Raw genomic sequence first — 57,671 nt, 5'->3', positions numbered from 1 at the left:
TCTTGAACTGCCCGTACTGGAAACCGCTCTCGGTACCTGGAATCTGTACAACAGTGTCACCCAGCTCCAGCAGGCCACACGCCATTCTGATATTATGGCTGCCCGGGTACAGGTCGCCTTTGACTCCCTCTCTCTGGGGCTGGCTGTTGCTTCCGCGGTCTTCCCTCCTCTTATTATTGCCACCGGGCCTGTTGCCGCTATTGGTATGGGAGCATCCAGTATTGCCCGCAATGTGGCACTGAAAGAAGAACGCCATGAACAATGGCTGGAATATAAAAAATTCCTGACTGACGGCAGTAAACACATTGTCGTGGCCTCTCCGGAAAGAGGTTTGCTGGATTTCTCCGCAAACCAGGTACTTGGAAAAATGGTGCTGGATCTGCGTCAGTCCCCCCCTCTCCTGACCGGTGAACGCTCTTTTAACGCTGACAGAAAAATCGGTCATCGTCCGGACCTGGGGGACTGGCAGATTCGTGAGAAGGTGGGCTATGCCTACAGCATCAGCCCCTACTACGCCCTGGCACATGGTTACGCAAACAGTAAATGGCCCCGGTCCCTGCCGGAAATCCCTGCCGGAGAGTATGACACCATTATTCTTGGCTACGGTAAACAGTATAAGGCCAATACGGAAATAGAGTATCTGTCCAACAAAGTGGTCTGGCGGGAAGCTGTAGCGGACAGTACTTCCCGCGACCGGCGTCCTCCACTGGAAGTGCTTAACAGCCAGTGTACTGTGATAGCAGGAGAGCGTAAAACCACAGTCCTTCCCCTGAGGGTGCTTGATGAACTTACATCAGAACGTACAGAACAGGCTATATCGTTAAAAGATTATAAATTCATACTGAAAGGGGGCAGCGGTGGACTGACTGTTCAGGTAGGCGGAGCGGGAAATTATGATATTGATGCAAATCCTGCGGCACAAGAAAATATACTCTCCTTCCGTGGGCTGCCGGAAGAGTTTCCGCTCACCTTTGATTTATCAAAACAAACGCAGCCTGTCATGCTGAAAACAACAGACGGTGAGGTGCCGGTAATGACCATCACCCAGAAGGGGATAACCACCCTGGTAGGAACAGCCGCCGGTAAAGACAGACTAACAGGTAACGATGAGGACAATACCTTCCATACGAGCTCCGGTGGCGGTACTGTCATCTCTGGTGGAGGGAATAACCGCTATATTATCCCCCGCGATTTAAAAACGCCGCTGACACTGACGCTGTCTAATCACTCACTCTCTCACGAAATCCTTCTGCCAGAAACAACCCTGACAGAATTAAAACCTGATGCCTTTGAGCTGAGTCTGATTTACTGGGCCGGGAACAATATAAAAGTTCAGCTGGAGGATGAGACACAACTGAACCGTTTTGCCGGAAACTTCAGGGGGCATACCCGTGATGGCATAACTCTGGAGGCTGTTTCCCGGGAAAAGGGGACTCAGCTGGCGGTTTCATCATGTGATGTTCAACGCTGGCAGGCTGTTTATCCGGAAGAAAACAACAGACCGGATGCCATACTGGACAGGCTGCATGATATGGGCTGGAGTCTGGCACCGGAAGTCCGGTTCCGGGGGGGAGAAACATTCGCCAGCTATGCCCCCCTGACTCATCAGCTCGTTTACCAGCTTCAGGAGCGTTATTCGGAATTCCGGCTGACCGGCAGCCGCCATTATACCACGACTGTAACCGGAACCCCCGGAAGCCGGTATATTCTCATGGAGCCGGATACAGCACAGATATCACCGGTACAAATCATACTGGCCGGTGACAATGACCACCCGGAAACAATTGATTTGCTTGAGGCCGGTCCTGTTCTGGTTGAAGGGAAAAAAGACAAAGACAGCGTGATATTGACGGTTGCTACGATCCAGTATTCCCTTCAGCTGACAATATCCGGGATCGAAGACACGTTACCCGGTACAACCCGTGTGTCAATTCAGCCCCAGGATACCCGTTTGCTGAGTGACGTACTCCGGCTGTTACCGGAGGATGGTAACTGGGTGGGGATTTTCCGGAGTGGTTACAGGCCAACGATAAACCGGCTGGAAACGCTGATGACATCAGACCATGTAATGACGTTCCTGCCCCGGGGAGCCGGAAGTGCAGACCAGGTATTGTGCCTTGAGAATCTGAGTGGCGCCAGGAAAAAACTGGAAGGTGAATTACTCTCCGGCACGCTAAAAGGAGCATGGAAAGCCGATGGTAAGCCGCCGGTTCCGGTAAATATCTCGGAACTGAATATCCCTCCCCATTCACGGATGTATCTGGTTTTTGAAGGAGAAAAGAATGTGTTGCTACGCAGTAAAGTACATGCAGCTCCGTTGAAAATAAAATCCGGCGGAGAGATGCGGTTATCTGAAAGGCAGTGGCAGCAACAGGACAGTATTATTGTCAATCCCGACAAGTATGCCCCCTCATTAATACTTGAGGAATTTCGTCGTTTCAGTATTTCATCAGATGAAACATTTTCTTTAAAACTGATGTGCCATCAGGGTATGGTCCGTATCGATCGCAGAACATTATCTGTCAAACTTTTCTATCACCGTGAACAGACCGGTATTGGAAGTTTGCGTATAACGTTCAGGAATTTTTTCACAGAAGTGATGGATACAGAAGACAGTGAAATAATCGAGAAAGAACTGAGGCCCATTCTGATAGGTGACACACATCGCTTTATTAATTCCATTTATAAAGAGCATCTGAATGTAAAGTTAGGAGATGGAAACCTGAATCTGGCGGAAATCGTTATGGAGCACGCCCGTATTCAAAAGAAAGAAACGTCAGAAATAATCCATACAAGTCATGGTGCCATGCAAAAAAGTCCAGAGGGACTTTCCCTGATGGAAAATGCAATTACGACTATCAGTTTCACAACGGATTCGGGGAAAAAATTTCCGTCCTTCCACTCATGGTTCATTGAGGGATTATCTGAACGCTATGAGAGCTTACCTGCGACACCGAAAGCAGAGAGCTTATATTACCTGACACCAGAAGGTGACCTGCAGATAACATATCAGGTAGCTGAAAAAATGGTGAATCAGGCAATGATTGTCTCCCTGCCAAACTACCGGCAACAGTGGGAAAAATATCCTTTAAGTATTTTATCCGAAATCCCTCAGAACAATAATACTGTTGTGCATTCAGTCCTCAGGGTCAATGGACCCACAATGCTGAAGCGCACCATTGATTACAGAGGGACAGATATAAACAGTCCTGTAGTATCTTTTTCAGATACAACTTTCATAGATGGTGAACAGATGCTGAGTCATGGCTCGCGTTCCGCAAGACAATTCCGTTCCAGAGAAGAATATATGCTGTGGGAATTACAACAACGGGTATCTGAAGCCCCTAGCGCCCGGGCACAGGATAGCTGGTTGATGGATACTGTGGCAAGAAACGGTGAATGGAAAATCACCCCTGAAATATTGCGACACGCATCGGGATACGTCAGAACCACGGTGTCAGAATGGCCTTACGGATGGCTAAAAACAGGCACGATACTCCGGACTCCGGAAGATAAAAATACAATGGTATACCTGACCACCACGCAGAACAGTGTATTTCATCGTCAGGGCTCCGGATATCAGGTATATTACCGTATAAGCAACATTTATGGTGCGAATATAGTGGATAATGAACCTGGTGAAACCCTCTGTACTCTCAGGCCTGAAACATGTTTTGAAGTGACAGGTGTGGATGAAAGGCATTATGGAAGGAATATTATTTATGTCCTACTGGCTCCCTGTAGCAAAGACCACGCAGGGCAAAGTAAAACGCCAGGCGGTGACAGCCTTTTTTAACTGATTAAATTTCCATATAAGAGCCTGTTTACCATTCAGTGTTAATGCCTTTTCTTAAAAGTGACCGTCAAGGCGGTCACTAAACCCGATAATGTAGTGGCCAAAATTAGTTGACCATATATGGACGCCCCGGGTGATGCAAGTACTGGTTCGATGCGGTTTGCGACCATATATCCGGCGTCGTTAGTAGATTCAATGACCTGCGCCATGATGTTATCCGAGCCCTGTTTCCTAATCACTACACCGGTATTTGATTACCCAGGTCAACTTCAGGCTGTTACAGGGACGGTAGCCGTTATCTCATCAGTGCATGCAAACTCAGTTAAAAATACTTTCTATGTAAGCGGCTCGCCAGAACCGTATTGATATTTACTGAGAGCTCAGATCAACTTTCCAGGGCAACAGATCGCGTACCCGATTTGCCGGCCAGTCCTGGATATGCTCAATGACGTAACGCAGCCATTTTTCTGGCTCCACATTGTTCAGACGGCATGTGCCGATCAGCGAGTACAACACCGCCGCATGTTCGCCACCGCTGTCAGAACCCGCGAACAGCCAGTTTTTCCGGCCTACGGCCACTCCCCTTAAGGCGTTCTCTGCGATGTTGTTGTCGATTTCCACCCAGCCATTACTGCAGTACACGTTCAGGCTATCCCACTGTTTCAGCAGGTATGCGAACGCTTTTGCCGTATCCGAGTGACGCGACAGTGTTTTCATCTGAGTCTGTATCCAGTCATACAGTGACTGCATCAGTGACGCAGCTCTGGCTTTTCTTGCCGCCAGACGCTGTTCTGCTGAACATCCCCGGACTTCTGCTTCGATGGCATACAGTTCACCGATACGCTGCAGGGCTTCCGTGGTGATATCGGTTGGCGCTCTTGCATGCACATCGTGGATTTTTCTCCGGGCATGGGCCATACACGCGGCTTCCGTTATTCTGCCGGATTCGTATAACGCCCGGTAGCCACCGTAAGCATCGGCCTGAAGCACTCCGCTGTAACCGGACAGGTGATTCTGTGGATGTATGCCTTTCCGGTCCGGGCTGTACGCGAACCAGACCGCCGGGGGCATCTGTGAACCGGCGTTACGGTCATCACGGACGTAGACCCACAGCCGGGCTGTCCGGGTTTTACCGCTGCCCGGCTCCTGGACCGGGACGGGGATATCATCAGCATGGACTTTACCGGGCATCAGCACATACTGGCGCAGGACGTCATACAGCGGCTCCAGCAGTTCAGCAACAGCACCTGTCCAGCGCCCCAGTGTGGCACGGCTCAGCTCCACTCCCTGACGACGGTATATTTCTGACTGGCGGTATAACGGCAGATGGTCTGCATATTTCCCGGTGACAACATGGGCCAGAAGCCCCGCTCCGGCATAACTGCGTGCAATGGGTTTTGAAGGTACTGGTGCCTGCACGATATGGTCGCACCGGCAACAGGCCAGTTTCGGACGTTGTGTTTCGATAACCTTAAAGGCGCTGCTGATAAGCTCCAGTTGCTCTGACACATCACATCCCAGAGAACTGAGTTCACCACCACAGGCAGGACAGCATTCCTCTTCCGGCCGGATAACCCGGGTTTCACGGGGAAGTGAGGCCGGTAACGGTTTACGGGCTGAAGACTGGCGCAGGGCGGATGGCAGTGCCGGGTCATATTGCTCACCCAGCGTTTCAGCCATTTCTTCCTGAAGTGCGCTGATTCTCTCCTGTGCATCCTGTATCTGCCGTTCGGTTTTTGCGCGAAGTTTTTCTGAGCTTTTACCGAACTGCATACGTTGCAGTTTCGCAACCAGCGCCTTCAGCCGGTTGATTTCGGAAGCATAAGCCGCCACCCGCTGTGAGAGCAGGCGGTTGTATTCGGCCATCTGGCGGATGGTGTCCTGTTGCGTCTGCAACAGTGCCCGCAGGCGGGCGTTCTCATGAGCAAGTGAGGTGTCCATATCCTCACTTTACAACGGGTTATATGCGGATTCCAGCGCGTTCCGTTCGTTTCGGGTGCTTCCAGTTGATACCTTCAAGAAGCATGGATAACTGAGCCGGAGTAAGGTGCACCTTGCCGTCACGGGTGACTGGCCAGATGAAGCGGCCCCGCTCCAGGCGTTTGGTGAAGAGGCACAGTCCGTCACTGTCAGCCCACAACACTTTTATCTGGTCACCCCGGCGTCCGCGGAAGATGAACAGGTGTCCGGAGAACGGGTCATCCTTCAGGACGTTCTGAACTTTTGATGCCAGGCCGTTAAAGCCATTTCGCATATCGGTGATACCTGCAACCAGCCAGATACGCGAACCTGCAGGGAGAGATATCATCAGTGGCTGCTCCCTTTTATTTCGCGGATAAGTGTCTGTAATAACGCCGGCGTCAGTTTACCTTTAAGCCTGAGAGTTCCGGCCGGCAGAACCAGCTCACAACACAGACTGTCGGACGGTGTATTTATCTGCTCTGGTTCCTGTGCGGGGGCCGGGATTTTATTATCCGGCTCCGGCGTTAACGTCACGGGAAGCAGTGCCGGCATATTTTTTCCGGAAGGCAGCAGGCCACCTTTCCGGTATTGATGGCGCCAGTTGAAGAGCAGGTTATCGTTGATTCCGTTTTCCCGGGCGATCTGCGCCACACAGGCTCCGGGCTGCAGTGACTGCTCCACTAAGGCGATTTTAAACTCATAAGGGAAGTTGGGCCGCCGGGGACGTTTTTTTACCACGGGGGTTTCGGATATAACGGTGCTTTCAGGACGTACGACTGGTACCGTGGAAAATTGTCCGTAAAGGCAGGCATCAAGTTCCTGCTCCGACATGCCTGCGGGCAAAGGCCACGAAAGGCCAGCTCTCCGAAAGCGCACGAACATACTACAAACTGTTGATTTTGGTACACCCAGGCGACGTCCGGCCACAACCCGAGGTAAATGTTCTTCGAAGTGAAGGCGTAAAGCTTCAGTAATCCAGGTCCGGTATTCCATACGATAGTGTCCACTAAAAATGATGGACATTATTTTTGTGGAGCCGGAGGAAACAGACCAGACGGTTTAAATGAGACGCTTACGTAGCTGTTGCCATATCCGAAAGATCTTCTCCAGGGTCTGGGATGCCCCTACCAGCCTCAACCTCATTAATAGGGAACCAACCGGTTTGAAAAGTCCGGGCATTAACAGATTTTGTGTAAGCGTCTCATTTAAACCGTCTGGTCTGTTTCCTCCGGCTCCACAAAAATAATGTCCATCATTTTTAGTGGACACTATCGTATGGAATACCGGACCTGGATTACTGAAGCTTTACGCCTTCACTTCGAAGAACATTTACCTCGGGTTGTGGCCGGACGTCGCCTGGGTGTACCAAAATCAACAGTTTGTAGTATGTTCGTGCGCTTTCGGAGAGCTGGCCTTTCGTGGCCTTTGCCCGCAGGCATGTCGGAGCAGGAACTTGATGCCTGCCTTTACGGACAATTTTCCACGGTACCAGTCGTACGTCCTGAAAGCACCGTTATATCCGAAACCCCCGTGGTAAAAAAACGTCCCCGGCGGCCCAACTTCCCTTATGAGTTTAAAATCGCCTTAGTGGAGCAGTCACTGCAGCCCGGAGCCTGTGTGGCGCAGATCGCCCGGGAAAACGGAATCAACGATAACCTGCTCTTCAACTGGCGCCATCAATACCGGAAAGGTGGCCTGCTGCCTTCCGGAAAAAATATGCCGGCACTGCTTCCCGTGACGTTAACGCCGGAGCCGGATAATAAAATCCCGGCCCCCGCACAGGAACCAGAGCAGATAAATACACCGTCCGACAGTCTGTGTTGTGAGCTGGTTCTGCCGGCCGGAACTCTCAGGCTTAAAGGTAAACTGACGCCGGCGTTATTACAGACACTTATCCGCGAAATAAAAGGGAGCAGCCACTGATGATATCTCTCCCTGCAGGTTCGCGTATCTGGCTGGTTGCAGGTATCACCGATATGCGAAATGGCTTTAACGGCCTGGCATCAAAAGTTCAGAACGTCCTGAAGGATGACCCGTTCTCCGGACACCTGTTCATCTTCCGCGGACGCCGGGGTGACCAGATAAAAGTGTTGTGGGCTGACAGTGACGGACTGTGCCTCTTCACCAAACGCCTGGAGCGGGGCCGCTTCATCTGGCCAGTCACCCGTGACGGCAAGGTGCACCTTACTCCGGCTCAGTTATCCATGCTTCTTGAAGGTATCAACTGGAAGCACCCGAAACGAACGGAACGCGCTGGAATCCGCATATAACCCGTTGTAAAGTGAGGATATGGACACCTCACTTGCTCATGAGAACGCCCGCCTGCGGGCACTGTTGCAGACGCAACAGGACACCATCCGCCAGATGGCCGAATACAACCGCCTGCTCTCACAGCGGGTGGCGGCTTATGCTTCCGAAATCAACCGGCTGAAGGCGCTGGTTGCGAAACTGCAACGTATGCAGTTCGGTAAAAGCTCAGAAAAACTTCGCGCAAAAACCGAACGGCAGATACAGGATGCACAGGAGAGAATCAGCGCACTTCAGGAAGAAATGGCTGAAACGCTGGGTGAGCAATATGACCCGGCACTGCCATCCGCCCTGCGCCAGTCTTCAGCCCGTAAACCGTTACCGGCCTCACTTCCCCGTGAAACCCGGGTTATCCGGCCGGAAGAGGAATGCTGTCCTGCCTGTGGTGGTGAACTCAGTTCTCTGGGATGTGATGTGTCAGAGCAACTGGAGCTTATCAGCAGCGCCTTTAAGGTTATCGAAACACAACGTCCGAAACTGGCCTGTTGCCGGTGCGACCATATCGTGCAGGCACCAGTACCTTCAAAACCCATTGCACGCAGTTATGCCGGAGCGGGGCTTCTGGCCCATGTTGTCACCGGGAAATATGCAGACCATCTGCCGTTATACCGCCAGTCAGAAATATACCGTCGTCAGGGAGTGGAGCTGAGCCGTGCCACACTGGGGCGCTGGACAGGTGCTGTTGCTGAACTGCTGGAGCCGCTGTATGACGTCCTGCGCCAGTATGTGCTGATGCCCGGTAAAGTCCATGCTGATGATATCCCCGTCCCGGTCCAGGAGCCGGGCAGCGGTAAAACCCGGACAGCCCGGCTGTGGGTCTACGTCCGTGATGACCGTAACGCCGGTTCACAGATGCCCCCGGCGGTCTGGTTCGCGTACAGCCCGGACCGGAAAGGCATACATCCACAGAATCACCTGTCCGGTTACAGCGGAGTGCTTCAGGCCGATGCTTACGGTGGCTACCGGGCGTTATACGAATCCGGCAGAATAACGGAAGCCGCGTGTATGGCCCATGCCCGGAGAAAAATCCACGATGTGCATGCAAGAGCGCCAACCGATATCACCACGGAAGCCCTGCAGCGTATCGGTGAACTGTATGCCATCGAAGCAGAAGTCCGGGGATGTTCAGCAGAACAGCGTCTGGCGGCAAGAAAAGCCAGAGCTGCGTCACTGATGCAGTCACTGTATGACTGGATACAGACTCAGATGAAAACACTGTCGCGTCACTCGGATACGGCAAAAGCGTTCGCATACCTGCTGAAACAGTGGGATAGCCTGAACGTGTACTGCAGTAATGGCTGGGTGGAAATCGACAACAACATCGCAGAGAACGCCTTAAGGGGAGTGGCCGTAGGCCGGAAAAACTGGCTGTTCGCGGGTTCTGACAGCGGTGGCGAACATGCGGCGGTGTTGTACTCGCTGATCGGCACATGCCGTCTGAACAATGTGGAGCCAGAAAAATGGCTGCGTTACGTCATTGAGCATATCCAGGACTGGCCGGCAAATCGGGTACGCGATCTGTTGCCCTGGAAAGTTGATCTGAGCTCTCAGTAAATATCAATACGGTTCTGGCGAGCCGCTTACGATTTTGTGTTACCAAATTGGTCTTCACATATCGCGTTTATATTTATATAACTATTCCCAAATCTCTTTCCTTTATCCTCTTCCCATCGTGAAAATTTCCACTCAGATACGGGTTTCGGAAGTGAATTCTCATATTGAGTTACGGCACAATTATAAGCATCCTTCATGCCCGGTTGATTCAGCAAGGACTCTAACGCACTCAATCCACTTAATCCCAGCGGATCGATATTCAGCACAGGGCTGAGCGGATACGTATACGGATTCCAGCCCCCTCTTAATCCCACCGGATCCTGCGTAATATACCGCCCCTGCTGCGGGTCGTAATACCGGTGACGGTTATAGTACAGTCCTGTCTCCTCATCATACTGCTGTCCCGGCAGGCGGATGAGCTGCTCCAGATTGTCCGGGTTATCCTCCCGCAGCACGTTGCCCCATTCATCATATTCCGCCTGCCAGGCCGTCCCTCCGTCCCGGCGTATCAGCGCCAGCGGCAGGCCCCGGTGGTCACAGTGGTAGAGGTGGATTTTACGCCGCGGCACGTATTCCGGCTCCGTCTGGTTCTTCATCTACTCCGGCGTCAGCCCGCACTGCGCCAGCCACTGCCGGTTCGGCTCGCTGACTTCTCCGCGCCGCAGCTCCCCCTCCAGCACGTCCAGCATCATTACCAGCTCCGGCACGAACGTCATGTTCGCCTCCTGCTGAAGCTTCTGCGCCAGCGTGCGGTGTGCGGCGGCCTTCTCCAGCTCCGCCAGTTCCGTTTCGGCCCTGAGCAGCGGCGTGAAGCTGCCCGGCATGTATACCGTCTGCACACGGCGGTCCGCCGTCTGCGTGGTCACCAGCCTGTCGCCGTCATAACCGTACCACGTCACCTCCGGCGTGTGGCTGAGGGACGGGCGGTCTTTCCCGCCCGGGCTTCGCCATACCCGTTTGCCTGTGCGGCGGCCCACAGGGTCATACAGGTAGCGGCTTTCCAGCCGCGTCTGTCCCTGCTGCATGCGGACATAACGCACCAGCCGGTGCCGGGTATCGTAATGATAATGGTGGCTGAGGCTGCCGCCGTCGCGGATGCGCCGCTCGTCCTTCTCCGTCAGCCTGCCGTGTTCATCGTGATGGTAAAACCAGTGGCTGTCCTCAGTGATACGGTTATCCGGCCATGTTGCGGGCAGCGCCGGGTATTGTTGCCGGTCCGCAATGCGGTTGCCCGCCGGGTCGGTCAGCCAGTCTGCTGTCGTTTCTGTGGCGGTCAGGAATACCTGATTCAGCCGTCCCGCGTCGTCGTACCGGTACTGCCGCTGCTGCAGGGGACCGCGGATACTCACCAGCTCTCCGCCGTCGCTCCAGGCGTATTCCCGGTTCAGTTCCGTTATATTCAGCGTGTGGCGCTGCAGCTGCCCGCCTGCGCTGTACGTGCTGGCCAGTTCGTATGCCCCGGAGCTGCGCAGTGTCTCCCGGTGCAGGCGGTCGCGGGTGAAGTCGGTGAGCGGCGTGTCGCCGAGCTTCATCCCCGCCAGATAACCGCTGCCGTAGGTCAGCCATTCCACCGGCGGCAGGTGGTCAGGGGTGGTTCTGGTCGCCAGTCCGTTCCGGTAATCGTGCTGCGTGACGTGCTCCCACAGCAGTTCATTTGTCTGCGGGGCGTGGACGGTCTGTCGCTCGCTGCGCATCCGGCCTTTATCATCATACTCATAGTGAACCGCGACGCGGTGGCCGTCGCCGGGGTGGCTGATTTCCGTCAGCCAGCCGCGCTCATCGTACAGCCGGCGTTCAGCCTCCTCACCGTTCACCGTGCTGTGCGTCAGGCGACCGGAGGCATCGTAATGCCAGAGGGTGATGAGGGAGCCCTCTTCGCTGCGGACAGGCTGTCCGCCGGGGTCATATCCGTAACGCTGTGTCCGGCCGTCAAAGCCGCACTCTTCCGTCAGCCGGTCCATGACGTCGTAGTCAACGTGGTGACAGCGCCGTTTTCATTCGTCAGCGCGGTGACGCGCCCGGCAGCATCGTATGTTATCTGCCGCGTCAGGCCGCCTGCGCTCAGGCTGACCGGCTGTCCCGCCGCGTCATAACGCGTTTCATGGCGGCGGCCGTCCGGATGAATGATGGCGGTCAGGTCGCCCGCGATGCTGTATTCGTAACGCGTCTCCCGGCCCTGTATATCCTTCCGGCTGATGAGTCTGCCCCGGTTATCGTAATCCTGGTAAACGCTCAGCCCTTCCTCATGGTGAACCGCTGTGGTCTGCCCGAAGCGGTCATACTCATAACGGGTTTCATATCCCGAACAGTCGGTGACGGTCAGCACCTGGCCGTAACGGTTGCGGGTCATCGTCCTGCGGCTGCCGGTGGCGTCTTCCACAGCGCAGGGCAGCTCACTGTCCGGATTATCATAAAACCAGCGGGTGGTGTCGCCCTGACGGGAGGTCCCTGCCGTCAGCCGTCCCCGGTCGTCATATTCCCGCCGGCTGCGCAGGCCGTCCGCCCCGGTGGAGGAGATGAGCTGGTGCCGGTCGTTATAGCTGAACCGCACGGACCGGCCGTCAGGCGTGACAATTTCCGTCACCAGGCCGGAGCCGGCATTCATCCGGTATTCTGTCCTGCGCCCTGTGGCGTCAGTCTGCGCCAGCAGGCGGCCCGCGTTATCATGGTCACTGAGGACACAGCCGCCGTCCGCCAGTGCCTTCTTCACCACCCGCTTCAGCCCGCCTTCGCCTTCCGTGTGCAGCACTTCGCGGCGGTTCAGGCTGTCGGTAATCATGACGCTGTTCCTTTCATACCGGTAGCGGTAGCTCAGGCCCGCCGGGTTACGCTGCTCCACCACCCGGCCGGCGGTGTCGTAAAGATAGGTGACCGGCGGGCGTCCGGCGTACCGGTGCGCGCACATCCGTCCCGGATGCTGCGGGTCGTATTCAAACTGACGCACCCGGACGCCGCCCCGGTCATACACCGCCGCCAGCTCCCCGCGCGGGGTGTATTCATAACGCGCCAGCGGCGCGGCGGGCAGGTTGTCCGGGTATTGCGGGTCATGCGTCAGCCACACCGCCTCCAGGCGGATACCGCTGTCCGCGCCGTAGCCGGAAACCGGCACCGTCTGCGGAAATTCAGGGGCTTTTATTCCGGATGTAATGGCCTGCTGACGCGCCGCCTGCGCCCGCTGCGCCTGCGTGGTCAGTACCAGCCTGAAACGGCGGCCTGCGCCGTCGGTCACGGCGGTGATGCAGCCGGTGAATTCACCGGCGGCCTCCCGGTGAAAACTGAGCGTGCGCCCGGCGCGGTCCGCCAGCCCGGTCAGCACCCGGTACGGCGGCAGCGGGGCGGGCAGGACCTCATCCGCCTCCGGCACCCGCTCAGGCCAGCCCAGAATCCACCATGGCCCCTGCGCGCTGTTCGTGGCCAGGTAAACGTGCGGGCCTGAGCGAATCTTCTCCGGCAGGGTCTGCCACAGGCGGTGCAGCGGGTTGCTTTCATGCAGCGTCAGCACGCCGCCGCGGGCCAGCCACAGGGATTCACTGCGGCTGAAGGCGGTCTCACCGGGGAACAGCGGCTCAAAGTGAATGCTGCGCCCGCCGTTATCGTTAAGGATAAGTCCGTCATCAGAAAGCTGCAGGCGGATATCAGCAGGGGCTTTCCAGCCGGGACCGAAGACACCCACAGGCGCAGGCGTTTTCGTCTGATAACTGCTGTAGGTGCGGGAAAGGACAAACGGCAGCGGGCCGGGCAGGGCGAGGTCCGTTTCGCCGGGCAGCACTTTGGCGCCTGTCAGGGGGTTAACCGGCGAGCCGGAGGTGATGCCGCCGGGGCAGACTGAACAGGCGACGCCGGTGGGCGCGCCGATAAACACGCCCGCTGAACCCTGAACTATCGGCCCGCCGTACTGTGTCATGTCGCCCTGACGGGCCGCCGGTTTTCCGCTCATACACAAATCCTTCTGCTGTTATTCAGAGCCGTGTAAGTTCTGTACCGTCCGTAGTTACCGGGGCCATCCAGCGGTTTTTTGCCACGTCACCAAAACGGGAAATATATAAACAAACTGAAACAGTAGAAGATAATTTGCACAACTATTTTTTGATGTAAATCATGCCATACCCGATATAAGGTAGGGTTATATCCTGTTTTTCAATGAATTAATAGAGAGGCACTATTAATGCTCTGTAGTAAATTTAACTTAATGATATCTGGCTCATCACCTGACCGTTAACAGTCGCCAGAACTGCTGGAGGCGATAATAAAAGTCTTGTTACGGTTTATTCACATTGGGATAACCTGCATCAAAATTTTCCGCATCTTTACAGTTTCATCGCAATTTTCCTCCGGCTGACCCAGCGAGTTTCCGAAAAGAGAACGTAAAAAAGGGGACATAATGTCCCCTCTACGCTTTCGCTAACGGTTTATTTCTCTTTCAAAAAGCTCACTGCTTTATCGGGGAAGTCAGTAAACAGCCCGTCCACGCCCGCCTGGTTGTAGAGAATATCGTAAAGCTGGTCGACATTCGCGGCATACTCCGGCAGCTGATCCGCGCGTACCGTATAAGGATGAACCGTCATCTTATTCTGGTGCGCTTCTTTCACCATGTCGGTCAGGATGATGTTGTCTTTTTTCGACTTCTCATCAACCAGCATGTGATAGTCCGGCCCAATGCCGTCGGCATAGGCGGCAATCTGCTTCATCGCGCCGGGTTTGAACATCCAGTCGTAGCTGTAGTTCACCCACTTGCCGTCCGGCTGTTTCTCCTGAGTTTCATTCCAGTCGGTATAGGCGATCAGCTGTACCAGATTAAGGTCCATGCCCATTTTCGGCTCCAGCTCGTTTTTGATGCGCTTGAGTTCCGCGACGTCAAAACTTTGCAGATAAACCTTATCCTGTTTGTCGCTGTAGCCATACTTCTTCAGCACTTCCAGCGTTTTCGCCGCAATGTCTTTCCCTTCCTGATGGTGGAACCACGGCGCTTTAATTTCCGGATAGATGCCGATGTTCTTGCCGGTGGAGTGGTTCAGCCCCTGCACAAACTCGATTTCTTCCTCAAAGGTATGCACGCGGAAATCCGATTTTCCCATCGGGAAACGGCCCGGATAGGTTTGCACCTTCTTGCCGTTTTCCAGATCGAACCCTTCGGTAAACTTCAGGGATTTGATCTCATCGAGGGTAAAGTCGATGGCGTAATAGCGCCCGTCTTTGCGCGCCCGGTCCGGGAAGCGCTCCGCGACGTCGGTAACGCGATCCAGATAGTGGTCATGGAGGACGACCAGACGGTCGTCCTTCGTCATCACCAGATCCTGCTCCAGATAATCCGCGCCCTGGGCATAGGCCATTGCCTTCGCCGGTAGCGTATGCTCCGGCAGATAGCCGCTCGCGCCGCGGTGCGCAATCACCACTTTATCCGTATTACTGGCCGCCAGCGCGCTGCTGCCCATCACCATGCCGGCCATCATCAGCGCCAGACTCAGATTCTTTAATGTTGTTTTCATACCGTTAGCCTCCGTTGCGTTTCAGCTTCATCTCGTCGTGATGGCGTTTTTCGCCAATCATGACAACCACCAACAGAATCACAGCCAGAATGCTACCGCCAATCATCACCATGAAGCCGCCGTCCCAACCGAAGAAGTCAACGGTGTAACCCACGATGGCGCTCGCCGCCACGGAGCCGCCGAGGTAGCCAAACAGGCCGGTGAAGCCTGCCGCCGTCCCCGCCGCTTTTTTCGGCGCCAGTTCCAGCGCGTGCAGACCAATCAGCATGACCGGACCATAAATCAGGAAACCGATCACAATCATACAAATCATATCGACGGTCGGATTACCCGCCGGGTTCATCCAGTAAACGATAGTGGCGATTGTCACCAGGGTCATAAAGAATACGCCGGTGGCGCCGCGGTTGCCGCGGAACACTTTATCCGACATCCAGCCGCACAGCAGCGTCCCCGGAATCCCTGCGTATTCATATAAGAAGTAGGCCCAGGACGATTTATCCAGCGCAAAATGCTTCACTTCTTTCAGATAGGTCGGCGACCAGTCGAGGATGCCGTAGCGCAGCAGATAAACAAACACGTTAGCGATAGCGATGTACCACAGCAGTTTGTTCGGCAGAACGTACTGCATAAAGATCTGCTTGGCGGTCAACTCCTCTTCCGCTTTTTCGTTGTAGTCATCCGGATAATCGTTCTTGTACTCTTCGATCGGCGGCAGGCCGCAGGACTGCGGGGTATCGCGCATCATAGCGAAGGCAAAGAGAGCGACGATGATCGCACCGAATGCCGGCATATACAGCGCAGCTTTCCAGTCGTTAAACCACGCCATACCGAGCAGGAACAGCAGCGGAGGAATACCGCCGCCGACGTTATGCGCGCAGTTCCACACCGAAACGATACCGCCACGCTCCTTCTGCGACCACCAGTGCACCATGGTGCGTCCGCACAGCGGCCACCCCATTCCCTGGAACCAGCCGCACAGGAACAGCAGCACGAACATAATGGCGATGCTCGATGTCGCCCATGGCACAAAGCCCATGAACAGCATCACTGCCGCCGCAAGGATCAGACCGGCTGGCAGGAAAACGCGCGGATTCGAGCGATCGGAAACCGAGCCCATGATGAATTTCGAAAATCCATAGGCAATGGAGATCCCGGACAGCGCGAACCCCAGATCGCCGCGAGAAAAACCCTGCTCCACCAGGTATGGCATGGCAAGCGCAAAGTTCTTACGTACCAGATAGTACGCGGCATAACCAAAGAATATCCCCAGGAAAATCTGCCAGCGAAGACGACGATAGGTCGGATCGATCTCCGCTTGAGGCAAGCGCGCTTTATGAGCGGCTGGTTTAAAAATACTCAACATAATGTAGCCTCCGTGGCCCGTCTCTTTATTAGTGGTCAACACCGCAGTTCGTATGAACCGCCCATGCTGCTTCCAGTTGTGGGCGCGATGTTAAGTAAAGATACATATCGTTAATGTGAATTACAGCACATATTGTTACGGTTTAATGACAAATGTTCAAAAAGGCGCATGAAATCACATTTCATTTTCGAATCATGAGTGAATATGCGCGAAATCAAACAAACCCTGTTTTTTATGTGGCTAAATGATAAAAAACGAACTGTGAGGGAAAACAATGAATACTCGCGACTCGCAAACCAGTGACGTGATTATCATTGGCGGAGGCGCTACAGGCGCTGGTATCGCTCGCGACTGCGCGCTGCGCGGGCTGCGTGTTATCTTAGTTGAGCGCCATGATATCGCCACCGGCGCGACCGGCCGTAACCACGGTCTGCTGCACAGCGGCGCACGCTATGCGGTAACTGACGCGGAATCGGCGCGCGAATGCATCAGCGAAAACCAGATCCTCAAACGTATCGCCCGTCACTGCGTGGAGCCAACCGACGGCCTGTTTATTACCCTGCCGGAAGATGAGCTTTCTTTTCAGTCCACCTTTATTCGCGCCTGCGAAGAGGCGGGGATCCGCGCCGAAGCGATCGATCCGCAACAGGCGCGCATTATCGAACCGTCGGTTAACCCACAGCTGATCGGCGCGGTCAAAGTGCCTGACGGCACCGTCGATCCGTTTCGTCTCACCGCTGCGAACATGCTGGATGCGAAAGAACACGGAGCCATTATTCTCACCGCCCATGAGGTCACCGGATTAATCCGCGAAGGCGCAACGGTGAGCGGCGTATACGTGCGCAACCATCTCAGCGGCGAAACCCAGACCCTGCGCGCTCCGGTAGTGGTGAACGCCGCCGGTATCTGGGGACAGCGGATTGCGGAATATGCCGACCTGAACATCCGCATGTTCCCGGCGAAAGGGTCGCTGCTGATCATGGATCACCGAATCAATCAGCACGTTATCAACCGCTGCCGGAAACCATCCGACGCCGATATTCTGGTGCCCGGTGATACCATTTCGCTGATTGGCACCACCTCCACGCACATTGATTACAACGAGATCGACAGCAACCGCGTCACCGCAGACGAAGTGGATATTCTGCTGCGCGAAGGGGAAAAACTGGCGCCGGTAATGGCGAAGACCCGGATCCTGCGCGCCTACTCCGGCGTGCGCCCGCTGGTCGCCAGCGACGACGATCCGAGCGGACGTAACGTCAGTCGCGGCATCGTACTGTTCGATCACGCCGAGCGCGACGGGATGGAGGGGTTTATCACCATCACCGGCGGTAAACTGATGACCTACCGGCTGATGGCGGAATGGGCTACCGATGCGGTCTGTCGCAAACTGGGCAATAGCCGCCCCTGCGTCACCGCTGATACGCCGCTGCCCGGCTCGCACGAACCGACGGAAACGACGCTTAAGCGCGTAATTTCCCTGCCCGCGCCGCTGCGCGGTTCCGCCGTCTATCGTCACGGCGATCGTACACCCGCCTGGTTAAGCCAGGGGCGTCAGCACCGTAGCCTGGTCTGCGAATGTGAAGCCGTCACCGCAGGCGAGGTGCAGTACGCGGTGGAAAACCTGAATGTAAACAGTCTGCTCGACCTGCGACGTCGCACCCGCGTGGGGATGGGCACCTGCCAGGGCGAACTCTGCGCCTGCCGCGCCGCCGGTCTGCTGCAACGCTTTAATATCACCACCGCCGCGCAATCCATCAGTCAACTTTCTGACTTCCTTAATGAGCGCTGGAAAGGCGTACAGCCGATTGCCTGGGGCGACGCACTGCGCGAAAGCGAATTTACCCGCTGGGTGTATCAGGGATTATGTGGACTGGAAAAGGAGCCGCGCGATGAGATTTGATACGGTTATTATGGGCGGCGGCCTCGCCGGACTACTCTGCGGGTTGCAGTTACAAAAGCACGGTTTACGCTGCGCGATTGTCACCCGCGGCCAGAGCGCGCTGCACTTCTCCTCCGGATCGCTGGATCTGCTCAGCGCGCTGCCGGATGGTCAACCGGTGACGGAGATTACCGCAGGACTGGCGGCGCTGCGCGAACAGGCCCCCGCGCACCCCTATACCCTGCTGGGGGCAGACAATGTGCTTACCCTCGCGCAAGAGGCGCAGGCGCTTCTTGATGCCTCCGGCGCGCGTTTGCAGGGCGCAGTGCGGCAATCCCACCAGCGGGTTACACCACTAGGTACGCTGCGCGCCACCTGGCTGAGCTCGCCGGAAATCCCGGTCTGGCCGCTTAGCGCCAGACGCCTTTGCGTGGTTGGCATCAGCGGTCTGCTCGATTTTCAGGCCCACCTTGCGGCGGCATCTCTGCGTCAGCAGGGCATGGAGGTCGACACCGCCGAGATTGAACTGCCTGAACTGGACGTGCTGCGTGATAACGCCACCGAATTTCGCGCGGTGAATATTGCCCGTTTTCTCGATAATGAAGAGAACTGGTCGCTGCTGTACGATGCGTTGCTGCCCGCGGCGCAAACCTGCGAAATGCTGATGATGCCCGCCTGCTTTGGCCTCGCGGACGACGCGCTCTGGCGCTGGCTTAACGAGCGCCTGCCCTGTTCGCTTACCCTGCTGCCGACGCTACCGCCGTCGGTGCTGGGCATTCGTCTGCACACTCAGCTTCAGCGTCAGTTTGTTCGGCAGGGCGGCATCTGGATGCCCGGCGACGAGGTCAAAAAAGTCACCTGTAAAAATGGCGTGGTGAGCGAGATCTGGACGCGCAATCATGCCGATATTCCCCTGCGTCCGCGCTTTGCGGTGCTGGCCAGCGGCAGCTTCTTTAGCAGCGGCTTGGTCGCCGGACGCGACGGCGTTCGTGAGCCGATCCTCGGACTGGACGTACAGCAAGCGGCAACCCGCGCCGAATGGTATCAGCGCGATTTCTTTGCCCCGCAGCCCTGGCAGCAGTTTGGCGTTACGACCGATGCGGCGCTACGTCCGTCGCTGGCTGGCCAGACGGTGGATAAACTCTATGCCATCGGTTCAGTGCTCGCCGGGTTCGACCCGATAGCTCAGGGATGCGGAGGCGGCGTCTGTGCGGTCACCGCCCTGCACGCCGCCCATCACATCGCCGCACGCGCCGGAGGTGAACAATGAGCGATACACGTTTTGAAAGCTGCATCAAATGTACGGTCTGCACCACCGCCTGCCCGGTAAGCCGCGTGAATCCGGGCTATCCAGGTCCGAAACAGGCTGGCCCTGACGGCGAGCGTCTGCGTCTGAAAGACGGCGCGCTGTACGACGAGGCGCTGAAATACTGCATCAACTGCAAACGCTGCGAAGTGGCCTGTCCGTCCGATGTGAAGATTGGCGATATTATTCAGCGCGCCCGCGCGAAATATGACACTTCGCGCCCGTCGCTGCGTAACTTCATCTTAAGCCATACCGATCTGATGGGCAGCGTCTCCACGCCGTTCGCCCCGGTGGTAAATACCGCAACGTCGCTGAAGCCGGTACGTCAGTTGCTCGATTATGCGCTGAAAATCGACCATCGTCGCACCCTGCCGAAATACTCTTTTGGCACCTTCCGCCGCTGGTATCGCAGCGTTGCTGCGCAGCAGGCGCAGTATCGGGATCAGGTCGCCTTCTTCCACGGCTGCTTTGTCAATTATAACCATCCGCAGCTTGGGAAAGATTTAATCAGGGTGCTGAACGCGATGGGCACCGGCGTCCAACTGCTGAGTAAAGAGAAGTGCTGCGGCGTACCGCTGATTGCCAACGGCTTTACCGACAAAGCGCGGAAACAGGCGGTGAGCAACGTGGCATCGCTGCGCGAAGCGATTGGCGTGAAGGGCATCCCGGTGATCGCCACTTCCTCCACCTGCACCTTTGCCCTGCGCGACGAGTATCCGGAAGTACTTGACGTCGACAACAGCGGCCTGCGGGAACATATCGAACTGGCTACCCGCTGGCTGTGGCGCAAACTGGATGAGGGTAAAACGCTACCGCTGAAACCCTTGCCGTTGAAGGTGGTTTACCACACGCCGTGTCATATGGAGAAAATGGGCTGGACGCTGTATACCCTGGAGCTGCTGCGGCGGATCCCGGGGCTTGAACTGACGGTACTCGATTCTCAGTGCTGCGGCATCGCCGGGACGTATGGCTTCAAGAAAGAGAACTACCCGACCTCGCAATCCATCGGCGCGCCGCTGTTTAAGCAGATTGAAGAGAGCGGCGCGGATATCGTGGTTACCGACTGCGAAACCTGTAAATGGCAAATTGAGATGTCCACCAGCAAGCGTTGCGAACATCCGATTACGCTGTTAGCGCAGGCGCTCGGCTAACGCACTTGCCCGACGGCGCAAAACGCAGAGCCTGAATATCACATCCATGCCGGATTGCATCCGGCATTTTTGCGTGACTCTTTCCATAAAACTGCATGCGTTGCAACCGCAAGCAACTTTCCCTCGTCCCGCCGCGCAAAGCCTTTATTCAGCCAATGCAACCCGCGCCATCAGCCTGTACCGTCACGACAACACAATGTTGAGGTGACGGACGACCATGACGCATTCAACCACATCCACTCCGCACGATGCGGTATTTAAAAAGCTGATTTCCAGTCCTGAAGTGGCGCGGGACTTTCTCAACATCCATCTTCCCACGCCATTGCGCGAATTGTGCGATTTAACAACGCTCAGGCTGGAAGCCACCACGTTTATCGAACAGGAGCTCCGCGCATATTATTCTGACGTCGTGTGGTCGCTGAAAACAAAAGAAGGCGAAGGCTATATCTATTGCGTTATTGAACATCAGAGCACTGCCGTGCCGCACATGGCCTTTCGGCTCATGCGCTATGCCACCGCCGCAATGCAACATCATCTGGATGCCGGGCATAAAACGCTGCCGCTGGTGATCCCGATGCTGTTTTACCACGGCGTGCAAAGCCCGTATCCCTGGTCGCTAAACTGGCTGGACGAATTTGATAATCCGCAGCTGGCGCGGCAGCTCTATACGGAGGCCTTTCCGCTGGTGGACATAACGGTGGTGCCTGATGACGAAATCATGCAACACCAGCGCGTTGCTCTGCTTGAGCTTATGCAAAAGCATATCCGGGATCGCGATCTGATGGGTCTGGTTGACCGGCTGGTGACGCTGTTAGTTACCGGTATTGCTAATGACAGCCAGCTGCAAACGCTGTTTAATTATCTGGTGCAGTACGGCGATGCGATGCGCTTTAGCGATTTTATCCGTGAGGTCGCCGAACGTTCCCCCCATCATAAGGAGAGACTGATGACAATTGCAGAACGACTGCGGCAGGAAGGCCACCGTCATGGATTGCAGGAGGGGCTGCAAAAAGGCCTGCAGCAAGGATTACGCGAAGGTAAGCAAACAGGCACCCGAGAAGAGGCGCTGCGCATTGCGCGAATGATGATCGAGAAAGGGATCGAACGTGATTTGGTGCTGACCATCACCGGTATCTCTGTTGATGAGGTCATAGCCAGCCACCACTGATGCCGTAAGCAGGCCGGATAAGCGAAGCGTCGCCATCCGGCACGTTTACTCAGTAGCTACTTTTTACCGGGGTCGCTGAGCTGACAGCTTTAAACATCGCCAGCCGGCGATCCAGCGCCTCGGTATAAAGCATGGTGTCGACGCCAACGGCGACGAAATTGGCTCCCCACTGCAGGCATTTTTGCGCCATAGCCGGGTCAACCGCGAGAAATCCCGCCGCTTTACCGGCGGCGCGTATGCGCCGGAGGCTCTCCTGAATGATTCGCTGCACTTCCGGATGCCCGGCGTTATCGGGGTAGCCCAGGGAAGCCGACAGATCCGCAGGCCCGATAAACACGCCGTCAATGCCTTCCACGTCGAGAATCGCATCAAGGTTATCCAGCGCGGTTTTGCTTTCGACCTGCACCAGCAGGCACAACGATTCATTGGCCTGCGCCATATAGTTATCAATGCGTCCCCAGCGCGCCGCCCGGGCGACGCTGGCCCCCACGCCGCGCTCGCCCAGCGGCGGGTAGCGAGTGGCAGCCACTACCTGACGCGCCTGCTCTGCGGTATCGACCATCGGGATCAGCAGCGTCTGCGCCCCGATATCCAGTACCTGCTTAATCAGCGCTTTCGTCCCCTCGACGGGACGAATGACCGGCTGGCTGGCATAGGGGGCGATGGCCTGCAATTGATGATACAGATCCTGCACGGTATTCGGCGCATGTTCGCCGTCGATGAGCAGCCAGTCATAACCCGAAGTAGCGGCGATTTCCGCCATATAGGAGGTCGTCGAGCTCAACCACAGCCCGATCTGAACCTCTCCTTTTCGCAGTCCTTCTTTAAAAGGGTTTGCTAACAATGCGTTCATAATGATCCTTACGACATGGATTAACTTATTGATGCGCAGCATCCGGCTGTGACGCGGTACGGTTCACGCTGAGGGTGAAAATAATTAACGCGCCGATGATGGCGACCCCGGCCAGGGTCAACAGACCTGCGGCGTCGCTGGCAAACAGGGTTTCGGCCTTCACGCGCAGGATCGGGGCGATAAAACCGCCCACCGCGCCGAACAGGTTAACAAAGCCGATCCCCGCCGCCAGCGCCGTCCCGGACAGCAGCTGCGTCGGCATGGTCCAGAACACCGGCTGCACGGCAATAAAGCCCACCGCCGCGACGCAAAGCGCCAGAATTGCCAGCACCGGCGAAACCAGGCCGGAAAGCCCGATGCCGATCCCTGCCGCCAGCAGCGTCAGCGCTGCGACATTCCGTCGGTCGCCGGTACGGTCGGAATAGCGTGGGATAAGCCAGGTGCCAAACAGCGCGGCAACCCACGGAATGGCGGTAACCACCGAGGCGGTAAAGCCGACTTTCGTTCCCAGCAGCGCCGCCACCTGCGTCGGCAGGAAGAAGATCAGGCCATACACCGCGACCTGGATCGTCAGATAGATAATCGCCAGCTGCCAGACGCGTCCGTTACGCAGGGCATCGCTCAGTTTTGAGGTCACCTTTTTCTCTTCCTCACTCGCCAGCTGGCTTATCAGCGCGGCCTTTTCCCCGTCGCTGAGGAAACGTGCCTGCTGCGGCGTATCATCCAGCCAGAAGAAGGTGAATACCCCTGCCGCCACCGCCAGCAACCCTTCGATAACGAACATCCAGAACCAGCCAGGATGACCGAGGAAACCGTGCATTTCCAGCAGCGCGCCGGAGAGCGGCGAGCCCAGCGTCAGCGCCAGCGGTGCCCCCATATAAAACAGCCCCATAATGCTGGCGCGGGTGCGCTGGGGGAACCATTGCGAGGTGAGATAGATCATGCCGGGGAAGAATCCGGCTTCCGCCGCCCCCAGCAGGGTGCGGATAATCAGGAATTTTGCTTCGGTATCGGCCCAGGCCATCGCTGCGGAAAGAAAGCCCCACAGCAGCGTCGTCGCGCCAATCCAGGTTCTCGCCCCCAGTTTGCGCATCAGCAGGTTGGCGGGCACGCCGAGGAAGGCGTAAACCACAAAGAAAATCCCCGCGCCGAGCGCATAGGCCTCATTACTCAGGCCGGTATCAATCTGATAGGTCTCTTTGGCGAAGCCGATGTTCGACCGGTCCAGAAACGCCAGCACGTACAGCGTCAGCATAAACGGGATCAAACGCGCGCGGTTTTTCTTCACCACGCCGTCAAGTAAAGCAGTACTCATAGCAAGTTCCTCAACATGGAGGGCGTTGCCGTCTGTACGGCAACGCGCAGGTCGTTAGTGGCTATAAGGGCGTTTCAGGTTGCAGTCGCGGTTAAGCTCGACGCCGAAACCGGGTTTATCCAGCACGGATTTGTGAATGCGACCATTCACCGGCACCGGCTCATCGAGCAGAATCGGGTCGAACTGCGGACGCAGCGTTGAGCAGTCCGGGCTGGTCATCAGGAATTCACTGAACGGCGTGTTGGTGAAGGTGATCACCGCATGGTGCGAATAGACCGATGAGCCGTGCGGCACCACCAGCTGTCCACGCGCTTTGGCGATCGCGGCAATTTCGACCAACGTGGTCAGGCCGCCGCACCAGCCGACGTCCGGCTGCATAATATCGATGCCGGTTTCCGACAGCGTACGGAAAGATTGCAGCGTGCCGTGGTGCTCGCCGCTGGTAACCATCATGCCCGCTGGCGCATTGCGCTTCAGCTCGCGGTAACCTTCGTACTGCTGCGGCGGCAAGCACTCTTCAATCCATTTCAGATTGTATGGCGCGCAGGCGTGGGCCAGCTTAGTCGCATAGTTCACATCCTGGCTCATCCAGCAGTCGAGCATCAGCCAGAAGTCCGGGCCGCATTTCTCGCGCATATCGGCGACCATTGCAGCATCTTTGCGGATCCCCGCATCGCCGTCATGCGGTCCCCAGTGGGTCGGCATTTTGCCGCCGATGAAGCCCATCTCTTTCGCCAGATCCGGACGCGCGCCGGTGGCATAGAACTGAATTTCATCGCGCACCGCGCCGCCAAGAAGCTTATACACCGGCAGACCCACCACTTTGCCGAACAGATCCCACAGCGCCAGATCCACGCAGGAGATGGTGTTCATCACCAGACCGCCGGAGCCGGAGTAGTACATTGTCGCGCCCAGCATCTGATCGTGAATCAGTTTGATATCGCTGACGCATTTGCCTTCGATAAAGCGATTAAGATGCTTCTCGACAATGAAGCAGCCCATCTCGCCCGCCGTCGAGACGGCAAATCCGGTCTGGCCGTTATCCGCTTCGACTTCCACAATCAGCGTGCCCAGCACGTTGATGCCAAAGGACTGGCGCGACTGTTCGTACTGGCGGTATTTACTCATCGGCGTGGCGATATGATCGTCAATCCAGTGGTTGGCCCCCTGGTCATGATAATCGCCGCCGCCTGCGCCTTTTTCCGCCGTAGCGCCGCCGGTAAACCAGGCGCGAACATGTTTAATTTTGGGTAAGGTCATGAGGTTCTCCATTTATGATGCGAGTGAATCGAAGGGACTTTTCCATCCCAGCAGACGTGAAATATCTTTCGCGCAGGCAATCGCCTTTCCGGCCAGATAATCACGGTTCTCATCGTTGATTTGTAAGCGGGTGCCAACCACCGAGATCGCGGCGGCAGGTTCATTGCTGGCGTTAAATACGGGGGCAGCGACGCAGCGGACGTCCGGATAATCTTCGCCGTTGTCAAAGCTCCATCCGCGCTGACGGATGCGCTCCAGTTCATCGCTTAACCGTTGCGGATCGGTAATGGTGGTCGGCGTCGCCTTTTCCCATACCAGTTGCTCAATAATGGCCTTACGCATGGACGCAGGCTGCCAGGCCAGCAGACATTTGCCGATGCCGGAGCGATAGAGCGAAAGGCTTTTGCCTTCGTGCGAACGGACGCTGATGGTGGAAGAGGATTCCACTTTCAGGATGTAGTAGGCGCTTTGGTGATCGAAAATCCCCAGATGGCAGAGCAGCCCGGTCTCATCCATCAGCTGCGTCAGACGGGGACGCGCCAGTTCGCGCAGATCCATTTTGCTGAGCGCGTGTCCTGACAGCTCCACCAGTTTCGTCCACAAACAGAAATTCTCCTGGTGATCGACGCTGATGAAGCGCTGGCGCTTTAGCTCATTGAGCAGCAGATAAGCGGTGCTTTTCGGAATGCCCAGCGTTTCAATGATTGTCGCCGCGCTGCACGGACCGATGCGGGCGATTAAATTGAGAATATCAATAGCGCGGGTGAGCGCCGGAACTTTGCTTGATTCCAACATACTGGACTCCAGTCTGAGATACTGGAATCAGTGTGCGAGGTTCGGCAGTGAAAATTTGTGAAGCACATCAAAAGGCGTTTCTCTTCCAGAGGACTGGAAGAATCAGGCGAAGAAGTGTGAACGTGCGCACGGATTTTCTGGCGAGGAGTACAGCGGGCTGGACAGCCTGCAGGTAAATGCCGGATGGCGGCTACGCCTTATCCGGCCTACCGGGCTGGGCAGCCAACAGAAAAAAATGCCGGATAGAGGCTGCGCCTTATCCGGCCTATAAAATTTTTTTTCGCTGCCGCGCAGGCGCCATTACAGCGTTAACGACTCCACCACCTCAATCCAGCCGTGTTCTGTGGCGATATCCTGATGATTGAGCCAGCGGCGCAGCATATTCAGCGCCATCATTGCGCAGACCTCCTGACGTATCTGCAGGCTGTGGCGCGTGACGCTGAAATGAACGCGTAGCGCAAAGGTGCCGTCCGGGGTTGCCAGCGCGAAATTAAGGTGCTCGTTTTCCAGCCCGGACACCGCCAGCGCCAGCCCGGCGTAATGATTGCCGCGCCGCTCATTGGTCCAGTGCGCGGTCTGCGCCAGCGTTTCTTCCTGGGAAGGCACCACTTCACTGGCCAGCAGCGGCGCGCCTGCCCGGGAAAGTTGCAACGCCAGCAGCCCCGCGGTGTATTGCTCGCTAAGCGTCAGACTGAGCTGTCTGTTTTGCAACTCGCGGGCGATCTGCACAGGCAATCCCTCAGTACCTTCAAAAATCATGCTTTGCCCGGCGACGCGTTTCACCTCCTGCCACAACGTGTGCATGGCATCGCGCTGCGCATACGGGCCGGTCAGCTTCAGTTCGATAATCGGCATAGAGGAACGATAGCCGAGGGTCACGCCTGCGGGCAGCGTAAGTGCGTCGAGGCTCTGGGCCAGATCGCTTTCCGAACGGCCAAAAGTGGTCAGCCGCAGGCAAAGCGGCGCCTCGGTCAGCGAAAACCGCTCGCGCAGCCGCGGCAGAATTTCATGCTCAACCATCACCTTAAATTCTGACGGCACGCCGGGGGTAAAGAACATCAGACAGCGGTTAAGCTGCACCGCAAACCCACAGGCGGTGCCGACGGGGTTATTGATAAACTCAGCGCTGGCCGGCAGTTCCGCCTGTTTACGGTTGCTGGGAGCCATCACCCGGCCACGCTCGCGGAAAAACCGCTCCATCTCAGCCAGCCACGGCTCATGCAGCACCAGTCCTTCCCCTTTCGCCGTCGCTGCGGCCAGCGCGCTCAGGTCGTCGCTGGTCGGCCCCAGCCCGCCGTTGACAATCAGTACGTCAGCCTGCTGGCTGCGCTCGCGCAAAACGGCCACCAGATCGTCGAGGTTATCCCCCACCGTATTCCGGCGCGTTAACGGTAAACCCTGATTAAAGAAAAAATCGGCCAGCCAGGCGGCGTTAGTGTCGACGATTTGCCCATGCAACACCTCATCCCCGGTGGATAACATTTCCACTTTTAACATCGTGTACTCCCGCATTTGTGATGTAAACACTATAACGCAAAGGAGAAAGCGGTGTGGCAGGAAAAACAGAACGGAAACGGCGCGACGGAACATCGCGCCGGAGGGATCAGAAGCTGGCGTTAACCCCAATGTACGGGCCGTCGGCAATCGCGTTATCGCGGTTGCCGTCTTTACCCGCCAGGTTCAGATAGCGGTAGCCCGCCTCAATGCTCAGCGGACGCAGTAGCGTCAGACGCGCGCCGGCGTTGGCTTCTTCATAGCTGTCGATGCCGCTGGACAGCGAGTCAGGCGAGTAATAGTACTCGCCAAACAGGCGGAAGCTGTCGCCAATCGGCCACTGCAGGCCGCCGCCGACCGCTGCCGCATAGCCTTCATCGCCATCCTGCGGATTGGTGTAAATCCCTTTGCCGCCGACCGTCGCCAGCAGCGGGCCGACCGGAAGATTCAGCCCCAGTCCCAGCCCCGCGGCATCGCCGTCGTCATCGTTGTGCATCCAGTTACCGCTCAGCGCCAGGCCGGAAGATTCAGTGCCAAATCCAACGCCAACGTTCGTATACTCTTCGCCCGCCTGGCCGCTGATGCTTATCGCATTCACGGTCGCAGAGACAAACAGCAATCCAGCCACGCCTGATAACAGAATTTTTTTCATTTTTTACCCTTTCCAGCAAGCAAATATGCAAATCGCCCCAAAACTGCCGGATTGTACTGGCATAAGCGCAGGAATCAAGGCGCGAAAAAAGCGATACGCGCGGGTTTTGTAACTAAATAATACCCCTGCGCCGGGGGAAAAGCGTAGCGAAATGCGTTTAGCCATTAGGGTCTTGCCTGGGATCAATTTTTTATTTATCAATCTTCCTTACATTAATTTCCGCTGTTGAACGGAAATTATTCCTTTTTTGTTGTGTTGCCTGACAACACTTTTTGAATGGCTACTATACCTCTGCATCAAGGAACATTATCGTGCGTCAAAGGACTATTGTTTGCCCCTTAATTCAGAATAATGGAAGTTATCTGCTGTGTCAGATGGCCGACGACCGCGGCGTTTTCCCGGGACAATGGGCGCTGTCGGGCGGCGGCGTCGAGCCGGGAGAGCTTATTGAAGACGCCCTGCGTCGTGAAATTCGTGAAGAACTGGGCGATGAGTTAATTCTGACAGATATCAAACCCTGGACCTTCGGCGATGATATTCGCACCAAAATCTACCCGGACGGTAGTCAGGAAGAGATCTATATGATCTACCTGATTTTCGACTGTATTGCCGCCAATCGTGAAGTGCATATCAATGAAGAGTTTCAGGCGTTTGCCTGGGTCAGAGCGGAAGATTTGCCGAAATATGATTTGAACGTTGCGACGCGAAAAACGTTGAGCCTGAAGGGGTTACTTTAGCGGGCATGACAGCCAACGCGGCTGTCTTAATAGTGCGTTACCAGCTGGCCATCTAAATAGAGTTTGTCCTGGTCGGCATGCATCACTAATGCATCCAGATAACCGGGATCGTATTTGACGCCACGCATGTTTTTCGCCAGCCACGTCAGACAATGATTATGCGTAAATACCACCACATTTTCTCCTGGCGCCTTTGCTACGAGGCGCGAGATCGCGCTTTTTGTTCCCCGGCCACAGTCGCGCATGGCGTTATCAACGGTCAATTTTTTACCCGCAGAAAACCACGTCGCCGACTGGATAGTGCGTACAGCAGGGCTGGCATATAAGGCGTAATTCTTAATCTGCATACCGAACATCTCCCCACGTTTGCGCGCCTCATGCGCGCCGTATTCGGTAATACCGGTTTTATCCGCCAGGCATGGCCCATCGGAACGATCGCAGCGTTCCGCATGCCGAAATAAAACGATAACGGGATGTCGGGCAGACAGCGCGGCGAGCGTGCGGATATCAATGCGGGGTAAGCCGTTACTGCTCCAGGCGACCTGACAGCTTACGCCCGTCAGAGTAATCAGGCTTGCCGCAAGAATAACGATATATTTACGGAAGCGGGCAAGAGAGCGGGAAAAGGCCAATACAATAAACTCCAGCGAAAGCGGCGAATAACGCTGTCGAACGATATACATTCGATATCTCAGCAGACATGACGGAATAGCAAAATGCCCTAAAATAAAGGCAAAAGCAAAGAATAATTAGGCTGAAAAGTTTATTTTTATCACCGCGAAATTTCTTAAGGTTATATTAATATTAGACCTGTAATATGGCTGAAGGACGTACTGTATGGAATTAATTAAATAATGAATTTAAGTATTAATGGAGTTAATTATTAGCGGCTAAAGGGGGAGAAATAATTCTCCCCTGAACGTTTAGCGCGCCGGAGAAACCCGCTGCACCCAGTCGATAAGCGCCCGGCGGGAAATTTTGATGCCGCCGTTTTTCAGTTCAGCAGGCAACGCCAGCCAGCGCACTGGCTGCTGAAAACGCGCCAGTTTATCCCGCACCCATTCGCTGAGATCGTCCGCCTCCTCCCTGCGGGTATATTCCACCACCGCCACGGGGCGGTGACCGAATTCCGCGTCCTCTACGGGCACGATAAACACCTGCTGCACCTGCGGATGTGTCGCGATCACCCGCTCCACCTCCTCCGGCTGAATGCCCTCCCCCCCGCTAAAGAAAAGGTTATCCAGACGTCCGATAATGCTCAGTTTCCCGTCGCGCAACACGCCGCGATCGCGGGTGGCGAACCAGCCCTCATCATTGACCAGCGGCATCAGCCTGCCGTTTCGCCAGTAGCCTGCCGCCATGCTGGCGGCGCGCAGCCAGACCTCATCAGCAACGATTTTGACTTCGCGCCCCGGTAAGGGCGCGCCGACGTCCGCCAGCCCGTCTGCCTCTTTCGCACACACGGTGGAGGCAAATTCCGTCAGGCCATAGCCGCACCAGCAGCGAATGCCCAGCGAGCGCGCCTGTTCCGTCAGCGCCACCGGAATCGCCGCGCCGCCAAGCAGCACCGCCTTCAGGGAAACGGAGGCCGGATTAGCCAGCAGGCGCCACAGCTGGGTCGGCACCAGCGACGCGTGCGTGCATCCGGCCAGCATCTGCTCCAGCGGCTGTTTCTCGCGTACGGTCATCCGTGCGCCGGCAAAGAGCCAGCGCCACAGAATCCCCTGTCCGGAGACGTGGAACAGCGGCAGGGAGAGCAGCCAGTCATCGTCGCAGGTAAAAGGCATCAGCGACAGAACGCCTTCGGCGCTGGCGAGATGCGCCTGACAGGTATGCACCGCGGCCTTCGGCAGTCCGGTTGAACCAGAGGTTAACGTCATTGAACTCAGACGCTGCGGCAGCCAGCCCGCGCTATGCTCACCGGCCTGCTCGCGCATCGTCAGCGTTGTCAGTAGAGGAAAGGCATCGCCGCCTGCCATATCCAGGGCAAACTGCAGGGTTAAATCCGGTAACAGCGTCGCCAATAGCAACCGCGGGAGCTGCGGATTAATCGGCAGGATCCTGGCCCCGCACTGTAATAACGCCAGCCAGACCAGCAGCGTTTGCGGATGATTCCACGCGCGCAGCATCACGCCGCTGCCTTCGCTGACGCCCTGCGCGGCAAAACCGCTCGCCAGCGCGTCAATACGCTGACAGAGCGTTTGCCAGCTAAGTGACTCATCATTGAGACGCAGGGCTGGCGCATCGCCTCTTACCTGCCGCCAGTAACGCCACGGCCAGTCAGGAAAGATCATCGCAGCCGTTCCAGCGCATCAACATCAACGCACGGCAGCGCGCTGCCCGGCCAGCGGCGGATCTGCTGCGCCTGCATCAGACTCAGGGTATCCAGCCCCGGAATCGTCTGCGGAGTCAGCCACGCGGCAATCCGCGCCAGTTGGGTCAGACCCAGACTCGACTCAATGGACGAACTGATCACCGCCGTCAGTCCCAGCGCATATGCGCTCTCAACCTGCTGGCGCACCTTGTCCAGCGAGCCGGTCAACGTCGGTTTGATCACCACCGCGCTGACGCCCTCTTCCGCCACAAAGGCGAAGTCGGTTTCGCGCAGACTTTCGTCCCAGGCGATGGCGATGCCGGTTTCACGGGCAAAAGCGCGGGAGTCCTCGCGGGTTTTACACGGTTCTTCCAGAAACGCGATACGGGCACGGTAGTCGGGATTAACGTACTTCGCGAACTGCTGCGCTTTCAGCGGCGTCCAGGCGCGGTTGGCGTCCAGCCGCAGACGCAGTTCCGGTATCGCCTCCAGCAGCAGGTTAACCACCATGCCGTCGCGTACCGCTTCATACAGGCCGACCTTCACCTTTGCCACCTTTTCATCCGGCATATCGGCCAGTTGCAGCACCAGATCGTCCGGGTCGCCGGTACACAGCGGCGCGGCGCGATAGTCCGCCACCTCCGGCAGTACCCCGGCCAGTTCCGCTAACGCGCAGCTGGCGCCAAAGGCCACCGACGGCATTTCCGCCAGCGTATCGCGCCCCTGTAGCCAGCCATCAACCCAGGCCAGCAGCGCGGCCTGCGCCTCGTCAACCGTTTCATGGCTGAAGCCGGGCAGCGGGGAGATCTCTCCCCACCCTTCGCGTTCACCGTCGCGCAGACGGACATACAGCCCGTCGCGGGTTTTTAACCGCCGTTCGCGCAGAACCACCCCCGCGTCCATGGGGATCTGCCAGCGGTATACCTGCGCGCTACGCATTACGGATTCCGTTTAAATTTGCTGAAGTCAGGCTGACGTTTCTGGTTAAAAGCGTTGCGGCCCTCCTGTCCTTCTTCCGTCATGTAGAACAGCATGGTGGCGTTACCGGCCAGCTCCTGCAGCCCGGCCTGACCGTCACAGTCGGCGTTTAACGCCGCTTTCAGGCAGCGCAGCGCCATCGGGCTGTTTTGCAGCATTTCACGGCACCAGCGGACGGTCTCTTTTTCCAGATCGGCCAGCGGCACCACTGTGTTGACCAGCCCCATATCCAGCGCCTGCTGCGCGTCGTACTGACGGCACAGGAACCAGATTTCACGCGCTTTCTTCTGCCCGACGATACGCGCCATATAAGATGCGCCCCAGCCGCCGTCGAAAGAGCCGACTTTCGGGCCGGTCTGACCGAAAATAGCGTTTTCCGCCGCGATAGTCAGGTCGCACATCATATGCAGCACGTGACCGCCGCCGATGGAGTAACCGGCAACCATCGCCACCACCGGTTTCGGGCAGGTACGGATCTGGCGCTGGAAATCCAGCACGTTGAGGTGATGCACGCCGGAATCGTCCTGATAGCCGCCGTAGTCGCCGCGTACCTTCTGGTCGCCGCCGGCGCAGAAGGCTTTTTCGCCTTCGCCGGTCAGGATAATCACGCCGACATTATCGTCATAGCGGGCATCCGCCAGCGCCTGAATCATCTCTTTGACGGTCAAAGGACGGAAAGCGTTGCGCACCTGCGGACGGTTAATGGTGATTTTTGCAATACCATCGGTGGATTTCTCATAGCGAATGTCCGTATAGCCTTCGGAGCAGTCGTGCCATTCAACCGGTGCGTAAAGCATTGTTTCATCAGGATAGATCATAGTGTGTCCTATAGTCAGAGACGCAGAATCTGCGCCAGACAATCCACCACGCCTGCGGGATTTTCCCGATGCGCGTTATGTCCGGCATTACGAATCACATGGCGGGTCGCCGCTAATTCCGCCGCCAGGGCGAGAAATTTGCTGTCGCGTTCACCACATAAATAATAAAACGGAAAAGCGCGGGCGTTGAGCGCCGCGCGTAAATCAGGCTGAAGCGCAAGCGAAGTGGCTTCGAGCATCGCCGCCAGCGTTTCGCCGTTATTCTGGCTGCGCAGGGCCACCAGCGCCGCGCGTTGCGGCGCGCTGAGCGAAGCGAACACCGGCTGCTGATACCAGTCGCGGAACACCTCGGGCAGCGCCTGCTGGCGAAAGCGCTGCGCCCAGCGGCCATCGGAGCGCTGTCGCGCCTCGCGTTCGGCGTCGCTTTGCAGCCCCGGATGCCCGCCTTCCACCACCAGGCCGCAAAGGCCGGGCATCCCCTGGCAGGCCGCCACCATCGCCACCCTGCCGCCGAGAGAGTAACCCACCAGCCAGTAGTTAAGTATGTTGTAACTAATTAAAGTCCTGCACAGCAATTCAACCACCTGCGCAAATCCGCTTACCCGAATCTCAGCGGAACCCCCGTGGCCGGGAAGGTCGACATACAGACGGGAAAACCCCGTCAGCCGCTCGCCGACCGCCTGCCATTCCCGACAGTCGCCGGAAAAGCCATGCAAAAAAACCAGCCAGGGGGCGCCTGGCTGGGCGTGTTTCGCCTGCGCGTGCAGGATCATAGATGGCTTACCTGCGCCAGTAGCTGTTGCAGGGTATGCGCGCCATCCGTGTCATTCACCACCACTTCAATGACCGTCGCCGCAGGCGTTCGCCACGCGCCGCTCAGCGCCGCCTCCAGCTCATCCCAGCTTTCCGGGCGGTGATACTTCAGCTCGAACATCGCGGCGGCATGGGCGAAATGGACGTTTTGCGGCATCAGATAAAAACGTTCGCGTTCGCTTTTTGGCGTCGGCAGCAGCGAGAAAATCTGCCCGCCGTTATTATTCACCACAATCAGCACAAACGGCGCGGATACCTGCCGCAGCAGGGCCAGCGCGTTCAGGTCGTACAGCGCCGACAGATCGCCGACAATCGCCAGCGTCGATTTCGCGCTCGCCCGCTGCACGCCAGCGGCGGTAGACAATAAGCCGTCAATCCCGCTCGCCCCGCGATTGCTGTACACCGGATATCCGGCCGGAAGCTGCGATAGCGCGTCAATCAGGCGCACCACCAGGCTGTTGCCCACGAACAGCTGCCCCTGTTCGGGCAGATAGTCGCGGATCCGGTGCGCCAGCTGCGCTTCGCCAAACGTCTCACGGCGCGCCGTCACCGCCTGCCAGGCCTGCTCAGCCAGCCGCGGGATATCCACGCACCAGGGCTTACGTTTTTCCGCAGGATGCAGTTCCAGCCAGTCGCCGATGCTGGCGACCAGCCGACGTCCGCGATGGTGAGCCGGATCCAGTCGGCCTTCGATATTATCGACAATCCAGTACTCGTCCGGCGTGCAGGTCGCCTGCCATTGCAGTAAGCGCTTGCCGGTCAGGCTGCTGCCAAGCTGTACGACAATCTGCGCCTGTTGCAGTTCGCTCACCGCCTTCGCGTTGCCAAGCCAGAGGTCGGCGCAGGGCAGCGGTTGCCCGGTTTGCGACAGTACGTCGCCAATCAGCGGCCAGCCGAGGGTCTGCGCCCACTGTGCAACCTTTTTCCCCTCTTCCGCGCTCATGCGCCCGGCAACCACCACGCCGCGCTTTTGCCGCCAGAAGAACCAGTCGCGCTGCTTGTCGCTCTCCAGCCGACGCGCCTCTCGCAGCCAGGGTTTGTCATCCTGCCACCAGTCGCCGAGGCGCTGCTGCCACGCCAGCCCGGTGTCGTCCATATCGCCATACAGCGGTTCGGCAAAAGGGCAGTTGATATGTACTGCCCCGGCATGCAGCGACGCCAGCGCGTTGTCGATGGTCGATACCAGCCAGCTTGCCGGAATATCCTGCGTCGGACGCGGCAGCGAAAGAGTTTGCGAAGGGTGGGAGGCAAACATACCGGTCTGGCGAATCGCCTGGTTCGCTCCGCAGTCAATCAGCTCCGGGGGACGATCGGCGGTCAGTAACACCAGTTTTTCACCGGTCAGTCCGGCTTCAATCAGCGCCGGATAGAGGTTCGCCACCGCCGTACCGGAAGTGACAATCACCGCAACCGGCTGTTTGCTTACCTTCGCCAGCCCAAGCGCCAGATGCCCAAGCCCGCGCTCATCAAAATGGGTGTGGTGAATAAATGCGGCGTTCTCCGCCGCCGCCAGCGTGAGCGGTGTGGAACGCGAGCCAGGGGCAATGCAGACATGTCTGACGCCGTGGCGGGTTAATGCTTCCAGAATGACCGCCGCCCAGCGTCGGTTAAATGCGCTTACTGACATGAGTTTGTCCGGTATCAATATTGCGACTCAGTATAAAGACTGGAAAATATGGATTATTGATATGAATCGGGTATAGATGACTCATTATCCATCCATCTGTAACAAAGATCGCAGTCCCGCTGCTTTATTATCGATTTCCTGCCACTCCTGTTCGGGATCAGAACCGCGAACGATGCCCGCCCCGGCATACAGCCTGACCACATTGTCGGTAATTTTCGCCGAACGCAGTGAGACGCAAAACTCACTTTGCTGTATGGACAAGTACCCTGCCGACCCGGCATACCATTCCCGCTCAAACGGTTCATGCTGATGGATGAAGTTTTTCGCCCGATCGCGGGGGATCCCGGCGACGGCGGCGGTCGGCTGCAGCTGCATTAAACAGAGCGCATCGTCAGGCTGGTTCAGCGCCGTCCAGATGCAGCGCCGCAGATGCTGCACTTTTCTGAGCCTTAACACCTGCGGCGGCAGCACGTCCAGCATCTGCGTGTGATGTTGCAGGCGCTGACAGATATCCTCCACCACCAGCATATTCTCGCGCTGATTCTTGTCATCTTTCATCAGCCACTCGCCCAGTTGCCAGGCTTTGTAGTCGTCGGGATGATTGGCCACCGTACCGGCCAGCGCCTCGGTGCGCAGCGCGGTATCACGCCGCCGCCAGAGCCGCTCGGGAGAAGAGCCGAGAAAGGCGCTGTTGGCGGAAAAGGCCATAAAGAAATGGTAACAGTTCAGGTTCAGACGGCGGCTTGCGGCCATCATCGCCGCGGCATTCACCGGGCGGGAAAAATGCAGGTCGCTGGCGCGCGCCAGCACTACTTTGTCGAACCCGTCGGCGGCAATCGTGTCCGTCGCCTTGCGGATCAGGCTGATCCAGCCCGCTTTTTCCGGCCAGCGCCGTTCGGCGGTTAAGGTCAGACGCAGCGTGGAGAGGGGCTTCACGCCCGCCAGCGAGGTCAGGAAGGTCAGCGCCCGTTCCGTATCCTCACGCAGCGATACCGCACTGCACAAATGCAGACGCAGCGTCGCCACTCCCGCGCAGCGCCGCCACTCCAGACGCGGCAAAAACAGGAAGCCCTGCCGCGGATCGAAGGCGTTCAGCCCCCAGATGCGCAGGTCGGTTTGCTGTGGATGTTGATGCAGAAAACGTTGCGCCTCGTCGAGAGAAGAAAAACGGCATACGGCGCCCAGCACGGCGGCCTCTTCATCGCCGTTGCGCTGCTGCCAGTAAAATTGCGGATAGACGGGCTGGCTCGCCAGCCAGCTTAACGCATCGAAGGCGTCGTTAAGGGGGAAAGGCACATCGATAACGCGAATGCCCGGCCGGGCGGAGATCTCCTGCGTCAACAGACGCGTCAGACTCTCCAGCGCAGCAGTGAATGAATACACGCGGACCTCTCCCTGTTAAAAACCTCACATTATACGGGGTACTACAGAAAAAATGCAGTACCCCAGTTTAGGGAGGAACAGCGATCCCGGTAATGGGTTAACGTCGCGCCAGCAGCAGCCCCAGCACCATTCCCACTGCCGCGCCCATGCCAATCCCCTGCCACGGTTTTTCATGCACATAGTCATCTGCACGATAAGCCGCCTGTTTGGCGCGATAGTAGTAGCTATCCGAGGCGTGGCTGACGCGATTTTTAACATCTTCCAACGCCTTTTCCGCGCGCGCTTTAAGCTCAATATATTTTTGATCGGCAGGATCGCCCGAGGAGCGCAGCACTTCTTCCAGCGTCTCGCTCAGCAACGTCAGGTCGTCATCAATACGTGAATCACCAAACTGATAAGACATTCTCGTTCTCCATTTTAGTAATACCTGTTCCTAACTATAGACAACGTCGCGGATTTACGCCTGAATTGCCTCACGCGCCATACCGATATGCGCAATGCCGTCTTCATCATAGACGTCGGTAACCGGCACAAAGCCAAAGCCCGCGTAGAAGTTTTGCAGATGCGCCTGCGCGCCAAGATACAGCGCCTTCTCCGGCCAGTGCTGCTGGCAGGCGGCGAGCGCCCTGGTCATTAACTGTTGGCCGAGCTTTTGCCCGCGCAGCGCTTCGCTGACGATCACCCGACCTATCACCACCGGCTCCCGATCGTTCTCACTTTTCAGAATCCTCGCATACGCCACCAGCTCATCGCCATGCCAGCCAAGAATGTGGCGGTTTTCCCCTTGCAGATCGTCGCCGTCAACGTCGAGATAGGGACAGTTCTGTTCGACAACGAACACCGCACAGCGCAGTTGCAGCAGCGCGTAGAGCTGAGGAACCGTTAATTGTGAATGATGCAGATCTTGCCAGTTAATCATCGCGCCCTCCTTTTGCCCAAACGATTTATACTAGCCAGATTATTTTGAAAAAGTGTAATGAAATAATGGAATTTATCTTTTTAGGTACCTCGGCAGGCGTCCCGACCCGCGCGCGCAACGTCAGCGCGATGTTGCTGCATCTGCTCCATCCGACGCAGCCGGCGCTGTGGCTGTTTGACTGCGGCGAAGGCACCCAGCAGCAGATGCTGAATACGGCGTTTCATCCCGGCAAGCTTGAGCGCATTTTTATCAGTCATCTGCATGGCGATCACCTGTTCGGTCTGCCGGGCCTGCTGTGCAGCCGGTCAATGGCGGGCAATCCGCATCCGCTGACAATTTATGGTCCGAAAGGTCTTCGGGAGTTCACCGAAACTGCCCTGCGGCTCAGCGGTTCCTAGACCGACTATCCGCTGGATATTATTGAAATCTCCGCCGGTGAAATCGTTGATGACGGGCTGCGAAAGGTCACCGCCTATCCGCTTGAACACCCGCTGGAATGCTATGGCTACCGGGTGGAGGAACATGCAAAACCCGGCGCGCTCGACGCCAGCGCGTTAAAAGCCGCAGGGGTGAAGCCCGGCCCCTGGTTCCAGGATCTGAAAGCCGGTAAAACCGTCACGCTGGAGGATGGCCGGGAGATCAACGGCGCCGACTATCTCGCTCCGCCAACGCCCGGCAAGGCCGCAGCGATTTTTGGCGACACCGCCCCCTGTACCGGCGCGCTTGCGCTGGCGAAAGGCGTGGACGTGATGATCCACGAAACCACGCTGGATGCGTCGATGGAAGAAAAAGCCAACAGCCGCGGTCACAGTTCCACCCGCCAGGCGGCGATGCTGGCGCGCGAGGCGGGGGTCGGAAAACTGATCGTCACCCACATCAGTTCGCGCTATGACGAAGCAGGCTGCCAGCGGCTGCTTGAGGAGTGTCGGGCAATTTTCCCGGCCTGCGAACTGGCCGACGATTTCGCCGTTTTCACGCTTTAACGCTCCACTTTTTGTCCACCGTGCCGATAACCCTGAAAAGGCAGTATTCACACTGAGGACAGAATGGACAATTTCCAGAAAGATATTGATGACAGGGCTAATCTGACCCTGTCCAACCGCTTTGAACTGCTGCTGTTCCGCCTGGGCACGTCCCTGCACGAACAAAAGTCTGAGCTGTTCGGCATTAACGTATTTAAGCTACGGGAAATTGTGCCGATGCCAGCGTTTACCCGGCCGGCCGGCATGAAGGCGCCGCTGCTGGGAATGGTGAATATTCGCGACCAGGTCATTCCGGTCATCGATCTTCCCGCCGTCGCTGGCTGTAAAGCGGAAAATGGCCTCAATATTCTGCTGATCACCGAATATGCCCGCAGCGTGCAGGCCTTCGCCGTCGAGTCGGTCGAGAACATTATGCGTCTGGACTGGCAGCAGGTGCATACCGCCGAGAAGGCGGTGAACGGGCGCTACATCACCAGCATCGCCTGTCTGGATGAAGACAAAGAAACCAACAATCTGGCGCTGGTGCTGGACGTCGAACAGATCCTCTATGACATCGTGCCGTCGAGCCACGATCTGCGCGCCACCGCGCTGAAGACCAGTAAGTTTCATATTACTCCCGGCGCGGTCGCCATCGTTGCGGAAGATTCTCGCGTGGCCCGCGCGATGCTGGAAAAAGGGCTGAACGCAATGGACATTCCACACCAGATGCACGTCACCGGTAAAGACGCCTGGGAAAAAATCCTGCTTCTGGCAAAAGAGGCTGAAGCGGAAGGTAAAGCCATCAGCGAGAAAATCGCGCTGGTCCTCACCGACCTGGAAATGCCGGAAATGGACGGTTTCACCCTCACCCGAAAAATCAAAACCGACGAACGGCTGAAAAAAATTCCGGTCGTGATCCACTCCTCTCTCTCCGGCAGCGCCAATGAGGACCACGTGCGCAAAGTGAAAGCCGACGGCTACGTGGCGAAATTTGAGATCAATGAACTGTCGTCGGTGATTCAGGAAGTTATGGAGCGTGCAGTGCAGAAAATCGACGGGCCGCTGGTAAGCAGGCAGTTGTTGAATTAAGGGGGAAGAGATATAAAAACCACCCCGAATGCCGGATGACGCTTCGCTTATCCGGCCTACAGCCTCCCCCAGGTTGGATAAGGCGTTTACGCCGCCATCCGGCAAATGTCTTCAGCTATGCCAACAACAAAAAACCCGCCGAAGCGTAACACCGATCGGTTAAGCAAAATGATCGGTTGAACGATCCAGTGGGTAGGTGACAATAGCCTCATCAATTTTCTGATGGGGCTTTTTTATGCTTTCGACCTGGCTTGACGATACCCAGACCTGGGCTGAACCCGCTTCACTTTCCTGTTTTCAGCGTGCCATTCCCCTTGAGTGGATTTCTCAGGTCCTTGATTCCACCAATAAAGCCAGTATCCGTAAACGTAAGCTCCCCGCAGAACTCGTGGTCTGGCTGATTGTGGGCATGGGCCTGTATCGCGACCGCTCCATCACGGACGTTGTGACAAAACTCGATCTCGTCCTGAGTTCACAGGAAGGCGAGACTCTCGCCGCCAGCTCTGTTGCCCGGGCCCGTCAGAGACTCAGTGATGAACCGCTCCGGGAGCTCTTCACCCTGACGGCCAGCCACTGGACGCAGCAGGAAGACAAGGATGACCTCTGGTACGGGCTGCGCCTGTTTGCCGTTGATGGCACGCTTTTTCGTACTCCCGATACGCCCGAACTTGCTGAGCATTTTGAGTACATAAAGCATCGTCCGGACAGACACACCGAGTACCCGATGGTCAGGCTGTGCGCCATGATGTCACTGCGCAGCAGATTGATTCACGGCGTAAAATTCGGCCCGGCAAACACCGGAGAAGTCAGTTACGCGAAGCAGTTATCGCCGCAGGCGAAGAGCCTGACCCTGTTTGACCGATGTTATCTGTCCGCAGAGTTACTGATTAACTGGCAGCGCAGGCAGCAGGAAGCGCACTGGCTGGTTCCCCTGAAGGGCAATACAAAATACCGCATAGTTGAAACCTTCGCCGGAGGAGACCATCTGGTGGAGATGCAGGTCTCACCGCAGGCCCGCAAACAGGACAGTTCGCTGCCAGAAAACTGGCAGGCCCGGCTAATAGAATATGAAGATGAATCAGGCGATTACAAAGGTTTTATCACCTCTCTGACAGAGCCGGGGCAGTATCCGGCAGAGGCGCTGCGTTATGTATATCAGGAACGATGGAGCATAGAAAATGGTTATGGAGAACTGAAACAGTTCCAGCTGAGCACAGCCACGCTGTTGCGCAGTCAGAAAGTGAGCGGGATTTACCAGGAAATATGGGGCCTGCTGACGGCCTATAATCTGATACGGATGGAGATGAGTCAGATAGCACGGGAAGCAAAAGTGCCGCCGCTGCGGATAAGCTTCGTGATGGCGATGAGACTAATCCAGGATGAACTTATCTGGTGCTCACTGGGTAAACCGGGGACGATCCCAACGAAGCTAAAGAAAATGCGGGAGAATGTGAAGCAATTTATCCTGCCAGAAAAGAGAAAACGGCCCAAAAAGAGGACCGTCAGAATCTCAAAAACCCAGTATCCCGTTCACTCAAAACATCTTAAGTGAACGGTGTTACGCCGAAGCGGGTTTTTTTTATGGCTGCGCTGCGTTTACATCAGCGGCATCGCCAGCTGCACAATGCTGATCAGCGGCTGCGGCCAGACGCCGAGCACCAGCACCAGCAGTGCGGAGATCAGCACCACGATGCCGCCCGCGCTGTACTGCCAGTTCGTCGGCGCATCGCGGTTGAGCTGCTGCGGCGCGCTCAGGTACAGGCTGACCGCCACGCGCAGGTAGTAGTACAAGCCAATCGCGGAACCCACCACCACGGCGGCAACCAGCCACCACAGGCTCGCCTGCACACCGACCGCCAGCACGTAGAATTTACCGATAAAGCCCAGCGTCATCGGGATACCCGCCAGCGACAGCATCATTACCGTCATCACCGCGGCGAGGATTGGGCGATGCCAGAACAGGCCGCGGTAAGAGAACAGCGATTCGGCATCCGGCCCGCGGTACGGGCTGGACATCAGGCTGACCACGCCGAAGGCGCCGAGGCTGCTGAACAGATAACCGGCCAGGTAGACGCCTACCGCTTCCATCGACATCTCGCCGCTTTGCAGAGCAATCAGCGCCACCAGCAGATAGCCGAGGTGAGAGATGGAGGAGTAACCGAGCAGACGTTTGATATTGGTCTGACTCAGCGCCATCAGGTTACCGAAGATGATCGAGGCAAAGGCGATCACGCCCAGCACCACGCGCACGGCTTCGCTGTCGCCCACCGGCGCGTAGAGGAACAGACGCATCACCACGCCGAAGATAGCGATTTTGCTCGCCGTCGCCAGGAAGGTGGAGACCGGGGCTGGCGCGCCCTGGTAGACGTCCGGCGTCCACAGGTGGAAAGGCACCAGAGAGAGTTTAAAGCCGAGACCGACAATCATCATGCCGAAGCCCGCCAGCAGTAGCGGCTCGTGCAGCATACCGTCGCCGAGGCTCTTACCGAGGGCGACGAACGCCAGGTTGCCGGACTGGGCGTACACCAGCGCCATCCCGAACAGCAGGAACGACGAGGCCGCGGCGGACAGAATGGTGTATTTGATACTGGCTTCCAGCGAGCGCTTCTGGCGGAAGGCGTAGCCGACCAGACCAAACAGCGGTAGGGAGATCAGTTCAATGCCGAGGAACAGCGCCGCCAGATGGTTGGCGTTCGCCAGCAGGATCCCGCCCAGCGCGGCAATCAGCACCAGCAGGTAGAACTCTTCCCGGTTGTCGTCGTAGCCTTCCAGCCACGGATAGGCAAAAGTGCAGGTCGCGAGGCTTGCCAGCAGAACCAGCCCGGTGTAAAGCATAGCGAAACCATCAACCCGCATCAGCGGAGTGACGTCCATCGCGCCCGCCTGGCCAACAAACCAGAGCGAAACCAGCGCAGCGTTAAGCCCAATAACCGACAGCGTGGCATTGAGGAAGTGATTGCGTCGCCACGCAATGGAGAGCATCACAACCACCACCGTCAAGCCGACGATCAGCAGCGGTAGCAGCGCAATCAGGTGTTGTGGAGTTATTGTCATGGCGATTTACGGCCTTGTAGTAGAAACGGAATTAACAAACCACTGCTGGATGTTGCTCATCGCGGAATGCGAGGTATCCAGAATCGGCTGCGGATAGAAGCCAAGCAGTACCAGAAGCACGACCAGCAACAGGATGATAAACAGCTCACGCAGCGACATCCCTGCCAGTTCCTGATTCGCAATCTGGCTTTTCGCCTTACCGAAGTAAGCGCGATGCAGCATCGCCAGCGAGTAGACGGACGCGAATACCAGACCAAAGGTCGAGATGACGGTAATCACCGGCACGATCTGGTAGCTGCCGAACAGGATCATAAATTCGCCGACGAAGTTACCGGTGCCCGGCATCCCGAGCGTCGCCACCGCGAAGAACATCGACAGCGCGGGCAGCCATTTCATTTTGCCCCACAGTCCGCCCATCATACGCATATCGCGGGTATGCAGGCGTTCGTACAGCTGGCCGCAGAGGATGAACAGACCCGCTGCCGACAGACCGTGAGCGATCATCTGAATCACCGCCCCCTGGTACGCCAGCTGGCTGCCGGTGTAGATGGCAATCAGCACGAAGCCCATGTGGGAAACGGAGGTGTAGGCAATCAGACGCTTGATGTCGTACTGGGTAAACGCCATCCACGCGCCGTAGAAGATGCCGATCACGCCAAGCCACATGGCGATGGGCGCAAACTCCGCCGACGCGTTGGGGAACAGCGGCAGGGAGAAGCGCAGCAGGCCGTAGGCCGCGGTCTTCAGCAGGATGCCCGCGAGGTCAACGGAACCCGCAGTCGGCGCCTGTGAGTGGGCGTCAGGCAGCCAGCCGTGCAGCGGAACCACCGGCATTTTCACCGCGAAGGCGATGAAGAAGCCCAGCATCAGCAGATATTCCACGCCGTGAGACATCGGCGTTTTCAGCAGATCTTCGTAGTTGAAGGTCCAGACGCCGGTCGCGTTATGGTGAACAAACACCAGCGCCAGAATAGCAATCAACATCACCAGACCGCTCGCCTGGGTATAGATGAAGAACTTGGTGGCCGCCGTGATACGCGTTTTACCGTCGGACGCCTTATGGCCCCACAGCGCGATCAGGAAGTACATCGGCACCAGCATCATTTCCCAGAAGAAGAAGAACAGGAACATGTCGATGGCAAGGAACACGCCGATAACGCCGCCCAGGATCCACATCAGGTTCAGGTGGAAAAAGCCCTGATATTTTTCGATTTCCCGCCAGGAACAGAGCACCGCCAGAACGCCGAGCAGTCCGGTCAACACCACCATCAGCAGCGACAGACCGTCAATAGCCAGATGGATAGAGATGCCAAAGCGCGGGATCCACTCTATTTGGTATTCAGACTGCCACTGCGGAATGCCCTCAGTTTGCGTCAGTGAATAACCGCCCTGTAGCCACAGTTGCAGGCCAAGCGCGAGCGTCAGTCCCATGGTGATCAGCGCGATCCAGCGCGGCACCTTCACGCCAAAGCGTTCGGTCTGCCAGCACAGAAACCCACCAATGAAGGGAATCAATATTAGCCAGGGTAGTAACATGGCGATCTTTATTCCTTGTTAAAGTCCGATTAAGGACCTGATTTTCAACGAATTTCAACAATTCTTTTGGGCCATATCGGATGGTGCTTCGCTTATCCGACCTACTGTTTCGTAGGCCCGGTAAGCATAGCGCCACCGGGCAGGCCCATACGCAAACTCAACGCAGAACCATCAGCAGCGCCAGCACAACCACCGCGCCAATGCTCATTGACGCCACGTACCAGCGCAGATAACCGTTCTCGCTGAACAGCAGACCTTTACCTGCATAGCGGGAAAGGAAGGCCGGGATGTTCATCAGCACATTGAGCGGATCGCGTTTCAGCAGCCAGGCGATGCCGAGGTACGGCTTAACGAATACTTTGTCGTATAGCCAGTCGAAGCCCCAGGCGTTATACCACCAGGTCCCCAGCAGGCGACCCGGCGCGCTGTTGGCAATCGACGTGACAAGCGTACGTTTGCCCAGCCACAGCCATGCGGCAATCAGAATGCCCGCAATCGCCACCACGCCAGAGGTAATTTCCAGCGTCATCACGCTACCGTGCTCAAGCTCGGTAGTCTGCGGCAGCACGCCCTGTAACGGCGGCACGATCAGCGCGCCAACGAAGGTGGAGAGCACCATCAGGACAATCAGCGGCAGGTGGTGGGTAATCCCCTTCCCTGCATGAGCGTGAATTTGTTCTTTTCCGTGGAAAACGATGAAAATCATCCGGAAGGTGTACAGAGAGGTCATAAACGCCCCGACCAGACCTGCAACCATCAGATTGATATGACCGTTAGCCATCGCACCGGCCAGAATCTCATCCTTACTGAAGAAGCCAGCGGTGACCAGCGGCAGCGCCGACAGCGCCGCGCCACCCACCAGGAAGCAGAGATACACCAGCGGAATGGACTTACGCAGACCGCCCATCTTAAAGATGTTCTGTTCATGGTGGCAGGCCAGAATAACGGAGCCGGAGGCCAGGAACAGCAGCGCTTTAAAGAAGGCGTGCGTCATCAGATGGAAAATCGCCGCATCCCATGCCTGAACGCCAAGCGCCAGGAACATGTAGCCAATCTGGCTCATGGTGGAGTAAGCGAGCACGCGTTTGATGTCGGTCTGCACCAGCGCGGCAAAACCGGCCATTACCAGCGTAACCGCGCCGACAATCCCCACCAGATGCAGGATCTCCGGCGTCATCAGGAACAGGCCGTGGGTACGGGCAATCAGGTAGACACCGGCGGTAACCATCGTTGCGGCGTGGATCAGCGCGGAGACAGGCGTCGGGCCCGCCATCGCGTCGGCAAGCCACGTCTGCAACGGCAGCTGTGCGGATTTACCCACCGCGCCGCCCAGCAGCAGCAGCGTCGCCCAGGTGAGGATGTTATTGCCCGCTTCGAAATGCGCAGGCGCCAGCTCAACCATTTCGCGGAAGTTCAGCGTACCCAGCTCGTTGTAAAGAATGAACAGCGCGAAGGCGAGGAACACGTCGCCCACGCGGGTGACGACGAAGGCTTTCATCGCCGCGGCGCCGTTCTTCGGATCGCTGTAGTAGAAGCCGATCAGCAGGTAAGAGCACAGCCCCACCCCTTCCCAGCCGAGGTACATCAACAGCAGGTTATCGGACAGCACCAGAATGACCATGCTGGCGATAAACAGGTTGGTGTAAGCGAAGAAGCGCGAGTAGCCCTCTTCACCACGCATGTACCAGGAGGCGAACATGTGGATCAGGAAGCCCACGCCGGTGACCACGGAAAGCATGGTCAGCGACAGGCCATCCAGCACCAGGCTGAAGCCGATGTTGAAATCACCGACCGACATCCACGTCCACAGCGGCTGGCTGAACGCCTGTTTGCCGTTGGCGAAGAAGTCCATGCCGATAAAAGCGGTGACCAGCGCCGCCAGGCCGACGGAGCCGACGCCGACGGTCGCTGAGAGGTTTTCCGACCAGCGACCACGAGAGAAGGCCAGTAAGACAAAGCCAATCAATGGCAGAATAATGGTTAAGGCAAGCATGTTCATCCACGCATCTCACTTACTGAATCGATGTTCAGGTTCTGGCGACGGCGATGAAGTTGCAGCAACAGCGCAAGGCCGATACTCGCCTCGGCAGCCGCAAGGCTGATGGCGAGAATGTACATCACCTGACCATCGGTCTGGCCCCAGTAGCTCCCGGCGACCACAAAGGCCAGCGCGGAAGCGTTGATCATAATTTCCAGCCCGATCAGCATAAACAGCAGATTGCGGCGGATAACCAGACCGGTTAAGCCGAGAACGAATAAGATCGCCGCGAGGATCAGTCCATGTTGTAAGGGGATCATGCGTGCTCCTCCGTTTTTCTTTTCGCGCTGTCATCCTTACGGTTGCTCAGCACTTCGCCGGGGCGTTCTTCACGACCCACGTGGAAGGCGACAACCAGGCCTGCCAGCAGCAGCATAGAGGCCAGCTCTACCGCCAGTACGTAAGGTCCGAACAGGGTAATGCCGACCGCTTTCGCGCTAATCGGCACGCCGTCGATGCCCTGGTCATTGACGCCCAGAATGGCGTAAACGATCACCACCAGCATGATGGCCGACAGAACCGCCGGTCCTATCCACACCTGCGGCTTCAGCCACTGGCGTTCCTGCTCAATTTCAGAACCGCCGAGGTTGAGCATCATCACCACGAACACGAACAGCACCATAATGGCGCCCGCGTAAACGATGATTTCCAGCGCACCGGCAAAGTAAGCGCCAAGCGAGAAGAACACCCCGGAAATCGCCAGCAGCGAAATAATCAGGTACAGCAGCGCATGCACCGGATTGGTATGGGTGATCACCCGCAAGGTTGCGAGAATGGCTATCAGGCCACAGATATAAAATGCGAATTCCATTGCCCCTCTCCTTACGGTAACAGGCTCTTGACGTCGACAGGCTTGGCTTCATTTTCCGCTTCGCCCTTATCTTTGCCGTCGATTGCCATACCCGCCATCCGGTAGAAGTTATATTCCGGGTATTTGCCCGGACCGGAAATCAGCAGATCCTCTTTCTCGTACACCAGGTCCTGACGCTTGTACTCACCCAGCTCGAAGTCTGGCGTAAGCTGGATTGCCGTCGTCGGACAGGCCTCTTCGCACAGGCCGCAGAAGATGCAGCGTGAGAAGTTAATGCGGAAAAACTCCGGATACCAGCGGCCATCTTTGGTCTCCGCTTTTTGCAGCGAGATACAGCCTACCGGGCAGGCTACCGCGCACAGGTTGCAGGCAACGCAGCGCTCTTCGCCGTCCGGGTCGCGGGTCAGCACGATACGGCCGCGAAAACGGGGCGGCAGATAGACCGGCTCTTCCGGATACATCCGCGTTTCGCGTTTCGCGAACGCGTGCAGGCCGATCATCCAGATACTGCGTACCTGGGTGCCAAAGCCCACTAATAATTCTTTTAAGGTCATGATCTTTGTGTCCCTTATTGCGCCTGCCAGAGAATGACAGCCGCCGTTACCAGCAAGTTGATGAGCGTCAGCGGCAGGCAGATTTTCCAGCCGAAGGACATTACCTGGTCATAACGCGGACGCGGTAACGACGCACGAATCAAAATGAACATCATCATGAAGAACGCGGTTTTCAGCGCGAACCAGACGAATGGCGGTAAGAACGGGCCCTGCCAGCCGCCGAAGAACAGGGTAACCATCAGCGCGGAAATGGTGACGATACCGATGTACTCCCCCACAAAGAACAGACCGAACTTCATACCGGAATATTCGATGTGGTAACCGTCGGCCAGTTCCTGCTCGGCTTCCGGCTGGTCAAACGGGTGACGGTGACACACTGCCACGCCCGCGATAGCGAAGGTGACAAAACCAAAGAACTGCGGGATCACGTTCCAGATATCCGCCTGGTTGTTGACGATGTCGGTCATATTAAATGAACCGGCCTGCGCCACCACGCCCATCAGGGACAGCCCAAGGAACACTTCATAGCTCAGCGTCTGCGCGGAGGCGCGCATCGCCCCCAGCAGCGAGTATTTGTTGTTGCTCGACCAACCGGCGAACAGCACCGCATACACCGCCAGACCCGCCATCATCAGGAAGAACAGAATCCCGATGTTGAGATCGGCAACCACCCAGCCCGGACTCACCGGCACGATGGCGAACGCCAGCAGCAGCGAGGTAAAGGCGATCATCGGCGCCAGGGTAAAGATGACGCGATCCGAGAATTTCGGGATCCAGTCTTCTTTAAAGAACATCTTGATCATGTCCGCGACCAGCTGGAGCGAACCGCCCCAGCCCACGCGGTTCGGTCCGTAACGGTTCTGGAACAGACCCAACAGGCGACGTTCGCCAAAGCTCATGAATGCCCCGCAGGTCACCACGACCAGCAGGATCACTACCGCTTTGAGGATGGTCAGCAGGATATCGACAAGATCCGGTGTAATCCAACTCATTGTTGTGCCTCCTGCAGATCCTCAAGACGCGCGCCCGCCAGCACTGGCGCAATGCCCGACATACCCATCGGCAAGCCGACCTGCCCTGCCGTCAACCCTTCGGCGATCTCAACCGGCAGCGTGACCGTGTTGCCATCGTAGGTGAAGGAGACGCGGGTTCCCGCATTGACGCCAAGCTTCGCGGCGTCCGCCGGATTAAGCTTGATGTACGGCTGCGGCATACGGCTCTGGAACACAGGCGCGCGCTGGGACAGCTCGTCGCTACCAAACAGATGGTAGTACGGCGCGATACGCCACTGGCCATCCTGCGGCTGGAAGCTCGCCGGAACGGTAGTGAAGTAATCCAGACCGGTTGCGGAGGCTTCAATCAGGCGCACGCCAGGGTCGCCATGACGCAGTTTGCCGCCCACTTCATCCTGGAACTTGTTCCACGCCTGCGGCGAGTTCCAGCCTGGCGCCCAGGCAAACGGAATCTGTGAACGCGGCGCGGACGGCTGGTTGTTCCCTTCCATTGAGAAGGCGAACATGGTGTCTTTGTCCTGCGGCTGGCGCGGTTCATGCACGCTGATGTTGGCACGCATCGCGGTACGACCGCTGTAGCGGTGCGGCTCACGCGCCAGTTTCTGCCCACGGATGCGGAACGACGCGTCCGGCGCGGCGTCTTTAATTCCCGCCAGCTCCGGTATCGCGGCGACGACCGCGTCGATAACGTGGTCAAGCTGCGTCCAGTCCACCTGACGGTTCTGCACGGTGCTGTGCAGCGAGTGCAGCCAGCGCCAGCTTTCCAGCATAATGGTGCTGCTGTGGTAGTACGCCGGGTCATACACCTGGAAGAAGCGCTGCGCGCGGCCTTCGTTGTTGATGACCGTGCCGTCGCTTTCGGCGAAGCTGGCGGCGGAAAGCACCAGATGGGCGTTTTCCATAATCGCGGTACGCTGATGGTCAACCACCATCACCAGCGGCGCTTTCGCCAGCGCGGCGTTAACGCGGGTCGCGGAAGCATGACGGTGCAGATCGTTTTCCAGCACCACCACCGCGTCGGCGCGGCCAGTCTCCAGCTCGGTCAGCGCATCGTCGAGCGAACCGCCGCCCATAATGCCAAGCCCCATGCTGTTGACGGAGCGGGCAACCATAGTGATGCCAACGTCCGCGCCGCGACCTTTCAGCGCTTTCGCGACGTTAGCCGCAGCCTGAATCACTTCGCTGCTACCGGCGTTAGTACCAGAAATAATCAGCGGTTTTTTCGCCCCGGCCAGCGCCTGAACGATCACGTCGATTTTGTTTTGCAGCTCGCTGCTGATGCCGTCAACCGCCGGCGCGGCGTCGTCCAGCGCGTGAGCGATGGCGAAACCTAAACGCGCCTGGTCTTCCACCGGCGCGCGGTAGGTCCATGCGGCGATATCATCCAGACGGGTGCTGTCGACGTTAGTGACAAACAGCGGATGTTTGGCGCGCTGGCCGATATTGAGGATCGCCGCAATCTGCCAGTCGGCGACCTTCTGCGCCGCCGCCATTTCGCGCGCTTTGCCTTTCACCGCCTGACGTACCGCCAGCGCAACGCGCGCCCCGGTCTGGGTAATATCTTCGCCCAGCACCAGCACCGCGTCGTAGGATTCGATTTCACGTAGCGCAGGCGTATGGACGCCGCCTTCACGCAGCACTTTCAGCGCCAGCTGTAGCCGTTCCTGTTCGCCCTGGGCGATACCGGTGTAGAAGTTTTCCGCGCCGACCAGTTCACGCAGCGCGAAGTTGCTTTCGACGCTGGCGCGCGGAGAACCGATGCCAATCACTTTCTTCGACTGGCGCAGAATATCCGCCGCCCCCTGCATCGCCTGCTCGGCGTTAAGGGCGATCAGATCGTCGCCACGACGCTGTACCGGCTGACGCGGACGATCTTTCAGGTTAACGTAGCCATAGCCGAAGCGACCGCGGTCGCACAGGAAGTAGTGGTTAACGGTGCCGTTGTAGCGGTTTTCAATCCGCCGCAGCTCGCCGTAACGCTCGCCCGGGCTGATGTTGCAGCCGATGGAGCACTGCTGGCAGATGCTCGGGGCAAACTGCATGTCCCATTTACGGTTATAGCGCTCGGAGTGAGTTTTGTCGGTGAAAACGCCGGTCGGACAGATCTCCACCAGGTTGCCGGAGAATTCGCTTTCCAGCACGCCATCTTCCGGACGACCAAAGTAGACGTTGTCGTGCGCGCCATAGACGCCCAGATCCGTCCCGTCCGCGTAATCTTTGTAGTAACGCACGCAGCGGTAGCAGGCGATGCAGCGGTTCATTTCATGCGAGATGAACGGCCCCAGATCCTGGTTGCGGTGCGTACGCTTGGTGAAACGGTAACGACGGAAGCTGTGGCCGGTCATCACGGTCATATCCTGAAGATGGCAGTTGCCGCCCTCCTCACAAACCGGACAGTCGTGCGGGTGGTTGGTCATTAGCCACTCCACCACGCTTTCGCGGAACTGTTTCGCTTCTTCGTCGTCAATAGAAATAAAGGTGCCGTCGGAGGCTGGTGTCATACAGGACATCACCAGGCGACCACGCGTATCTTCCGCGTTCTGGTACTGCTTTACCGCGCACTGGCGGCAAGCACCGACGCTTCCCAGCGCCGGGTGCCAGCAAAAGTACGGAATATCAAGGCCGAGAGACAGACACGCTTCAAGCAGGTTGTCCGCTCCGTTCACCTCATATTCTTTGCCGTCTACATGAATCGTAGCCATTAGCATGCTTCCAAATTAAAAATTTAACTCACCAGCGCTCTTTCAGCAGGTTCGGCTGTATCCCACCAATTCCGTGGGTATTGCTGAACGGCTGCCTGATGCCAGCTTCGAATTCTTCGCGGAAATATTTAATTGCGCTCTGCAGCGGCTCAACGGCGCCCGGCGCATGCGCGCAGAAGGTTTTCCCCGGCCCGAGGAACCGACACAGTTGCTCAAGCGTCTCGATATCCCCCGGCTGGCCTTCGCCACGCTCCAGCGCGCGCAGAATTTTGACGCTCCACGGCAGGCCATCGCGGCACGGCGTACACCAGCCGCAGGATTCGCGGGCAAAGAACTCTTCCAGGTTACGCACCAGCGACACCATGCCGATTTCGTGGTCCACCGCCATCGCCAGCGCGGTCCCCAGACGGCTGCCCGCCTTGCCAATACTTTCGAACTCCATCGGCAGGTCGAGGTGCGCTTCGGTCAGAAAGTCGGTCCCCGCGCCGCCAGGCTGCCAGGCTTTAAACTTCAGGCCGTCGCGCATCCCGCCCGCGTAATCTTCTAAGATCTCACGCGCGGTAGTGCCGAACGGCAGCTCCCACAAGCCCGGATTCTTCACGCGACCGGAGAAGCCCATCAGCTTGGTGCCGGCGTCTTTGCTCTTCGAAATGTTCTGATACCACTCCACGCCGTTGGCGAGGATCGCCGGGACGTTACACAGCGTCTCGACGTTGTTAACGCAGGTCGGCTTGCCCCAGACGCCCGAGGTTGCCGGGAACGGCGGCTTGGAGCGCGGATTCGCGCGGCGGCCTTCAAGGGAGTTAATCAGCGCGGTCTCTTCGCCGCAGATGTAGCGCCCCGCTCCGGTGTGAACAAACAGCTCAAAGTCAAAACCGGTGCCCATGATATTTTTGCCAAGCAGACCGGCTTCGGTCGCTTCGGCAATCGCGCGACGCAGGTTCTCTGCCGCTTCGATGTACTCGCCGCGCAGGAAGATGTAGCCACGGTATGCTTTCAGCGCAAAGGCCGAGATCAGCATACCTTCCACCAGCAGGTGCGGCAGCTGTTCCATCAGCAGACGGTCTTTATAGGTGCCCGGCTCCATTTCATCGGCGTTACACAGCAGGTAACGGATGTTCATGGATTCGTCTTTCGGCATCAGGCTCCACTTCAGGCCGGTGGAGAAGCCTGCGCCGCCGCGCCCTTTCAGACCAGAATCTTTCACCTGATTGACTATCTCATCCGGAGAAAGAGCGGTCAGCGCCTTACGCGCGCCTTCGTAGCCGTTTTTGCTGCGGTATTCATCCAGCCAGACCGGCTGTCTGTCATCGCGCAGACGCCAGGTCAGCGGATGCGTTTCGGGAGTACGGATAACGTTTATCATTTATACCGCTCCAGTAGTTCAGGAATCGCTTCCGGGGTCAGATGGCTGTGAGTGTCCTCATCAATCATCATGTTCGGCCCTTTATCGCAGTTCCCCAGGCAGCAGGTCGGCAGCAGCGTAAAGCGCCCATCGAAGGTGGTCTGCCCCGGTTTAATGTTGAGGTTCTTCTCCAGCGCAGCCTGAATTCCCTGATAGCCGGTGATGTGGCACACCACGCTGTCGCAGTAGCGGATCACGTGACGGCCTACCGGCTGACGGAAGATCTGGCTGTAAAACGTCGCCACGCCTTCAACATCGCTCGCCGGGATCCCCAGCACGTCGGCGATAGCGTAGATCGCGCCATCCGGCACCCAGCCACGCTGTTTCTGAACGATTTTCAGCGCTTCAATGGACGCCGCACGCGGGTCTTCGTAGTGGTGCATCTCGTGCTCAATGGCGGCACGCTCTGCTTCACTCAGCTCAAAAGCCTCGGTTTGTGGTTGTTGATTCTCGTGCATAATTAGCGGTCCACATCTGACATAACAAAATCAATACTACCCAGATAGACGATCAGGTCGGACACCAGGCTGCCGCGGATCGCCGCCGGGATCTGCTGCAAATGCGCAAAGCTTGGCGTACGCACGCGAGTACGATAACTCATGGTGCTGCCATCGCTGGTCAGGTAGTAACTGTTAATCCCCTTGGTCGCCTCCACCATCTGGAAGGATTCGTTCGCCGGCATTACCGGCCCCCACGAAACCTGCAGGAAGTGCGTGATCAGGGTTTCAATGTGTTGCAGCGTGCGCTCTTTCGGCGGCGGCGTGGTCAGCGGGTGATCCGCTTTGAACGGCCCTTCCGGCATGTTGTTGAGGCACTGCTCAAGAATGCGCAGACTCTGGCGCAGCTCTTCCACTTTGAGCATAACGCGGGTGTAGCAGTCGGACACGCCGCCGCCAACCGGCACTTCAAAGTCGAAGTTTTCATAGCCAGAGTAAGGACGCGCCTTACGCACGTCGAAGTCGATCCCGGCTGCGCGCAGACCCGCGCCGGTGGTGCCCCACTCCAGCGCCTCTTTCCCGCCGTAGGCGGCAACGCCCTGAGAACGGCCTTTCAGAATGGTGTTACGCAGCGCGGCTTTCTCATACGAGGCCAGACGCTTCGGCATCCAGTCGAGGAATTCACGCAGCAGGCGATCCCAACCGCGCGGCAGATCGTGCGCCACGCCGCCGATACGGAACCACGCCGGGTGCATACGATAGCCGGTAATCGCTTCAACCAGATCGTAAATCTTCTGACGATCGGTAAAGGCGAAGAAGACCGGCGTCATCGCGCCGACGTCCTGAATAAAGGTCGAGATATACAGCAGGTGGCTGTTGATACGGAACAGCTCGGAGAGCATCACGCGAATCACGTTGACGCGATCCGGTACGGTAATGCCGGCCAGTTTTTCAACCGCCAGGACATATGGCATCTCGTTAACGCAGCCGCCAAGGTATTCGATACGATCGGTATACGGGATGTAGCTGTGCCAGGACTGGCGCTCGCCCATCTTCTCTGCGCCACGGTGGTGATAGCCGATATCCGGTACGCAGTCGACAATCTCTTCGCCATCAAGCTGCAGAATAATGCGGAACGCGCCGTGGGCGGAGGGGTGGTTAGGACCGAGGTTAAGGAACATGAAGTCCTCGTTCTCAGTGCCGCGCTTCATGCCCCAGTCTTCCGGTTTAAAGGTCAACGCTTCCATTTCCAGATCCTGTTTGGCTTTGGTCAGCTCAAACGGATCGAATTCGGTGGCGCGGGCCGGGTAATCTTTACGCAGCGGATGCCCCGTCCAGGTATTCGGCATCATGATGCGGGTCAGGTGCGGGTGACCTTCGATATCGATACCAAACATCTCCCAGGTTTCACGCTCGTACCAGTTGGCGTTCGGGAACAGTCTGGTGAAGGTCGGCACGCGCAGATCGTTTTCCGCTAAAGCCACCTTGAGCATGATGTCGCGGTTGCGTTCAATGGAAATCAGGTGGTAGAAAACGGAAAAATCCGCGGCGGGTAACCCTTCGCGGTGCGTGCGCAGTCGTTCGTCCATGCCGTGCAGGTCGTACAGCATGACGTAAGGCTTCGGCAGTTTCTTTAAGAAATCGCCGACTTCCAGTAATTGTTCACGCTTCACCCAAACAACGGGTACCCCGGTGCGAGTCGCCTGAACGGTAAAGGCATCCGGCCCAAAACGGTTGCGCAGTTCGCCAATGACCGGGTCATCAAGGTGATCCCGGGTCTGCCATGCGGCGTCTTGCGCGGTTAAGTCGGTCATAGTGTTCACCATTGCAAATGGTCCGTGGTGACTGTCGACAGAGCTTCGCGCTATTTATCTTCATCCTTCAGTCCTGAACGACTTTGTGTCTGGCTGATTATTTGCGAAGTACTATGCTGCTGCCGACAGGCGCAAATTAAATCTCGTCTGGTGTACGCAGATTGGTTACTGCAATGCGTTCGCCGCGTTTACGCTCGCGCTCTGACTGCATGTTGGCGCGGTACACGCCCTGATCGCCAACCACCCAGGAGAGCGGACGGCGTTCCTTACCAATGGAATCCTGCAATAACATCAACGCCTGCATGTACGCTTCCGGACGCGGCGGGCAACCGGGGATGTAAACATCCACAGGGATAAATTTATCTACGCCCTGCACTACCGAATAAATATCGTACATACCGCCGGAGTTGGCGCATGCGCCCATGGAGATCACCCATTTCGGCTCCAGCATCTGGTCATAAAGACGCTGAATAACCGGCGCCATTTTGGTAAAGCAGGTCCCCGCCACCACCATCAGGTCGGCCTGACGCGGCGAAGCACGCAGGACTTCCGCGCCGAAACGCGCCACATCATGTACGGCGGTAAAGGAGGTCACCATCTCAACGTAGCAGCAGGAAAGGCCGAAGTTGTACGGCCAGATTGAGTTTTTACGTCCCCAGTTAACCAGGTCATGGAGTTTGCCCATGAACACGTTTTTATTGACTTCCTGCTCCAGGGGGTCGGTTACGATCTCCTGTTTTTGCAGGGGGTAACGGTCATTCTCACCGTTAGGATCTATGCGGGTGAGCGTATAATCCATCTTAATGCCTCGCGGTTAGCGTTGACGATTAGCGATACTGTTCGTTTCCGGGTTCATACGCTCGCGGCGTGAACGCACGGGCGTCCAGTCCAGCGCGCCAATACGCACCAGATAAACCAGACCTGCCAGTAACACAAAAATAAAAATTGCAGCTTCCACAAAGCCAACCCAGCCGCTTTCGCGGATTGAGGTCGACCATGCGAACAGATACAGCGCTTCAACGTCGAAGATAACGAAGAACATGGCTACCAGATAAAACTTGGCAGACAGGCGTAAGCGGGCGGTGCCGACCGAGTCGATACCTGACTCAAACGGGGTGTTTTTTGACCGCGCGCGCGCGCGACCGCCTAAAAACCAACCGCCGACCAGCATCAGGCAGCACAGGCCAATGGCGACAATAAGAAAGATAGCGAATGCCCAGTGATGAGCGATGACTTCAGTGGATGTTGACATACTCATTGCTTACTCATCAAAAGTAGCGCCAAATTCTCTGCTCTTCACGGCAGATGAACGCCACATCGATTCATGGGAGGAATAAAAAAAACCTTACAATCACTGTAGTAAACGTGTTGTACACAGATAATTGAGGGGGTTTTTACTCCTTTCTATAACCTTTTGTCAACTTTAACAAAAGTTTCCTCACATTAATTTACATGATTCCAACTTCCTTAACATTTCATGCTGTTTAACGCCAGGCCAGTCGAAACTCAGGCTAAGCGGGAGGTTGTTGAATCGTGTCCGTTATGAGGTAAAAAGGTAAAAGCGCGTCTATTTTGACAGGAATCCGGGCAAATGCCTTCCCCTAAAAGGGAGTATTTTCTTGATCTGTGACACGCTTTTGTTAATTCACCATAAAAAACAGCAACAATTTCTCTAGTTTTTTAACACGATTTGACCGCGTTTCGCTAGCTGCTTCTTTTTTACACAATCCCTGCGCGTCTTTTCTACTCGCTGATTTCAGAGATGTTTTACCCTTTTCCACTTGCCCGATAAGGATAATAGTACAAAAAAAGAACCGCTGGGTGATTTTTCAACATCAGCGGTTCTTTTTTACAAAGACAATGTTTAACAGCTTGTTGCGTTTCTTTACTCGTAATCTCCTTCGAGCAGGAGAGAGTCATCGCCCCCTTCCGGGGTAAGGGAGCCATACTGCCAGGGATTTTGCCAGGTATCCATCGCCTGATAAATGACCTGCGCCAGATCGTTCTTGCTGGCCGGGTCGCGACAGAGCAGATATTCAGTATCCGGCAACGGCGGTAGTCCATCTACCGCGCCCAGGACCCGCAGATCCGGACTCATCATTTCCACCGGACGCGCCGTCACGCCCAGACCGGCCTTCACCGCCGCGCGAACGGCTGGCAGCGTCGAGGCGACGTATGCCAGACGCCACGGCATATTCGCCGCGTTTAAGGATGAAAGGACGACGTCGCGGAACGGGCTGGGATCGTCCAGCAGCACCAACGGCACCGGTTCGCCTTTTTGCAGCACATATTCCGCGGCGCAGTACCAGTGGGTGGGCGATGT

The 57,671-nt window shown here is 57.0% G+C and carries 45 protein-coding genes and 2 pseudogenes (2 of these 47 only partly in view); 12 read left to right on the top strand and 35 right to left on the bottom strand.

The annotated features are described in order from the left end of the window. On the top strand, positions 1 to 3,796 hold the final stretch of the coding sequence (locus K7R23_RS13265; RefSeq protein ID WP_012906815.1) for a DUF3491 domain-containing protein. Its footprint begins 5,831 nt before the window's first position; the window shows 3,796 of its 9,627 coding nt (coding positions 5,832-9,627); its start codon lies beyond the left edge, outside the window; it ends in the stop codon at positions 3,794 to 3,796. 369 nt (positions 3,797 to 4,165) lie between these two features. On the opposite strand, the gene K7R23_RS13260 is transcribed toward K7R23_RS13265, so the two are convergent. Genes K7R23_RS13260 through tnpA (K7R23_RS13250) form a run of 3 tightly spaced genes read right to left on the bottom strand, consistent with a single transcriptional unit; the run spans position 4,166 to position 6,781 of the window. Beyond that, positions 4,166 to 5,737, bottom strand: a complete 1,572-nt coding sequence (locus K7R23_RS13260) for an IS66-like element ISCro1 family transposase (RefSeq protein WP_012904571.1) — start codon at positions 5,735 to 5,737, stop codon at positions 4,166 to 4,168. A 19-nt stretch (positions 5,738 to 5,756) separates the two neighbouring features. Next, entirely contained in the window at positions 5,757 to 6,104 is a 348-nt protein-coding gene (gene tnpB / locus K7R23_RS13255; protein ID WP_012904570.1) for an IS66 family insertion sequence element accessory protein TnpB, read from the bottom strand. Continuing rightward, positions 6,104 to 6,781: an IS66-like element accessory protein TnpA gene (gene tnpA / locus K7R23_RS13250; RefSeq protein ID WP_012904569.1), complete on the bottom strand. Its 678-nt coding sequence runs from the start codon at positions 6,779 to 6,781 to the stop codon at positions 6,104 to 6,106. The genes tnpB (K7R23_RS13255) and tnpA (K7R23_RS13250) overlap by 1 nt, the downstream gene beginning before the upstream one ends. A 222-nt stretch (positions 6,782 to 7,003) precedes the next feature. On the opposite strand from tnpA (K7R23_RS13250), the gene tnpA (K7R23_RS13245) reads away from it, so the two are divergent. Genes tnpA (K7R23_RS13245) through K7R23_RS13235 form a run of 3 tightly spaced genes read left to right on the top strand, consistent with a single transcriptional unit; the run spans position 7,004 to position 9,619 of the window. Next, positions 7,004 to 7,681 carry an IS66-like element accessory protein TnpA gene (tnpA, locus tag K7R23_RS13245; RefSeq protein WP_012904569.1) on the top strand — a complete coding sequence of 226 codons (678 nt, stop codon included), beginning with the start codon at positions 7,004 to 7,006 and terminating at the stop codon, positions 7,679 to 7,681. Beyond that, a complete protein-coding gene (gene tnpB, locus K7R23_RS13240; protein WP_012904570.1) occupies positions 7,681 to 8,028 on the top strand; it encodes an IS66 family insertion sequence element accessory protein TnpB in 348 nt (115 codons plus the stop codon). The genes tnpA (K7R23_RS13245) and tnpB (K7R23_RS13240) overlap by 1 nt, the downstream gene beginning before the upstream one ends. A gap of 19 nt (positions 8,029 to 8,047) precedes the next feature. Next, a complete protein-coding gene (locus K7R23_RS13235; RefSeq protein WP_012904571.1) occupies positions 8,048 to 9,619 on the top strand; it encodes an IS66-like element ISCro1 family transposase in 1,572 nt (523 codons plus the stop codon). Between the two features lie 26 nt (positions 9,620 to 9,645). Here K7R23_RS13235 and K7R23_RS13230 read toward each other — a convergent pair. The 3 genes and pseudogenes from K7R23_RS13230 to glpT form a co-directional block, all read right to left on the bottom strand. Next, positions 9,646 to 13,556, bottom strand: a pseudogene (locus K7R23_RS13230) (RHS element core protein). Positions 13,557 to 14,028: 472 nt separating this feature from the next. After that, positions 14,029 to 15,105 carry a glycerophosphodiester phosphodiesterase gene (gene glpQ / locus K7R23_RS13225; RefSeq protein WP_012906816.1) on the bottom strand — a complete coding sequence of 359 codons (1,077 nt, stop codon included), beginning with the start codon at positions 15,103 to 15,105 and terminating at the stop codon, positions 14,029 to 14,031. A 4-nt stretch (positions 15,106 to 15,109) separates the two neighbouring features. Further along, on the bottom strand, positions 15,110 to 16,468 hold the full coding sequence (gene glpT / locus K7R23_RS13220) for a glycerol-3-phosphate transporter (RefSeq protein ID WP_012906817.1): 1,359 nt from the start codon (positions 16,466 to 16,468) through the stop codon (positions 15,110 to 15,112). Between the two features lie 274 nt (positions 16,469 to 16,742). Here glpT and glpA point away from each other — a divergent pair, with 274 nt between their 5' ends. The 4 genes from glpA (at position 16,743) to K7R23_RS13200 (ending at position 21,975) form a co-directional block, all read left to right on the top strand. After that, positions 16,743 to 18,371, top strand: coding sequence for an anaerobic glycerol-3-phosphate dehydrogenase subunit A (glpA, locus tag K7R23_RS13215; protein ID WP_012906818.1), 1,629 nt, complete (start codon positions 16,743 to 16,745; stop codon positions 18,369 to 18,371). Then, complete coding sequence (gene glpB, locus K7R23_RS13210) at positions 18,361 to 19,620, top strand: glycerol-3-phosphate dehydrogenase subunit GlpB (protein ID WP_012906819.1); 1,260 nt, start codon at positions 18,361 to 18,363, stop codon at positions 19,618 to 19,620. The genes glpA and glpB overlap by 11 nt, the downstream gene beginning before the upstream one ends. After that, a complete protein-coding gene (gene glpC / locus K7R23_RS13205) occupies positions 19,617 to 20,807 on the top strand; it encodes an anaerobic glycerol-3-phosphate dehydrogenase subunit GlpC (RefSeq protein WP_012906820.1) in 1,191 nt (396 codons plus the stop codon). Before glpB ends, glpC begins: the two co-directional genes overlap by 4 nt. Positions 20,808 to 21,024: 217 nt before the next feature. Beyond that, complete coding sequence (locus K7R23_RS13200) at positions 21,025 to 21,975, top strand: Rpn family recombination-promoting nuclease/putative transposase (protein WP_012906821.1); 951 nt, start codon at positions 21,025 to 21,027, stop codon at positions 21,973 to 21,975. A 49-nt stretch (positions 21,976 to 22,024) separates the two neighbouring features. Here K7R23_RS13200 and yfaU read toward each other — a convergent pair whose 3' ends face one another. The 6 genes from yfaU to K7R23_RS13170 all read right to left on the bottom strand — a co-directional run bounded on the left by yfaU (position 22,025) and on the right by K7R23_RS13170 (position 28,344). Then, on the bottom strand, positions 22,025 to 22,828 hold the full coding sequence (gene yfaU / locus K7R23_RS13195) for a 2-keto-3-deoxy-L-rhamnonate aldolase (protein WP_012906822.1): 804 nt from the start codon (positions 22,826 to 22,828) through the stop codon (positions 22,025 to 22,027). Positions 22,829 to 22,853: 25 nt separating this feature from the next. Continuing rightward, positions 22,854 to 24,143 (bottom strand): MFS transporter, encoded by a 1,290-nt coding sequence (locus K7R23_RS13190; protein WP_012906823.1) that lies wholly within the window; start codon positions 24,141 to 24,143, stop codon positions 22,854 to 22,856. 54 nt (positions 24,144 to 24,197) lie between these two features. Beyond that, positions 24,198 to 25,403, bottom strand: a complete 1,206-nt coding sequence (rhmD, locus tag K7R23_RS13185; protein ID WP_024132801.1) for an L-rhamnonate dehydratase — start codon at positions 25,401 to 25,403, stop codon at positions 24,198 to 24,200. Positions 25,404 to 25,415: 12 nt separating this feature from the next. Further along, the gene (locus K7R23_RS13180; RefSeq protein WP_012906825.1) at positions 25,416 to 26,198 is read right to left on the bottom strand and encodes an IclR family transcriptional regulator; all 783 of its coding nucleotides are present in this window, start codon (positions 26,196 to 26,198) and stop codon (positions 25,416 to 25,418) included. A gap of 300 nt (positions 26,199 to 26,498) precedes the next feature. After that, positions 26,499 to 27,695: a nicotinamide mononucleotide deamidase-related protein YfaY gene (locus tag K7R23_RS13175; RefSeq protein WP_012906826.1), complete on the bottom strand. Its 1,197-nt coding sequence runs from the start codon at positions 27,693 to 27,695 to the stop codon at positions 26,499 to 26,501. A gap of 106 nt (positions 27,696 to 27,801) precedes the next feature. Continuing rightward, positions 27,802 to 28,344, bottom strand: coding sequence for a YfaZ family protein (locus K7R23_RS13170; RefSeq protein WP_012906827.1), 543 nt, complete (start codon positions 28,342 to 28,344; stop codon positions 27,802 to 27,804). A gap of 311 nt (positions 28,345 to 28,655) precedes the next feature. Between K7R23_RS13170 and nudI the strand changes: the two genes are divergently transcribed. Continuing rightward, the gene (nudI, locus tag K7R23_RS13165; RefSeq protein ID WP_012906829.1) at positions 28,656 to 29,081 is read left to right on the top strand and encodes a nucleoside triphosphatase NudI; all 426 of its coding nucleotides are present in this window, start codon (positions 28,656 to 28,658) and stop codon (positions 29,079 to 29,081) included. A gap of 26 nt (positions 29,082 to 29,107) precedes the next feature. Here nudI and pmrG read toward each other — a convergent pair whose 3' ends face one another. The 9 genes from pmrG to K7R23_RS13120 form a co-directional block, all read right to left on the bottom strand. Continuing rightward, positions 29,108 to 29,764 (bottom strand): lipopolysaccharide core heptose(II)-phosphate phosphatase PmrG, encoded by a 657-nt coding sequence (pmrG, locus tag K7R23_RS13160; RefSeq protein WP_012906830.1) that lies wholly within the window; start codon positions 29,762 to 29,764, stop codon positions 29,108 to 29,110. Between the two features lie 240 nt (positions 29,765 to 30,004). Further along, positions 30,005 to 31,375 carry an o-succinylbenzoate--CoA ligase gene (menE, locus tag K7R23_RS13155; RefSeq protein ID WP_012906831.1) on the bottom strand — a complete coding sequence of 457 codons (1,371 nt, stop codon included), beginning with the start codon at positions 31,373 to 31,375 and terminating at the stop codon, positions 30,005 to 30,007. Continuing rightward, positions 31,372 to 32,334: an o-succinylbenzoate synthase gene (gene menC, locus K7R23_RS13150; protein WP_012906832.1), complete on the bottom strand. Its 963-nt coding sequence runs from the start codon at positions 32,332 to 32,334 to the stop codon at positions 31,372 to 31,374. The genes menE and menC overlap by 4 nt, the downstream gene beginning before the upstream one ends. After that, positions 32,334 to 33,191, bottom strand: a complete 858-nt coding sequence (gene menB / locus K7R23_RS13145) for a 1,4-dihydroxy-2-naphthoyl-CoA synthase (protein WP_012906833.1) — start codon at positions 33,189 to 33,191, stop codon at positions 32,334 to 32,336. Before menB ends, menC begins: the two co-directional genes overlap by 1 nt. A gap of 14 nt (positions 33,192 to 33,205) precedes the next feature. Continuing rightward, positions 33,206 to 33,964, bottom strand: coding sequence for a 2-succinyl-6-hydroxy-2,4-cyclohexadiene-1-carboxylate synthase (gene menH / locus K7R23_RS13140; protein ID WP_012906834.1), 759 nt, complete (start codon positions 33,962 to 33,964; stop codon positions 33,206 to 33,208). Beyond that, the gene (gene menD, locus K7R23_RS13135) at positions 33,961 to 35,631 is read right to left on the bottom strand and encodes a 2-succinyl-5-enolpyruvyl-6-hydroxy-3-cyclohexene-1-carboxylic-acid synthase (RefSeq protein WP_012906835.1); all 1,671 of its coding nucleotides are present in this window, start codon (positions 35,629 to 35,631) and stop codon (positions 33,961 to 33,963) included. Before menD ends, menH begins: the two co-directional genes overlap by 4 nt. 84 nt (positions 35,632 to 35,715) lie before the next feature. Beyond that, positions 35,716 to 37,014: an isochorismate synthase MenF gene (gene menF / locus K7R23_RS13130; RefSeq protein WP_012906836.1), complete on the bottom strand. Its 1,299-nt coding sequence runs from the start codon at positions 37,012 to 37,014 to the stop codon at positions 35,716 to 35,718. A 97-nt stretch (positions 37,015 to 37,111) separates the two neighbouring features. Further along, positions 37,112 to 37,417 (bottom strand): stress response protein ElaB, encoded by a 306-nt coding sequence (gene elaB / locus K7R23_RS13125; protein WP_012906837.1) that lies wholly within the window; start codon positions 37,415 to 37,417, stop codon positions 37,112 to 37,114. A 54-nt stretch (positions 37,418 to 37,471) separates the two neighbouring features. Next, positions 37,472 to 37,933, bottom strand: a complete 462-nt coding sequence (locus tag K7R23_RS13120) for a GNAT family N-acetyltransferase (RefSeq protein WP_012906838.1) — start codon at positions 37,931 to 37,933, stop codon at positions 37,472 to 37,474. 65 nt (positions 37,934 to 37,998) lie between these two features. Between K7R23_RS13120 and rbn the strand changes: the two are divergent. From rbn to K7R23_RS13105, 3 genes and pseudogenes are all read left to right on the top strand, one after another. Then, a pseudogene (gene rbn / locus K7R23_RS13115) lies at positions 37,999 to 38,916 on the top strand (ribonuclease BN). Between the two features lie 63 nt (positions 38,917 to 38,979). Then, positions 38,980 to 39,984, top strand: coding sequence for a chemotaxis protein (locus K7R23_RS13110; RefSeq protein WP_012906839.1), 1,005 nt, complete (start codon positions 38,980 to 38,982; stop codon positions 39,982 to 39,984). 235 nt (positions 39,985 to 40,219) lie between these two features. Further along, positions 40,220 to 41,536: an IS4-like element ISCro6 family transposase gene (locus K7R23_RS13105; protein ID WP_012906840.1), complete on the top strand. Its 1,317-nt coding sequence runs from the start codon at positions 40,220 to 40,222 to the stop codon at positions 41,534 to 41,536. A 44-nt stretch (positions 41,537 to 41,580) separates the two neighbouring features. On the opposite strand, the gene nuoN is transcribed toward K7R23_RS13105, so the two are convergent. The 14 genes from nuoN to lrhA all read right to left on the bottom strand — a co-directional run. Further along, a complete protein-coding gene (gene nuoN, locus K7R23_RS13100; protein WP_012906841.1) occupies positions 41,581 to 43,038 on the bottom strand; it encodes an NADH-quinone oxidoreductase subunit NuoN in 1,458 nt (485 codons plus the stop codon). 6 nt (positions 43,039 to 43,044) lie between these two features. Beyond that, positions 43,045 to 44,574: an NADH-quinone oxidoreductase subunit M gene (gene nuoM, locus K7R23_RS13095; RefSeq protein WP_012906842.1), complete on the bottom strand. Its 1,530-nt coding sequence runs from the start codon at positions 44,572 to 44,574 to the stop codon at positions 43,045 to 43,047. 157 nt (positions 44,575 to 44,731) lie between these two features. After that, positions 44,732 to 46,573 carry an NADH-quinone oxidoreductase subunit L gene (gene nuoL / locus K7R23_RS13090; RefSeq protein ID WP_012906843.1) on the bottom strand — a complete coding sequence of 614 codons (1,842 nt, stop codon included), beginning with the start codon at positions 46,571 to 46,573 and terminating at the stop codon, positions 44,732 to 44,734. Beyond that, positions 46,570 to 46,872: an NADH-quinone oxidoreductase subunit NuoK gene (nuoK, locus tag K7R23_RS13085; RefSeq protein WP_000612644.1), complete on the bottom strand. Its 303-nt coding sequence runs from the start codon at positions 46,870 to 46,872 to the stop codon at positions 46,570 to 46,572. Before nuoK ends, nuoL begins: the two co-directional genes overlap by 4 nt. After that, positions 46,869 to 47,423, bottom strand: a complete 555-nt coding sequence (gene nuoJ, locus K7R23_RS13080) for an NADH-quinone oxidoreductase subunit J (protein ID WP_012906844.1) — start codon at positions 47,421 to 47,423, stop codon at positions 46,869 to 46,871. The genes nuoK and nuoJ overlap by 4 nt, the downstream gene beginning before the upstream one ends. An 11-nt stretch (positions 47,424 to 47,434) precedes the next feature. After that, positions 47,435 to 47,977: an NADH-quinone oxidoreductase subunit NuoI gene (nuoI, locus tag K7R23_RS13075; protein ID WP_012906845.1), complete on the bottom strand. Its 543-nt coding sequence runs from the start codon at positions 47,975 to 47,977 to the stop codon at positions 47,435 to 47,437. A 14-nt stretch (positions 47,978 to 47,991) separates the two neighbouring features. Then, entirely contained in the window at positions 47,992 to 48,969 is a 978-nt protein-coding gene (gene nuoH, locus K7R23_RS13070; protein ID WP_012906846.1) for an NADH-quinone oxidoreductase subunit NuoH, read from the bottom strand. Then, positions 48,966 to 51,692: an NADH-quinone oxidoreductase subunit NuoG gene (nuoG, locus tag K7R23_RS13065; protein WP_024132805.1), complete on the bottom strand. Its 2,727-nt coding sequence runs from the start codon at positions 51,690 to 51,692 to the stop codon at positions 48,966 to 48,968. The genes nuoH and nuoG overlap by 4 nt, the downstream gene beginning before the upstream one ends. A gap of 28 nt (positions 51,693 to 51,720) precedes the next feature. Further along, the gene (nuoF, locus tag K7R23_RS13060) at positions 51,721 to 53,058 is read right to left on the bottom strand and encodes an NADH-quinone oxidoreductase subunit NuoF (protein WP_012906848.1); all 1,338 of its coding nucleotides are present in this window, start codon (positions 53,056 to 53,058) and stop codon (positions 51,721 to 51,723) included. After that, entirely contained in the window at positions 53,055 to 53,555 is a 501-nt protein-coding gene (gene nuoE, locus K7R23_RS13055; protein ID WP_012906849.1) for an NADH-quinone oxidoreductase subunit NuoE, read from the bottom strand. The genes nuoF and nuoE overlap by 4 nt, the downstream gene beginning before the upstream one ends. 2 nt (positions 53,556 to 53,557) lie before the next feature. Next, positions 53,558 to 55,360 (bottom strand): NADH-quinone oxidoreductase subunit C/D, encoded by a 1,803-nt coding sequence (gene nuoC / locus K7R23_RS13050; protein WP_012906850.1) that lies wholly within the window; start codon positions 55,358 to 55,360, stop codon positions 53,558 to 53,560. A 124-nt stretch (positions 55,361 to 55,484) separates the two neighbouring features. Next, positions 55,485 to 56,147: an NADH-quinone oxidoreductase subunit NuoB gene (gene nuoB / locus K7R23_RS13045; RefSeq protein WP_012906851.1), complete on the bottom strand. Its 663-nt coding sequence runs from the start codon at positions 56,145 to 56,147 to the stop codon at positions 55,485 to 55,487. 15 nt (positions 56,148 to 56,162) lie between these two features. Further along, on the bottom strand, positions 56,163 to 56,606 hold the full coding sequence (nuoA, locus tag K7R23_RS13040; protein ID WP_024132806.1) for an NADH-quinone oxidoreductase subunit NuoA: 444 nt from the start codon (positions 56,604 to 56,606) through the stop codon (positions 56,163 to 56,165). A 627-nt stretch (positions 56,607 to 57,233) separates the two neighbouring features. After that, positions 57,234 to 57,671: the 3' portion of a transcriptional regulator LrhA gene (gene lrhA, locus K7R23_RS13035; protein WP_012906853.1), read on the bottom strand. The gene runs 501 nt beyond the window's last position; the window shows 438 of its 939 coding nt (coding positions 502-939); the start codon falls outside the window, past its right edge; its stop codon occupies positions 57,234 to 57,236.

The sequence above is a fragment of the Citrobacter rodentium NBRC 105723 = DSM 16636 genome (assembly GCF_021278985.1).
In the GTDB taxonomy this organism is placed as follows: Bacteria; Pseudomonadota; Gammaproteobacteria; order Enterobacterales; family Enterobacteriaceae; genus Citrobacter_A; species Citrobacter_A rodentium.
This window is presented reverse-complemented; position numbering and strand designations above follow the sequence as displayed.

Excerpts from the sequence above, each read along its gene's own strand:
- K7R23_RS13260 (WP_012904571.1), bottom strand. The coding sequence starts at position 5,737 with ATGGACACCTCACTTGCTCATGAGAACGCCCGCCTGCGGGCACTGTTG.
- tnpB (WP_012904570.1), bottom strand. The coding sequence starts at position 6,104 with ATGATATCTCTCCCTGCAGGTTCGCGTATCTGGCTGGTTGCAGGTATC.
- tnpA (WP_012904569.1), bottom strand. The coding sequence starts at position 6,781 with ATGTCCATCATTTTTAGTGGACACTATCGTATGGAATACCGGACCTGG.
- tnpA (WP_012904569.1), top strand. The coding sequence starts at position 7,004 with ATGTCCATCATTTTTAGTGGACACTATCGTATGGAATACCGGACCTGG.
- tnpB (WP_012904570.1), top strand. The coding sequence starts at position 7,681 with ATGATATCTCTCCCTGCAGGTTCGCGTATCTGGCTGGTTGCAGGTATC.
- K7R23_RS13235 (WP_012904571.1), top strand. The coding sequence starts at position 8,048 with ATGGACACCTCACTTGCTCATGAGAACGCCCGCCTGCGGGCACTGTTG.
- glpQ (WP_012906816.1), bottom strand. The coding sequence starts at position 15,105 with ATGAAAACAACATTAAAGAATCTGAGTCTGGCGCTGATGATGGCCGGC.
- glpT (WP_012906817.1), bottom strand. The coding sequence starts at position 16,468 with ATGTTGAGTATTTTTAAACCAGCCGCTCATAAAGCGCGCTTGCCTCAA.
- glpA (WP_012906818.1), top strand. The coding sequence starts at position 16,743 with ATGAATACTCGCGACTCGCAAACCAGTGACGTGATTATCATTGGCGGA.
- glpB (WP_012906819.1), top strand. The coding sequence starts at position 18,361 with ATGAGATTTGATACGGTTATTATGGGCGGCGGCCTCGCCGGACTACTC.
- glpC (WP_012906820.1), top strand. The coding sequence starts at position 19,617 with ATGAGCGATACACGTTTTGAAAGCTGCATCAAATGTACGGTCTGCACC.
- K7R23_RS13200 (WP_012906821.1), top strand. The coding sequence starts at position 21,025 with ATGACGCATTCAACCACATCCACTCCGCACGATGCGGTATTTAAAAAG.
- yfaU (WP_012906822.1), bottom strand. The coding sequence starts at position 22,828 with ATGAACGCATTGTTAGCAAACCCTTTTAAAGAAGGACTGCGAAAAGGA.
- K7R23_RS13190 (WP_012906823.1), bottom strand. The coding sequence starts at position 24,143 with ATGAGTACTGCTTTACTTGACGGCGTGGTGAAGAAAAACCGCGCGCGT.
- rhmD (WP_024132801.1), bottom strand. The coding sequence starts at position 25,403 with ATGACCTTACCCAAAATTAAACATGTTCGCGCCTGGTTTACCGGCGGC.
- K7R23_RS13180 (WP_012906825.1), bottom strand. The coding sequence starts at position 26,198 with ATGTTGGAATCAAGCAAAGTTCCGGCGCTCACCCGCGCTATTGATATT.
- K7R23_RS13175 (WP_012906826.1), bottom strand. The coding sequence starts at position 27,695 with ATGTTAAAAGTGGAAATGTTATCCACCGGGGATGAGGTGTTGCATGGG.
- K7R23_RS13170 (WP_012906827.1), bottom strand. The coding sequence starts at position 28,344 with ATGAAAAAAATTCTGTTATCAGGCGTGGCTGGATTGCTGTTTGTCTCT.
- pmrG (WP_012906830.1), bottom strand. The coding sequence starts at position 29,764 with ATGTATATCGTTCGACAGCGTTATTCGCCGCTTTCGCTGGAGTTTATT.
- menE (WP_012906831.1), bottom strand. The coding sequence starts at position 31,375 with ATGATCTTTCCTGACTGGCCGTGGCGTTACTGGCGGCAGGTAAGAGGC.
- menC (WP_012906832.1), bottom strand. The coding sequence starts at position 32,334 with ATGCGTAGCGCGCAGGTATACCGCTGGCAGATCCCCATGGACGCGGGG.
- menB (WP_012906833.1), bottom strand. The coding sequence starts at position 33,191 with ATGATCTATCCTGATGAAACAATGCTTTACGCACCGGTTGAATGGCAC.
- menH (WP_012906834.1), bottom strand. The coding sequence starts at position 33,964 with ATGATCCTGCACGCGCAGGCGAAACACGCCCAGCCAGGCGCCCCCTGG.
- menD (WP_012906835.1), bottom strand. The coding sequence starts at position 35,631 with ATGTCAGTAAGCGCATTTAACCGACGCTGGGCGGCGGTCATTCTGGAA.
- elaB (WP_012906837.1), bottom strand. The coding sequence starts at position 37,417 with ATGTCTTATCAGTTTGGTGATTCACGTATTGATGACGACCTGACGTTG.
- K7R23_RS13120 (WP_012906838.1), bottom strand. The coding sequence starts at position 37,933 with ATGATTAACTGGCAAGATCTGCATCATTCACAATTAACGGTTCCTCAG.
- K7R23_RS13110 (WP_012906839.1), top strand. The coding sequence starts at position 38,980 with ATGGACAATTTCCAGAAAGATATTGATGACAGGGCTAATCTGACCCTG.
- K7R23_RS13105 (WP_012906840.1), top strand. The coding sequence starts at position 40,220 with ATGCTTTCGACCTGGCTTGACGATACCCAGACCTGGGCTGAACCCGCT.
- nuoN (WP_012906841.1), bottom strand. The coding sequence starts at position 43,038 with ATGACAATAACTCCACAACACCTGATTGCGCTGCTACCGCTGCTGATC.
- nuoM (WP_012906842.1), bottom strand. The coding sequence starts at position 44,574 with ATGTTACTACCCTGGCTAATATTGATTCCCTTCATTGGTGGGTTTCTG.
- nuoL (WP_012906843.1), bottom strand. The coding sequence starts at position 46,573 with ATGAACATGCTTGCCTTAACCATTATTCTGCCATTGATTGGCTTTGTC.
- nuoK (WP_000612644.1), bottom strand. The coding sequence starts at position 46,872 with ATGATCCCCTTACAACATGGACTGATCCTCGCGGCGATCTTATTCGTT.
- nuoJ (WP_012906844.1), bottom strand. The coding sequence starts at position 47,423 with ATGGAATTCGCATTTTATATCTGTGGCCTGATAGCCATTCTCGCAACC.
- nuoI (WP_012906845.1), bottom strand. The coding sequence starts at position 47,977 with ATGACCTTAAAAGAATTATTAGTGGGCTTTGGCACCCAGGTACGCAGT.
- nuoH (WP_012906846.1), bottom strand. The coding sequence starts at position 48,969 with ATGAGTTGGATTACACCGGATCTTGTCGATATCCTGCTGACCATCCTC.
- nuoG (WP_024132805.1), bottom strand. The coding sequence starts at position 51,692 with ATGGCTACGATTCATGTAGACGGCAAAGAATATGAGGTGAACGGAGCG.
- nuoF (WP_012906848.1), bottom strand. The coding sequence starts at position 53,058 with ATGATAAACGTTATCCGTACTCCCGAAACGCATCCGCTGACCTGGCGT.
- nuoE (WP_012906849.1), bottom strand. The coding sequence starts at position 53,555 with ATGCACGAGAATCAACAACCACAAACCGAGGCTTTTGAGCTGAGTGAA.
- nuoC (WP_012906850.1), bottom strand. The coding sequence starts at position 55,360 with ATGGTGAACACTATGACCGACTTAACCGCGCAAGACGCCGCATGGCAG.
- nuoB (WP_012906851.1), bottom strand. The coding sequence starts at position 56,147 with ATGGATTATACGCTCACCCGCATAGATCCTAACGGTGAGAATGACCGT.
- nuoA (WP_024132806.1), bottom strand. The coding sequence starts at position 56,606 with ATGAGTATGTCAACATCCACTGAAGTCATCGCTCATCACTGGGCATTC.